The sequence below is a fragment of the Sphingobium sp. genome (assembly GCF_033795625.1).
Taxonomy (GTDB): Bacteria; Pseudomonadota; Alphaproteobacteria; order Sphingomonadales; family Sphingomonadaceae; genus Sphingobium.
In genome coordinates this window covers 1-54,689 of the sequence record NZ_JARYGI010000018.1, presented here as the reverse complement: position 1 = coordinate 54,689, position 54,689 = coordinate 1, and the positions used below count along the sequence as shown (strand labels likewise).

The 54,689-nt window shown below is 63.0% G+C and carries 58 protein-coding genes and 1 tRNA gene (1 of these 59 running past the window's edge); 25 read left to right on the top strand and 34 right to left on the bottom strand.

The annotated features are described in order from the left end of the window. Together QHC67_RS10905 and QHC67_RS10900 are read left to right on the top strand one after the other, a co-directional pair. Positions 1–174: the 3' portion of a glycosyltransferase family 2 protein gene (locus tag QHC67_RS10905; protein ID WP_319294209.1), read on the top strand. 852 nt of this gene lie to the left of the window's left edge; only the last 174 of its 1,026 coding nucleotides appear in the window; its start codon lies off the left edge, out of view; it ends in the stop codon at positions 172–174. Beyond that, positions 147–872 carry a class I SAM-dependent methyltransferase gene (locus tag QHC67_RS10900; RefSeq protein WP_319294207.1) on the top strand — a complete coding sequence of 242 codons (726 nt, stop codon included), beginning with the start codon at positions 147–149 and terminating at the stop codon, positions 870–872. The genes QHC67_RS10905 and QHC67_RS10900 overlap by 28 nt, the downstream gene beginning before the upstream one ends. A gap of 2 nt (positions 873–874) precedes the next feature. On the opposite strand, the gene QHC67_RS10895 is transcribed toward QHC67_RS10900, so the two are convergent. The 7 genes from QHC67_RS10895 to QHC67_RS10865 all read right to left on the bottom strand — a co-directional run bounded on the left by QHC67_RS10895 (position 875) and on the right by QHC67_RS10865 (position 9,107). Then, positions 875–2,299: a hypothetical protein gene (locus QHC67_RS10895; protein WP_319294205.1), complete on the bottom strand. Its 1,425-nt coding sequence runs from the start codon at positions 2,297–2,299 to the stop codon at positions 875–877. A 217-nt stretch (positions 2,300–2,516) separates the two neighbouring features. Continuing rightward, positions 2,517–2,771, bottom strand: a complete 255-nt coding sequence (locus QHC67_RS10890; protein ID WP_319294203.1) for an ATP synthase F1 subunit epsilon — start codon at positions 2,769–2,771, stop codon at positions 2,517–2,519. Positions 2,772–2,827: 56 nt separating this feature from the next. Continuing rightward, complete coding sequence (gene atpD, locus QHC67_RS10885) at positions 2,828–4,273, bottom strand: F0F1 ATP synthase subunit beta (RefSeq protein ID WP_319294201.1); 1,446 nt, start codon at positions 4,271–4,273, stop codon at positions 2,828–2,830. Positions 4,274–4,330: 57 nt separating this feature from the next. Then, positions 4,331–5,206, bottom strand: a complete 876-nt coding sequence (locus tag QHC67_RS10880) for a F0F1 ATP synthase subunit gamma (RefSeq protein ID WP_319294199.1) — start codon at positions 5,204–5,206, stop codon at positions 4,331–4,333. 51 nt (positions 5,207–5,257) lie between these two features. Next, positions 5,258–6,787, bottom strand: a complete 1,530-nt coding sequence (gene atpA, locus QHC67_RS10875; RefSeq protein ID WP_319294197.1) for a F0F1 ATP synthase subunit alpha — start codon at positions 6,785–6,787, stop codon at positions 5,258–5,260. Positions 6,788–6,819: 32 nt separating this feature from the next. Beyond that, positions 6,820–7,386 (bottom strand): F0F1 ATP synthase subunit delta, encoded by a 567-nt coding sequence (locus QHC67_RS10870; protein ID WP_319294195.1) that lies wholly within the window; start codon positions 7,384–7,386, stop codon positions 6,820–6,822. Between the two features lie 152 nt (positions 7,387–7,538). Further along, positions 7,539–9,107 carry a serine protease gene (locus tag QHC67_RS10865; protein ID WP_319294193.1) on the bottom strand — a complete coding sequence of 523 codons (1,569 nt, stop codon included), beginning with the start codon at positions 9,105–9,107 and terminating at the stop codon, positions 7,539–7,541. Between the two features lie 113 nt (positions 9,108–9,220). Between QHC67_RS10865 and ada the strand changes: the two genes are divergently transcribed. Beyond that, the gene (gene ada / locus QHC67_RS10860; protein WP_319294191.1) at positions 9,221–10,288 is read left to right on the top strand and encodes a bifunctional DNA-binding transcriptional regulator/O6-methylguanine-DNA methyltransferase Ada; all 1,068 of its coding nucleotides are present in this window, start codon (positions 9,221–9,223) and stop codon (positions 10,286–10,288) included. On the opposite strand, the gene QHC67_RS10855 is transcribed toward ada, so the two are convergent. Then, complete coding sequence (locus QHC67_RS10855) at positions 10,285–10,437, bottom strand: DUF1289 domain-containing protein (RefSeq protein WP_319294189.1); 153 nt, start codon at positions 10,435–10,437, stop codon at positions 10,285–10,287. The two genes, ada and QHC67_RS10855, sit on opposite strands and share 4 nt — an antisense overlap. A 103-nt stretch (positions 10,438–10,540) precedes the next feature. Here QHC67_RS10855 and QHC67_RS10850 point away from each other — a divergent pair, with 103 nt between their 5' ends. Continuing rightward, positions 10,541–12,091 (top strand): hypothetical protein, encoded by a 1,551-nt coding sequence (locus tag QHC67_RS10850; RefSeq protein WP_319294187.1) that lies wholly within the window; start codon positions 10,541–10,543, stop codon positions 12,089–12,091. A 3-nt stretch (positions 12,092–12,094) separates the two neighbouring features. Here the strand turns inward: QHC67_RS10850 and QHC67_RS10845 are convergent, their stop codons facing one another. After that, positions 12,095–14,263, bottom strand: coding sequence for a primosomal protein N' (locus QHC67_RS10845; protein WP_319294185.1), 2,169 nt, complete (start codon positions 14,261–14,263; stop codon positions 12,095–12,097). Positions 14,264–14,337: 74 nt separating this feature from the next. Between QHC67_RS10845 and fsa the strand changes: the two genes are divergently transcribed. Continuing rightward, positions 14,338–14,991: a fructose-6-phosphate aldolase gene (gene fsa, locus QHC67_RS10840; RefSeq protein ID WP_319294183.1), complete on the top strand. Its 654-nt coding sequence runs from the start codon at positions 14,338–14,340 to the stop codon at positions 14,989–14,991. 30 nt (positions 14,992–15,021) lie between these two features. Here the strand turns inward: fsa and QHC67_RS10835 are convergent, their stop codons facing one another. Further along, positions 15,022–16,230 carry a penicillin-binding protein activator gene (locus QHC67_RS10835; protein ID WP_413818526.1) on the bottom strand — a complete coding sequence of 403 codons (1,209 nt, stop codon included), beginning with the start codon at positions 16,228–16,230 and terminating at the stop codon, positions 15,022–15,024. Between the two features lie 11 nt (positions 16,231–16,241). Between QHC67_RS10835 and rsmI the strand changes: the two genes are divergently transcribed. Genes rsmI through QHC67_RS10815 form a run of 4 tightly spaced genes read left to right on the top strand, consistent with a single transcriptional unit; the run spans position 16,242 to position 19,082 of the window. Continuing rightward, positions 16,242–17,102, top strand: a complete 861-nt coding sequence (gene rsmI, locus QHC67_RS10830; protein WP_319294181.1) for a 16S rRNA (cytidine(1402)-2'-O)-methyltransferase — start codon at positions 16,242–16,244, stop codon at positions 17,100–17,102. Further along, positions 17,099–17,452, top strand: a complete 354-nt coding sequence (locus QHC67_RS10825; protein ID WP_319294179.1) for a YraN family protein — start codon at positions 17,099–17,101, stop codon at positions 17,450–17,452. The genes rsmI and QHC67_RS10825 overlap by 4 nt, the downstream gene beginning before the upstream one ends. A gap of 39 nt (positions 17,453–17,491) precedes the next feature. Next, positions 17,492–18,448 (top strand): glutathione synthase, encoded by a 957-nt coding sequence (gshB, locus tag QHC67_RS10820; RefSeq protein WP_319294177.1) that lies wholly within the window; start codon positions 17,492–17,494, stop codon positions 18,446–18,448. Positions 18,449–18,470: 22 nt separating this feature from the next. Next, positions 18,471–19,082 (top strand): DedA family protein, encoded by a 612-nt coding sequence (locus tag QHC67_RS10815; RefSeq protein ID WP_319294175.1) that lies wholly within the window; start codon positions 18,471–18,473, stop codon positions 19,080–19,082. Between the two features lie 3 nt (positions 19,083–19,085). On the opposite strand, the gene QHC67_RS10810 is transcribed toward QHC67_RS10815, so the two are convergent. After that, positions 19,086–19,985: a tyrosine recombinase XerC gene (locus QHC67_RS10810; protein WP_319294235.1), complete on the bottom strand. Its 900-nt coding sequence runs from the start codon at positions 19,983–19,985 to the stop codon at positions 19,086–19,088. 25 nt (positions 19,986–20,010) lie between these two features. Beyond that, a complete protein-coding gene (gene hemW / locus QHC67_RS10805) occupies positions 20,011–21,192 on the bottom strand; it encodes a radical SAM family heme chaperone HemW (protein ID WP_319294173.1) in 1,182 nt (393 codons plus the stop codon). Positions 21,193–21,206: 14 nt separating this feature from the next. On the opposite strand from hemW, the gene QHC67_RS10800 reads away from it, so the two are divergent. Then, entirely contained in the window at positions 21,207–21,791 is a 585-nt protein-coding gene (locus QHC67_RS10800) for a CAP domain-containing protein (protein WP_319294171.1), read from the top strand. Positions 21,792–21,801: 10 nt separating this feature from the next. Here the strand turns inward: QHC67_RS10800 and QHC67_RS10795 are convergent, their stop codons facing one another. From QHC67_RS10795 to QHC67_RS10770, 6 genes are all read right to left on the bottom strand, one after another. After that, positions 21,802–22,083: a DUF2218 domain-containing protein gene (locus QHC67_RS10795; protein ID WP_319294169.1), complete on the bottom strand. Its 282-nt coding sequence runs from the start codon at positions 22,081–22,083 to the stop codon at positions 21,802–21,804. Beyond that, a complete protein-coding gene (locus QHC67_RS10790; RefSeq protein WP_319294167.1) occupies positions 22,083–22,712 on the bottom strand; it encodes a PadR family transcriptional regulator in 630 nt (209 codons plus the stop codon). Before QHC67_RS10790 ends, QHC67_RS10795 begins: the two co-directional genes overlap by 1 nt. 180 nt (positions 22,713–22,892) lie before the next feature. Beyond that, a complete protein-coding gene (gene grpE, locus QHC67_RS10785; RefSeq protein ID WP_319294233.1) occupies positions 22,893–23,417 on the bottom strand; it encodes a nucleotide exchange factor GrpE in 525 nt (174 codons plus the stop codon). Between the two features lie 11 nt (positions 23,418–23,428). Then, positions 23,429–24,472, bottom strand: coding sequence for a heat-inducible transcriptional repressor HrcA (gene hrcA, locus QHC67_RS10780; RefSeq protein ID WP_319294165.1), 1,044 nt, complete (start codon positions 24,470–24,472; stop codon positions 23,429–23,431). Between the two features lie 31 nt (positions 24,473–24,503). Then, positions 24,504–24,716, bottom strand: coding sequence for a hypothetical protein (locus QHC67_RS10775; protein ID WP_319294163.1), 213 nt, complete (start codon positions 24,714–24,716; stop codon positions 24,504–24,506). Then, positions 24,713–25,228: a DUF6438 domain-containing protein gene (locus QHC67_RS10770; protein WP_319294162.1), complete on the bottom strand. Its 516-nt coding sequence runs from the start codon at positions 25,226–25,228 to the stop codon at positions 24,713–24,715. Before QHC67_RS10770 ends, QHC67_RS10775 begins: the two co-directional genes overlap by 4 nt. 133 nt (positions 25,229–25,361) lie before the next feature. Here QHC67_RS10770 and rph point away from each other — a divergent pair, with 133 nt between their 5' ends. Together rph and rdgB are read left to right on the top strand one after the other, a co-directional pair. Beyond that, positions 25,362–26,090 carry a ribonuclease PH gene (gene rph / locus QHC67_RS10765; RefSeq protein ID WP_319294161.1) on the top strand — a complete coding sequence of 243 codons (729 nt, stop codon included), beginning with the start codon at positions 25,362–25,364 and terminating at the stop codon, positions 26,088–26,090. Then, on the top strand, positions 26,087–26,728 hold the full coding sequence (gene rdgB, locus QHC67_RS10760; protein ID WP_413818525.1) for an RdgB/HAM1 family non-canonical purine NTP pyrophosphatase: 642 nt from the start codon (positions 26,087–26,089) through the stop codon (positions 26,726–26,728). The genes rph and rdgB overlap by 4 nt, the downstream gene beginning before the upstream one ends. Before the next feature lie 198 nt (positions 26,729–26,926). Here the strand turns inward: rdgB and QHC67_RS10755 are convergent, their stop codons facing one another. Both QHC67_RS10755 and QHC67_RS10750 read right to left on the bottom strand, forming a co-directional pair. Next, positions 26,927–27,427 (bottom strand): DUF3617 domain-containing protein, encoded by a 501-nt coding sequence (locus tag QHC67_RS10755; RefSeq protein ID WP_319294159.1) that lies wholly within the window; start codon positions 27,425–27,427, stop codon positions 26,927–26,929. 154 nt (positions 27,428–27,581) lie between these two features. Continuing rightward, a complete protein-coding gene (locus tag QHC67_RS10750) occupies positions 27,582–28,346 on the bottom strand; it encodes a class II aldolase/adducin family protein (protein WP_319294157.1) in 765 nt (254 codons plus the stop codon). 270 nt (positions 28,347–28,616) lie between these two features. On the opposite strand from QHC67_RS10750, the gene rpsU reads away from it, so the two are divergent. The 3 genes from rpsU to QHC67_RS10735 all read left to right on the top strand — a co-directional run bounded on the left by rpsU (position 28,617) and on the right by QHC67_RS10735 (position 30,109). Next, complete coding sequence (gene rpsU, locus QHC67_RS10745; RefSeq protein WP_104954164.1) at positions 28,617–28,823, top strand: 30S ribosomal protein S21; 207 nt, start codon at positions 28,617–28,619, stop codon at positions 28,821–28,823. Positions 28,824–28,920: 97 nt separating this feature from the next. Beyond that, a complete protein-coding gene (locus QHC67_RS10740; protein ID WP_319294154.1) occupies positions 28,921–29,484 on the top strand; it encodes an FKBP-type peptidyl-prolyl cis-trans isomerase in 564 nt (187 codons plus the stop codon). A gap of 157 nt (positions 29,485–29,641) precedes the next feature. Then, complete coding sequence (locus QHC67_RS10735) at positions 29,642–30,109, top strand: hypothetical protein (RefSeq protein WP_319294152.1); 468 nt, start codon at positions 29,642–29,644, stop codon at positions 30,107–30,109. Positions 30,110–30,224: 115 nt separating this feature from the next. On the opposite strand, the gene QHC67_RS10730 is transcribed toward QHC67_RS10735, so the two are convergent. The 3 genes from QHC67_RS10730 to QHC67_RS10720 form a co-directional block, all read right to left on the bottom strand. Continuing rightward, on the bottom strand, positions 30,225–30,770 hold the full coding sequence (locus QHC67_RS10730; RefSeq protein WP_319294150.1) for a histidine phosphatase family protein: 546 nt from the start codon (positions 30,768–30,770) through the stop codon (positions 30,225–30,227). 17 nt (positions 30,771–30,787) lie between these two features. After that, the gene (locus QHC67_RS10725; protein WP_319294148.1) at positions 30,788–33,541 is read right to left on the bottom strand and encodes an ATP-dependent DNA helicase; all 2,754 of its coding nucleotides are present in this window, start codon (positions 33,539–33,541) and stop codon (positions 30,788–30,790) included. A 163-nt stretch (positions 33,542–33,704) separates the two neighbouring features. Next, positions 33,705–34,067 carry a PilZ domain-containing protein gene (locus QHC67_RS10720; protein ID WP_319294146.1) on the bottom strand — a complete coding sequence of 121 codons (363 nt, stop codon included), beginning with the start codon at positions 34,065–34,067 and terminating at the stop codon, positions 33,705–33,707. 167 nt (positions 34,068–34,234) lie between these two features. Here QHC67_RS10720 and QHC67_RS10715 point away from each other — a divergent pair, with 167 nt between their 5' ends. Beyond that, on the top strand, positions 34,235–35,815 hold the full coding sequence (locus QHC67_RS10715) for a lysine--tRNA ligase (protein WP_319294144.1): 1,581 nt from the start codon (positions 34,235–34,237) through the stop codon (positions 35,813–35,815). A gap of 211 nt (positions 35,816–36,026) precedes the next feature. Here QHC67_RS10715 and QHC67_RS10710 read toward each other — a convergent pair whose 3' ends face one another. From QHC67_RS10710 to QHC67_RS10700, 3 genes are all read right to left on the bottom strand, one after another. Continuing rightward, entirely contained in the window at positions 36,027–36,533 is a 507-nt protein-coding gene (locus QHC67_RS10710; protein WP_319294142.1) for an RcnB family protein, read from the bottom strand. Between the two features lie 465 nt (positions 36,534–36,998). Further along, positions 36,999–37,691, bottom strand: coding sequence for a 2OG-Fe(II) oxygenase (locus tag QHC67_RS10705; RefSeq protein ID WP_319294140.1), 693 nt, complete (start codon positions 37,689–37,691; stop codon positions 36,999–37,001). A gap of 121 nt (positions 37,692–37,812) precedes the next feature. Further along, positions 37,813–38,748 carry an RcnB family protein gene (locus QHC67_RS10700; RefSeq protein ID WP_319294138.1) on the bottom strand — a complete coding sequence of 312 codons (936 nt, stop codon included), beginning with the start codon at positions 38,746–38,748 and terminating at the stop codon, positions 37,813–37,815. Between the two features lie 181 nt (positions 38,749–38,929). On the opposite strand from QHC67_RS10700, the gene QHC67_RS10695 reads away from it, so the two are divergent. Next, positions 38,930–39,169: a hypothetical protein gene (locus tag QHC67_RS10695; protein WP_319294136.1), complete on the top strand. Its 240-nt coding sequence runs from the start codon at positions 38,930–38,932 to the stop codon at positions 39,167–39,169. A 4-nt stretch (positions 39,170–39,173) separates the two neighbouring features. On the opposite strand, the gene QHC67_RS10690 is transcribed toward QHC67_RS10695, so the two are convergent. Both QHC67_RS10690 and QHC67_RS10685 read right to left on the bottom strand, forming a co-directional pair. Beyond that, positions 39,174–39,710, bottom strand: a complete 537-nt coding sequence (locus QHC67_RS10690; protein ID WP_319294134.1) for a (2Fe-2S)-binding protein — start codon at positions 39,708–39,710, stop codon at positions 39,174–39,176. Between the two features lie 11 nt (positions 39,711–39,721). After that, positions 39,722–40,267, bottom strand: coding sequence for a DUF3617 domain-containing protein (locus QHC67_RS10685; RefSeq protein WP_319294132.1), 546 nt, complete (start codon positions 40,265–40,267; stop codon positions 39,722–39,724). Between the two features lie 68 nt (positions 40,268–40,335). Between QHC67_RS10685 and uvrB the strand changes: the two genes are divergently transcribed. The 4 genes from uvrB to QHC67_RS10665 all read left to right on the top strand — a co-directional run bounded on the left by uvrB (position 40,336) and on the right by QHC67_RS10665 (position 45,437). Beyond that, the gene (uvrB, locus tag QHC67_RS10680) at positions 40,336–42,519 is read left to right on the top strand and encodes an excinuclease ABC subunit UvrB (protein ID WP_319294130.1); all 2,184 of its coding nucleotides are present in this window, start codon (positions 40,336–40,338) and stop codon (positions 42,517–42,519) included. 52 nt (positions 42,520–42,571) lie between these two features. Further along, the gene (locus QHC67_RS10675) at positions 42,572–42,808 is read left to right on the top strand and encodes a type II toxin-antitoxin system HicB family antitoxin (protein WP_319294128.1); all 237 of its coding nucleotides are present in this window, start codon (positions 42,572–42,574) and stop codon (positions 42,806–42,808) included. Positions 42,809–42,979: 171 nt separating this feature from the next. Continuing rightward, complete coding sequence (locus tag QHC67_RS10670; RefSeq protein ID WP_319294126.1) at positions 42,980–43,405, top strand: hypothetical protein; 426 nt, start codon at positions 42,980–42,982, stop codon at positions 43,403–43,405. 442 nt (positions 43,406–43,847) lie between these two features. Beyond that, positions 43,848–45,437: an amidase gene (locus QHC67_RS10665; RefSeq protein WP_319294124.1), complete on the top strand. Its 1,590-nt coding sequence runs from the start codon at positions 43,848–43,850 to the stop codon at positions 45,435–45,437. On the opposite strand, the gene QHC67_RS10660 is transcribed toward QHC67_RS10665, so the two are convergent. The 3 genes from QHC67_RS10660 to QHC67_RS10650 all read right to left on the bottom strand — a co-directional run bounded on the left by QHC67_RS10660 (position 45,424) and on the right by QHC67_RS10650 (position 47,595). Next, entirely contained in the window at positions 45,424–45,819 is a 396-nt protein-coding gene (locus QHC67_RS10660) for a DUF4345 domain-containing protein (RefSeq protein ID WP_319294122.1), read from the bottom strand. The genes QHC67_RS10665 and QHC67_RS10660 overlap by 14 nt on opposite strands. After that, complete coding sequence (locus QHC67_RS10655; RefSeq protein ID WP_319294120.1) at positions 45,816–46,298, bottom strand: DUF2721 domain-containing protein; 483 nt, start codon at positions 46,296–46,298, stop codon at positions 45,816–45,818. The genes QHC67_RS10660 and QHC67_RS10655 overlap by 4 nt, the downstream gene beginning before the upstream one ends. A gap of 85 nt (positions 46,299–46,383) precedes the next feature. Then, complete coding sequence (locus QHC67_RS10650; protein ID WP_319294118.1) at positions 46,384–47,595, bottom strand: LL-diaminopimelate aminotransferase; 1,212 nt, start codon at positions 47,593–47,595, stop codon at positions 46,384–46,386. A 293-nt stretch (positions 47,596–47,888) separates the two neighbouring features. Here QHC67_RS10650 and QHC67_RS10645 point away from each other — a divergent pair, with 293 nt between their 5' ends. The 3 genes from QHC67_RS10645 to clpS all read left to right on the top strand — a co-directional run bounded on the left by QHC67_RS10645 (position 47,889) and on the right by clpS (position 51,138). Beyond that, positions 47,889–49,616: a class I poly(R)-hydroxyalkanoic acid synthase gene (locus tag QHC67_RS10645; RefSeq protein WP_319294229.1), complete on the top strand. Its 1,728-nt coding sequence runs from the start codon at positions 47,889–47,891 to the stop codon at positions 49,614–49,616. Between the two features lie 85 nt (positions 49,617–49,701). After that, positions 49,702–50,580 (top strand): phasin family protein, encoded by an 879-nt coding sequence (locus tag QHC67_RS10640; RefSeq protein ID WP_319294116.1) that lies wholly within the window; start codon positions 49,702–49,704, stop codon positions 50,578–50,580. 216 nt (positions 50,581–50,796) lie between these two features. Further along, positions 50,797–51,138, top strand: coding sequence for an ATP-dependent Clp protease adapter ClpS (gene clpS, locus QHC67_RS10635; RefSeq protein WP_319294114.1), 342 nt, complete (start codon positions 50,797–50,799; stop codon positions 51,136–51,138). 50 nt (positions 51,139–51,188) lie between these two features. Here clpS and QHC67_RS10630 read toward each other — a convergent pair whose 3' ends face one another. From QHC67_RS10630 to rlmB, 3 genes are all read right to left on the bottom strand, one after another. After that, positions 51,189–52,643, bottom strand: coding sequence for a diguanylate cyclase (locus QHC67_RS10630; protein ID WP_319294113.1), 1,455 nt, complete (start codon positions 52,641–52,643; stop codon positions 51,189–51,191). 52 nt (positions 52,644–52,695) lie between these two features. Further along, positions 52,696–53,025, bottom strand: a complete 330-nt coding sequence (locus QHC67_RS10625; RefSeq protein ID WP_319294111.1) for a zf-TFIIB domain-containing protein — start codon at positions 53,023–53,025, stop codon at positions 52,696–52,698. A 260-nt stretch (positions 53,026–53,285) separates the two neighbouring features. Beyond that, on the bottom strand, positions 53,286–54,026 hold the full coding sequence (gene rlmB, locus QHC67_RS10620) for a 23S rRNA (guanosine(2251)-2'-O)-methyltransferase RlmB (RefSeq protein ID WP_319294109.1): 741 nt from the start codon (positions 54,024–54,026) through the stop codon (positions 53,286–53,288). 105 nt (positions 54,027–54,131) lie between these two features. Between rlmB and QHC67_RS10615 the strand changes: the two genes are divergently transcribed. Further along, positions 54,132–54,218: transfer RNA gene (locus QHC67_RS10615), tRNA-Tyr, on the top strand. The last annotated feature ends 471 nt before the right edge of the window (positions 54,219–54,689 follow it).

Here is a 54,689-nt window from a genome sequence, read left to right as displayed (position 1 = left end):
AACCTGATGAGCCTCGGCATCATCGGCGAATATCTGGGCCGCGTCGCGCAGGAAGTGCGCAAACGGCCGCTATACGTGGTGGCGGAGGAAGCTGGCGGCGTTGCCCCGGCCACTTCTGCCGCTCCGGTTCAATCGGGAGACGAAGAGTGGATCGCGCAGCCTATTCGAGCATGAGTGAGCAGGAAGCGAACCACTGGTGGTTCGTTGCCCGCCGCGCCATCATAGCGTCGTTGATCGAAAAGCATGTACCGCTTGGCCCCGATGCCGCAATTCTGGAGGCAGGCTGCGGCACCGGAGGCAATCTCTCCATGCTGGCTAATTATGGCCGCCTCGACGCCTTCGAATATGATGCCGACGCGCGCGCATTGGCGGCTGCTCGGGATGTTGGCACGATCTCCGGTGGCGCGTTACCCGGCAATATCGGTTTTGACGGCAAGGCTTACGACCTGATCGCGTTGCTCGACGTACTGGAGCATGTCGATGATGATGTCGCATCGCTCGGTGCGTTGGGGCAGCGGCTCGCGTCCGGCGGATCGCTGCTGGTGACGGTTCCTGCCGTGCCTTGGCTCTGGTCCGACCACGATGTGCTGCATCACCATAAGCGGCGCTATACGCGCGAAAGTCTTGAGCAGGCAGTGGGGCAGGCGGGTCTGCAAGTCAGGGCGATGGGCTATTTCAACAGCTTGCTTTTCCCGTTGGCACTCGTGCAAAGGGTGACGCATCAGATGTTCCGCCGGAGGGCGCCTCTCGATGCGCGTCCATCCGCGCCGGTAAATGCGCTGCTGCAAATGATATTCGGGGCGGAAAGACATTTGATCGACCAAATCCGGTTTCCCATCGGACTATCGCTCTTTGCCGTACTATCCGCCTGAGTTCACTTGCTCAGTGGAACATACCACTGTCCCGGCCAGCAATGCTCCGGTTCGATGGCGCTGGCTCGAAAGGGGTTGGTCGGCCTGATCGGCGCTGGCATCTGGTGTAGCGGGGCCAGGTAGGAGCCCTTGGGATAGGCGCTGAAGCTCTGGTCCCAGGCTTTGAAGAATGTGCAGGTCACCAAGGGCGCCGGCGGTTGCCGGAAGGCCCGCGTGATCTCGAAAGCACCCGTTATTGCGCCAATCGCCAAAGCCACCACCAAATAGATACGGATGCGGAGAGCGGCAGAAACCTCGCTGTCGAAAACAGCTCGAGCGACCATGAGTGCCAATATCGTCAGCGCCGGCACCGAAGCGCGCATCATGAAGTCAATGGACCAGCCAATCTGTATGAAGGGCATCACCAAAAGGCAGAGCGCAATCAGCAGGAAGACTGCAGGGCCATAAGGTATCCGCCATTTCAAAAAGGCGATCGGAATCAGATAAGGCGCCGTTTCAAATATCTGGAAGATCACGTATCGCAGCGGTTCGATGGGGAAGAACCGCACGCCGACATTGTCACCTGCTGCGGTAAGGTAAAGGAAGGTCGGCACGCAGAACAGGCACACGGCGCCGGGCAGCAGGACGTCGGACCAGCGCAGGGATCGCTGGCGTAGAGCAGATATTCCGGCATAAGCAGCGAACGGCAGGATGCCCAACAGCCCGAAAGGCGACCACAATGCAGTAAGGGGGACGATTGCCAAGAACGCGGCGAGCGGGATGCGTTTCGTGTGCCACAATAGGAACAGCGTCGCACAGATCCATCCTGTAAACGCATGCTGGGGTACCCAGAACGCAAGCGTGATCGTGGATGAATATTGGATGCCGGCCCAAGGTTCGAGGTGATCGCCCAACGAACGGGAAACGAGCAGTTGGCCGACGGCATCAAGACCACTGAATGCCAGAATGACGACCAAAGCACCGATACGTTGGCGCGACGTAGCGAAAAGCTGTGAGCCCAATCCGAGCAAAACCGTCAGTAATGCGCTGTTTTGAAGTAACAGCGCAATGTCCCCAGCGCGTGCGCCGAATGCTTTGAATACCAGGGCGGGCAGTAGAAACATGCCGATGGGCGCGCGTAAAACATCCGGCACACCACGCGCCGTGTAGACGAAAGGCCATGGGTTGATGCCCATGTCGTGCAGGACGGCATTACGTACCTGCCAATCTATATTGGCGTAAAAGAAGCGACCTTCGCCACCTAACAGGAACAGGATGAAGGCAACTGCAAAGCAAATGAGGAGAATACCGATCGTCGGCCTGTCACTCGCCGGACGAGGCGTCGGCCTCATGAGGCGATGTAAGGCGACGCTCAGCGCCACGAGAGCGCAGAGGCCGAACGCGTAAGCCCATAGAGGCACCACATCCAGGAAACGCCAGAGCAGCATCTGGCTGGAGCCGAGGAATAGAGCGAGTATCGCCACCAGCCAGCGAACCGGCAGACGCCGTGCAAGCAAGGGCACAGCGCATCGCACTGGCTCGGAATTCAACGGGCAGGTCTGTGAAGTCATTGCACCCCCAGTGACGTCATAGACAGTGGGTGCAGGAGCGTCGAGAGGACGAGACGCCGCGGCTGCTCACGCAACCACGGCGTCTTACAAGAGGTCAGCCCGCGCGTTCCGCCAGCACAGTGAGACCCTGCTCATTCACTTCGGCAAAACCGCCGACGACCGAAATAGTCTCTGGTGAGGCGCCAGCGGTTGCGAAGATCTGGATCTGGCCATCGCGAACGGTCGACATGAAGGGGGCATGGCCTTCCAGCACGCCGAAGTCGCCTTCGGTGCCGGGGACGACGACCATGTAGACTTCGTCCGAGCGGACGAGCTTTTCCGGAGTCACGAGTTCGAAATGGAGGGGCATGATCAGCTACCTTATGTCCTCTCCCGCGTCAGCAGGAGAGGATGGATATCAATGGCTCAGGCGGCTTCCGCAGCCATCTTCTTGCCCTTTTCGATGGCTTCGTCGATGCCGCCAACCATGTAGAAAGCGCTTTCGGGCAGGTGATCATACTCGCCGTCAACGACGGCCTTGAACGACTTCACGGTGTCCTCGACTGCGACGAACTTGCCGCTGATGCCGGTGAAAACTTCGGCCACGTGGAAGGGCTGGCTGAGGAAGCGCTGGATCTTGCGGGCGCGGGCGACCGTGATCTTGTCCTCTTCCGAAAGCTCGTCCATGCCGAGGATCGCAATGATGTCCTGCAGCGACTTGTACTTCTGCAGCGTTTCCTGAACGCGGCGGGCCGTGTCGTAATGCTCCTGGCCGACGATCGCAGGCGAGAGCACGCGGCTGGTGGAGTCGAGCGGATCGACTGCGGGGTAGATGCCCAGTTCCGAGATCGCACGATTGAGAACCGTGGTCGCGTCCAAATGCGCGAAAGACGTCGCAGGCGCCGGATCGGTCAAATCGTCTGCGGGAACATAGATCGCCTGAACCGAGGTGATCGACCCCTTGTTGGTGGAGGTGATGCGCTCCTGCAGTGCGCCCATGTCGGTCGACAGTGTCGGCTGGTAGCCAACTGCCGACGGAATACGACCGAGCAGCGCCGACACTTCCGAACCCGCCTGTGTGAAGCGGAAAATGTTGTCGACGAAGAACAGCACGTCCTGACCTTCGACATCGCGGAAATATTCGGCGATGGTGAGACCCGACAGCGCGACGCGTGCGCGGGCGCCCGGCGGCTCGTTCATCTGACCGAACACGAGCGCGACCTTCGAGCCTTCCGGCGTCGGGTTGCCGTCGGCATCCTTGGCGATGACGCCGGCGTCGAGGAATTCGTGATACAGATCGTTGCCTTCGCGCGTACGCTCACCGACGCCCGCGAACACCGAAGTGCCGCCGTGGCCCTTCGCGATGTTGTTGATCAGTTCCTGGATCAGCACGGTCTTGCCGACGCCTGCGCCGCCGAACAGGCCGATTTTGCCACCCTTTGCATAAGGGGCGAGGAGGTCGATGACCTTGATACCCGTGACGAGGATCGCGGTTTCGGTCGACTGATCGACGAACTCGGGCGCCTTCGCGTGGATCGGCGCACGGCTGACGGCGTTAACCGGGCCACGATCGTCGATAGGATCGCCCACGACGTTCAGGATGCGGCCCAGCGTCTGCGGGCCCACGGGTACGGAAATCTGTGCGCCCGTGTCCGTGACTTCCTGACCGCGGGTGAGGCCCTCGGTTGCGTCCATCGCGATGGTGCGGACAGTGTTTTCGCCCAGATGCTGCGCGACTTCCAGAACAAGGCGCTGGCCGTTGATGCTGGTTTCGAGCGCGTTCAGAATGGCGGGCAGCGCATCGGGGAAGGTCACGTCGACGACGGCGCCGATGACCTGCGAAATGCGGCCTACGTTATTGGTGGTTGCCATGGTTCGTTTCCTTGCCTTCTTGTCCTATAGCGCTCTAGCGCCATCTTTATGCTGTGCTTAAAGCGCTTCTGCGCCAGCAATGATTTCGATCAGTTCCGTCGTGATCGCGGCCTGACGGCTGCGGTTGTACTGGATGGTGAGATTGTTGATGAGGTCGCCAGCGTTGCGCGTGGCGTTGTCCATTGCGGTCATCGACGCGCCCTGTTCGGACGCCATGTTTTCCAGCAGCGCCTTGAAGATCTGGATCGCGACGTTGCGCGGCAGCAGATCGGCCAGGATGGTTTCCTCGTCCGGCTCATATTCAACCGTAGCATTGCCAGCCGCAGCTGCATCGACAGGGATCTTCACCGGAATGATCTGCTGTTCGGTCGGGATCTGCGCCAGCGCCGACTTGAACGTCGAGTAGAATAGATGCGCGACATCGAACTTCCCGGCCAGGAACATATCGGTAAGCTCAGTGGCAATGGCCTGCGCCTGATCGTAGCCGGGAGCCTTGGCGCCGGTCGTGTCATATTGCGCCACGATCATGCCGGGGAAGGTGCGGTTGATGACCGGACGGCCCTTGCGACCGATCAGGTAGAACTGGACGGTCTTGCCTTCGCTGATCAGCGCCTTTGCCTTGGCAGCGGCCGCCTTTACGATGTTGGCGTTAAAGGCACCCGCAAGGCCGCGATCCGAATTGGCGACGACGAGCAGATGTACGTCATCCTTGCCCGTGCCCGCCATCAACGGCGAAGCGCCTTCGCCACCACCGACCGTCGCAGCCAGCGAGGCAACGACGCGCTCAAGCCGTGCGCTATAGGGACGCGCAGCTTCGGCGGCAGCCTGCGCCTTGCGCAGCTTCGCGGCGGCGACCATCTGCTTGGCCTTGGTGATCTTCTGGGTCGACTTGACCGAGGCGATCCGCCCTTTGAGTTCCTTCAGGCTTGCCATGCTTAACCCTTATGCGTCACCCCGATGCGAACGGGGTGACGGTTACATGTTTCAGGCGAACGTCTTGCCGAAGCTATCGAGCGCGGCCTTCAGCTTGGACTTGCTGTCGTCAGACAGGTCCTTGCTGTCGCGGATGCCCGTCAACAGCTCGGCATGGTCGTGCCGCAGGAAGGAGAGCATCGCCTCCTCATAGCGGTTGACGTCCGAAACGGGGATGCTGTCCAGATAGCCGTTTGTGCCTGCGAAGATCGAGGCGGTCTGTTCTTCGAAGGGCAGCGGCGAGAACTGGGGCTGCTTGAGCAGTTCCGTCAGTCGCGCGCCGCGGTTCAACAGCTTCTGCGTCGAGGCGTCGAGGTCCGAACCGAACTGGGCGAACGCCGCCATTTCACGATACTGCGCCAGCTCCAGCTTGATCGAGCCCGACACCTTCTTCATCGCCTTCGTCTGCGCGGCTGAACCGACGCGCGACACCGAGAGGCCCACGTTGATGGCCGGACGGATGCCTTGATAGAAGAGGTTGGTTTCGAGGAAAATCTGGCCGTCGGTGATCGAAATCACGTTGGTCGGAATATAGGCGGACACGTCGCCAGCCTGCGTTTCGATGATCGGCAGCGCAGTCAGCGAGCCCGAACCATTGTCGCTGTTCATCTTCGCAGCGCGCTCCAGAAGGCGGCTGTGGAGATAGAACACGTCGCCCGGATAGGCTTCGCGGCCCGGAGGACGACGCAGCAGCAGCGACATCTGGCGATAGGCCACGGCCTGCTTCGACAGATCGTCATAGACGATCAGGGCGTGCATGCCGTTGTCGCGGAAATATTCGCCCATGGTGACGCCGGTGTAAGGCGCGAGATACTGAAGCGGCGCGGGCTCCGAAGCGGTGGCGGCGATGACGATGGAATATTCCATCGCGCCGTTTTCTTCGAGCTGACGCACGATCTGCGCGACGGTGGAGCGCTTCTGGCCGACTGCGACATAGATGCAGTACAGCTTCTTGCTCTCGTCGGTGCCGGCGTTGACACCCTTCTGGTTGATGAAGGTGTCGATCGCAACGGCGGTCTTGCCGGTCTGACGATCGCCGATGATCAGTTCGCGCTGGCCACGGCCGACGGGAACGAGCGTGTCGATGGCCTTGAGGCCCGTCTGCACGGGCTCATGAACCGAGGTGCGCGGGATGATGCCGGGCGCCTTCTTCTCGACGCGCATGCGCTGGTCGGAAACGATCGGGCCCTTGCCGTCGATCGGATTGCCGAGTCCATCGACTACGCGACCGAGCAGGCCACGGCCCACGGGGACGTCCACGATGGTGCCGGTGCGCTTGACGGTGTCGCCTTCCTTGATCTCGGCGTCCGAGCCGAAAATCACCGCGCCGACATTGTCGGCTTCCAGGTTGAGGGCCATGCCCTGCACGCCATTGGAGAAGGCGACCATTTCACCGGCCTGCACATTGTCCAGGCCGTGGATGCGGGCGATGCCGTCACCGACGCTCAGCACGGTGCCGACTTCCGACACTTGCGCTTCGGTGCCGAAGCTGGCGATCTGGTCCTTGATGACCTTCGAAATTTCTGCGGCGTTGATATCCATGTTCAGCCTTTCATCGGACCTTTAAGGGGTCTTCAGCCCTTCATAGCGTGGGCAAGAGTATTCAAACGGGTACGGATGGAACTGTCGATCATCTGGCTGCCGATCTTGACGACCAGCCCGCCCAGAATCGCGGGGTCGACTTTCGTCTCCACCGCGACTTCACGGCCGACGCGGGCGCGCAGGCTCTTCTGCAGAGCCGAGACCTGATCGGCGTTCAGCGGGTGCGCCGAAACGACTTCGGCACGAGCCTCGCCCCGATGATTCGACAGCAAAGTTTCGTAGGCGCGGATCACAGCGGGCAATTGCGCCAGACGGCGGTTCTGCGCGAGCACGCCAAGAAAATTGGAGGTAAGCGGATCGAGCTGCATCGACTGGGCCACTGCTGCTACGGTTTTGGTCGCAACGTCACGGCCGACGATGGGGCTGACGATCAGCGCCTTGAAATCGCTCGATTCGGCCAGCGCGCGCTTCAGAGCAGCCAGGCTTTCGGCCACTGCATCCAGCGACTTACCGTCACGCGCAAGTTCGAACAACGCCACCGCGTAGCGGCCGCTGAGGCTGGCTTGAATCCCGCCGCTTATACCGCCGCCTGTCTCCACGCTGTGAAAGTCCTCCGCTTTGAAAAGGCACTCATGCCAAGAGGGGGAAGTGGTTGCCCACGCCCCTGATCTGCGGGCCGGTTAGCAGGAGGGTTGCCGCGATGCAATACGCGTTGGCGATAACTCTTGCAGGTGGAGCAAGATTGCAGAAATCAGGGCGCCGACGTGTCGGCTTTGCCCTTGGCGCATTGATAAACGAGCCGTTCGTTCGGCTGCAACGGCAATATGGCGCGCAAGTCACCCTGCATCTGTTTCAGCTTCGCCATCGCCGCTGCATCGGTGGTGCAGGCTCCCGCATCGGTGCGTGCCCGGATGGCCCTGGCGCGTTCCAGCGTGTCGGCGTCGGCCAGGTACCGTTCGTTGCGCAGGGTGCCGGTGCCCGGATCGAAGCGCGAGACCGAGATCGCGGCATCATCGGCCGTGCTGTTCACGCGCGTCCACTCCGTTCCGTCCGGCAGATATTGCTCACGGCCATTCGCGCAGCCGCTTTCCGTCCAGTTGAGGGGGACATCCGTCGTATCCGACACGGTGATGCGGCTACGCGCCTCATCAATGCGGCACAAATTGTCGCCAGCCGCCGCATAGCCCACCGTCTGAGCGGTCGTTACCTCGCCCGTATCCACCGACGCCGCCGCCATGCGATCTTCGACGCTTGAGAAACTCGGTCTCAGAACGAAAGCCAGCAGCGCACCGATCAGCAGGACGCCCCCGCCGACACCGAACCAGATCGTGGGACGCTGCTTCCCCTGCGTGTAGTTCAGCCCCGCGGCGCCTGCCGCCAGCACGGCCAGGGCAAGCAGCACGGCGGCCAGCGCCATCACATTCTCGCGCGCCGAAATGACGTCCTGTTCCGCTGCATCTCTCGCCTTCGACAAGGCAGCATCGCGCGCGGCGGCGCTGGCGCGAGCGGCTGCATCCTGAGTGGCTGCTTGCTGTGCTGCGCGTCGGGCTTCCGCTTCGTCGATATCGGCCAGTGAGCGGCAAGGTGCTGACGTGCGGAGGAAAGTCACGCCTGCCTGCCGCAGGAAGGAGGCAATTTCCCGGTTGGATACGGCAAATCCGAATTCCGCGTCGCTGCCATCGGATATCGATCCGAAGCTGTTGACGCCAAGGACGCGTCCGCAATCGTCTACCAGTGGCCCGCCACTGTTCCCCGAAGCCAGCGGCGCGGTATGCAGGACAGTGTCGTAGCTTTTGCCCGACCGACCGGCCGAAACATTGCCGCCCGTCTTCACCGGGTTCATCGGCTCGACCATTTCCTTGAGGCCAAGTCCCTGCGCGCGGTCGACAGTACCGGGGAAACCGATCGCAGTCACATGCTGTCCATCGGTTACGGCTCCGGCATAGAAGCTGGCAGGGGGCAGGCGACCCTCGTCCATCTGAATCAGCGCGAGGTCGTTGCCGGGTGAATAGGCAATGATCCGCCCGCCATAGCTCTTCTTGCCCTCCGACGGCACGATGCCGATGACGATGTTCTTTTCTTCGCGCGCCAGTTCCACGACATGGGCATTGGTCAGCACCTTGTCGGGCGCCACCACTACGCCGCTGCCGTGGCCGACGAAATAGGCTTCCGCTCCGTCCGTCGCCACCAGAGCCACGCGCACGACGCTTCGCGCTGCTGCCGAAAGGTCCATCTGGTCGGCGCGCGCCGTCGCCGCGAAGCCGAGCAGCAACAGGAAGGCGACGAAACGCCGCGCAAAAGCGGGGAGGAGGGCGGTCATAGGGGGCGATACATATTGCCAATGCTCGCGAAGTAAAACGGGAAAGCATCGCCGCTCGCTTTGAAAGCAAGATGCGGGAAGTCTTTGCCTCCACGATGGGGCAGGGTAGACCCATGATCCAGATGACACCACAAGCCGCCTTCATCGATGCCAGCGCCGCGCTGGATGCGGACGCCTGCTGGGAGGCATTCACCCGGCGCGTCCGCGATCTCGACGGGCATTTCGTCGGTGCGGTTTTGACCACTGGCATCTATTGCAAGCCGAGCTGCCCCGCGCGGCATCCGAAGCGTGAAAACGTCCGGTTCTTCGCTGAAGCGGAAGCTGCACGCGCGGCAGGCTTCCGGGCCTGCCTGCGTTGCCGTCCTGATGAAGTGGGGCGTGATCGCCAAGCCGTGGACAAGGCGCTGGAGTTGATCGCCGCGGCCGAAGAGCCGCTCTCGCTCGAGACGTTGGCGCTGGCCGTAGGATATGCGCCCCATCACTTTCATCGTCTGTTCAAGCGAGCGACGGGGGTGACGCCAAGCGCTTATGCCCGGAAGTTGCGAGCGGATCGGCTGGAAAATGCCCTGAAGGAGGAACACCGCGTGACCGATGCGATCTACGATGCCGGATATAACGCACCGAGCCGCGCCTATGCCGATGCCGGGGAGCGCCTTGGCATGACGCCCAGCGCCTGGAGGAAGGGCGGGGCGGGGGTGACGATCCGCTACACCGTCACGGAAACCAGCCTCGGGTCGATGCTGGTCGCGGCAACGGACAAGGGCCTTTGCCGGATCAGTTTCGACGAGGATGAGAGCGAGTTGCGGCGACGGTTTCCCGCTGCCGACATTCGACCCGCGGATGCCGGTTTCGCGGATCTGGCGCAGGACGTTGCGACGCTGGTGGACAATCCCGCTCGCACGGCAAACCTGCCCGTGGATGTGCAGGGCACTGCCTTTCAGCAAGCGGTGTGGGACGCGCTCCGGGCGATACCGGCCGGCGAAACCCGCACTTACAGTCAGGTCGCGGCGAGCATCGGCAGGCCCGGGGCCGTCCGCGCCGCCGGATCGGCCTGCGGCGACAATGTGCTCGCGGTGCTGGTTCCCTGCCACCGCGTGTTACGCACCGATGGCAGCCTTGGCGGTTATGCCTATGGTCTGGAACGCAAGGAGAAGCTGCTCGCGCGGGAGCGAGACGCCTAACGCTTCAGCCGTGCCATGATGGCGTCACGCTCTACCGCTGCCATGGTCGCCCAGCGGGCAATCTCGTCCAATGTGCGGCCGCATCCCACGCACAGCTTTCCCTTCGGGTCGAGCGTACAGATTTGGGTGCAGGGCGTCGGGATCGTCACGGGCGCATCCGATATGGGACAATATTCACAAGTCAATGCGTCAGAGGCACTTCAATTGCCGCTGAAGTCCGTGCATCAGCCGTCGTATCGACGGGGGTTGAGCATGAAGGTGATTCGGATCGGGGCGATGTTCTTGGCTGCCCTGCTTTACATGGGCGCGAGCGGAGAGGCGCGAGCGGCGTGGAGCCAGGGCCGCACACGCCATTTCATCGTCTACAGCCAAGGCTCGGCCAAGGAGCTTACAGGCTTCGCCGAGAAGCTGGAGAAGTTCGACTTTCTTTTGCGGAAGATGACGAATACGCCGGATACGGAGCCGGGCAGCCCGGTCATCGTCTTCATGGTGCCCAGCAGCAACGTTGTCGAGAAGCTGGCAGGCCGCAAGAATGTCGCAGGATTCTATGATGGTTCCCGCCGGAACGGCTACGCTGTCGTCGCGCGTGAGCGCAAGAACGGCCAGTTCGACTTGGGCGCCGAGGAAATCCTTTTCCACGAATATGCCCACCACTTCATGCTTCACTATTTCCCGGCGGCCTATCCCGCCTGGTATATCGAAGGGTTTGCCGAATATTATTCCGTCGTGAAGTTTCCTGAAGACCAGTCGATCGAGTTCGGGCTCGCGCCACTCTATCGCGCTTATGGACTGGTGCTGATGAAGCCACTTCCGTTGGCGCAGCTGTTTTCCGGAAAAACGGAGAAGATGAGCCCGCCGGACATGGATCGCTTCTATGGCACGGCCTGGCTGCTGACGCATTACTTCCGGTACACTTCGGCCCGCGGTGCTGAGTTCGACAAATATCTGAGCGACATGGTGAACGGCACGGCAAAGGATGCCGACACCTATTTCAAAGGCGGCCTGAAGACGCTGGACGCGGAACTTCGCAGATATCTGGAAAAGCGCAAATTGAGTGCAAACCGCCTGTCGCCGCAGGAGATGCCCAAGATTTCCGTGCAAGTCTTCGCTGTGGAAGCGGGGCAGGCTGCGCTGATGACGTACGAAATTCGTCGCCTGCAGGCGGTGGAGGAAGACCGCGGCGACAAGGCGAAGAAAGCGGCATTTCTCGCAGAAGTACGTCCGATAGCTGCTAAATTCCCGCAAAGCGCTTATGCGCAGGCATTTCTTGCCGAAGCGGAACTGGCCGCTGGACTGGATGATGCAGCGCTTGCCGACGCGGATCGCGCCATTGGCCTGGACCCCAAATATGCGCCTGCCTACGCCACGAAGGCAGATGTGCTTCTGGAAAAGGCGCGGGAAAAGGACGATCCCGGCATTCGGAAAGCTGCGCTGGCCGCCATCATCAAGGGCAATCGGCTGGATACCGAGGATGCGGCGCCGCTCGTCCAATTCTATCGCTATCACAAGATGTTCGGGTCGGAAGTGCCCGCCACGGCCTATCATGGCCTTGAAAAGGCCTTCGCTCTTGTGCCCCAATATGACGAATATCGCTTCATGCTGTCCTCTTCTTACGCCGACCGGAAGCAATATCGCATTGCGGCGCGCTTGCTCGACCCTATCGCCTTTTCTCCGCATGACAGCCCGCACAAGGCTTATGCACTGAAACTGCAGGACGCATTGATGAAGGTGGAATCCAGTGGAGGAACGTTGGACATGATGGATTTGGAAGCACCGTCGGTTGAACTGCCCGTCGGAAAATGATCTCTACATGAAGCTGTAGGGGTCGATGTCCACGGCAACGCGCGTGCCGGATTTCCAGACGACGTTGCCCAGCCATTCGCGGATCGCCGCCTGCACGTCGAGCTGCCGGGTGGCGTGGACCAACAGGCGATGGCGGTGACGTCCGCGCAACACTGCGAGCGGCGCGGGGGCGGGGCCGTAGACGCGCATACCCTCAATATCGGGCGCGCTCTTGCCGATCAGGCGGGCAACCGTGGCCGCCTCGGCGGGATCGTCGCTCGACACTATGATGGCGGCGAAGCGGCCGAAGGGCGGAGCGTGGGCGTGCCGACGGCTGGCGGTTTCCGTTGCATAGAAGGCTTCGGTGTCGCCGCTGATCAGCGCCTTGATAACGGGTGCGTCGGGCATGCGCGTCTGGATGTAGACCTGACCCGGCTTTGCGCCACGGCCCGCGCGGCCGGAGACCTGCACGATCTGTTGGAACGTGCGTTCGGAAGCGCGCAGGTCTCCGCCTTCTAACCCGAGATCCGCGTCGATCACGCCGACGAGGGTGAGGTTCGGGAAATGGTAGCCCTTGGTGACAAGCTGCGTGCCGATGATGATGTCGACCGCGCCACCCTCGACGCTTTTCACGAAGTCCGCGGCCTTTGCGGGCGACCAGAGGGTGTCGGACGTGGCGATGGCGGTGCGCGCCTCCGGCCATAGCGCAGTCACTTCGTCGGCGATGCGTTCGACGCCGGGGCCGCAGGGGACCAGCGCGTCCTCCTGCTTGCAGTCGGGGCATGCCTTGGGCACGGGAATGACATGGCCGCAATGGTGGCAGGCGAGGCGGCGCGTCAGGCGATGCTCGACCATCCAGGCGGTGCAGTTCGGGCACTGAAAGCGGTAGCCGCAATGACGGCACAAAGTCAGCGGCGCATAACCCCGGCGGTTGAGGAACAACAACGCCTGCTCGCCCTTCTCCAGCACTTCGTCGATCGCCGTGACCAGCATCGGCGCGATCCAGCGGCCCCGCTCGGGTGGGTGCGTGAGGAGGTTGAGGCCGATGATCTCCGGCATCTGCGCACCGCCGTAGCGGGCGGGCAGCTTGATCTCTGTGTAGCGGCCCACCTCGACCTGATGGCGGGTTTCTATGGCGGGCGTGGCGGAGGCGAGGATGACAGGGCATTTCTCCATCAGCCCGCGCATCACGGCCACGTCGCGCGCATGATAATGCACGCCGTCTTCCTGCTTGAAGCTTGTCTCATGCGCTTCGTCGACGACGATCAGGCCAAGCCGCGGATAGGGCAGGAACAGCGAAGATCGCGCGCCGACGACGACCTTCGCCTGTCCCGTCGCAATGGCGCGCCATGCCCGGCGGCGCTCTGACTGGCGAAGGCCACTGTGCCAGGCGACGGGCTCCACCCCGAAGCGTTTGGTGAAGCGACCGAGGAACGGTTCGGTCAGGGCGATTTCCGGCAGCAGGACCAGCACTTGCCGCCCATCGCGCAGCGCACGCGCGACAGCTTCAAAATACACTTCGGTTTTGCCCGACCCCGTCACGCCATCAAGCAGGAAGGGATGGAAGTCGCGCGCTGCCACGGCATCCATCAATTGCCCGGCGGCGGCGGCCTGCTCGTCGCTGAGATCAGGCGGCGCGAAATCCGGGTCGGGTTCAGGAAAAGGCGTGTCGGTGCTGACTTCAACGGGTTCGAGCGCACCCACTTTCACCAAGCCCCGTACCACCGCATCCGATACGCCGCCGATGGTCGCGAGTTCGCGGATCAGCCCCTGCCGCTCACCGATCCGTTCCAGAGCCTGCGCGCGCTGCTCGGTAAGGCGGTCGGGTGCGCTGCCGGTTGCGCGATATTCGATCGTGGTGCGTGTCCCCTCCAGCGCCGAGTGGGACGCGAGCGCCATGCGCAACACCGCTGCGGGCGGCGCGAGATAATAGTCCGCTGTCCATTCGATCAGCCGGCGGAGCGGGGCGGGAAGAGGCGGCGCATCCATCACGCCGAGCAGTGGCCGCAGCCGGTTGTCGCCGACCGGCTCGACATCGGGAAAGCGGTCCTCCTCCCACACCACGCCGACCAGTTGGCGCGGCCCCAGCGGCGCGACGACGATGCTGCCCGGCTCCACGGTCATGCCGTGCGGGACGCGGTAGTCGAGGGGACCCAAAGCGGCATTGAGGATGAGGACGCGAGCGCGAGTCATGATCTGTGCCCTACCCCAGGGAAGTTTGCGCGCCTATAGCGGCGCCATCGAATCACCCAGCCGGAGGGCATCCCATGAAATTCTTCGTCGATACCGCAGACACTGCCGAAATCCGCGATCTGGCCGCCACAGGTCTGCTCGACGGCGTAACCACAAACCCGTCACTGATCCACAAGTCCGGCCGCAAGTTCGTGGAAGTGGTCGAGGAAATCTGCTCCATCGTACCAGGCCCCGTATCCGCCGAAGTCGTCGCGCTCGATCACGAAACGATGATGAAGGAAGCGGCAGTGCTGCGGAAGGTCGCCGACAATGTCTGCATCAAGGTGCCGCTGACGATCGATGGCCTGAAGACATGCAAGGCGCTGTCCGACGATGGCGTGATGGTCAATGTGACGCTCTGCTTCTCGGCCAATCAGGCGCTGCTGGCCGCCAAGGCTGGCGCGGCGTTCATTTCGCCCTTCGTCGGCCGGCATGACGACAATGGCTTTGACGGCATGGCGCTGATCCAGGACATTCGCCTGATCTATGACAATTATGCGTTCGATACCGAAATCCTGGTCGCCAGCGTCCGGCATTCGATCCATGTGCTGGAAAGCGCCAGGATCGGAGCCGACGTGATGACCGCGCCGCCTGCCGTCATCAAGTCGCTGTTCAATCATGTGCTTACCGAGAAGGGGATCGCAGGGTTCATGGCCGATTGGGAAAAGACCGGCCAGTCGATCCTCTAACGTGTTTCCTCCCCGCGAGGGGAGGAAATCCTACTCCTGAAACCCGCCCGGCGCTGCGTCCAACACCGCGAAGCTGCCTGCATTCACCTGATTGATCTCCAGCGCGCGTTCCGCGATCCCGTTGCGGGTGAACCGGAACGCGCCGTCGATGCCGGAGAACCCGCCGCTGTCGGCCAGCCGTCGGGCGGGGAAGGGCGTTCCGACTTGCCAGTCCCGCGCGATGCGGACCGTCAGAAGTACGGCGTCATACCCCAGCGACGACAGCCGGAACGGCGTGCTGCCGAAGCGAGTGCGATATCGGGTGGCAAGCTGGCGATAGAGGCCGTCCGATACGCTGGCGAACCAGGCGCCGCGCAAGGCCGGCGTCCCGACAATCGTGCTTTCCGTGTTCCATAACTCTGTGCCCAGCACCTGCGCCTTTGAGCCCCGCACGCTCTTGCGCAGGATCGGCGCTGCCTGAATGGCTACGCGGCCGCCATCGGCGATCAGCACCGCGTCATAGGGCGAACTCGCGTCCAGCTTTCTGACGGCAGCGGTGATCGAACCGGGCGAGCGGTCGAAGGGTTGCATCGACACCACCGTACCGCCAGCGCCTTCCACTGCCCGCAGCAGCGACGTGCCCGCACGCTCGCCATAGGTTCCGCGCGGCACCAGTGCGGCAAAGCTGTTCAGCCCCTTCGAGCGCGCAAAGGTCACGACTCGCTCGATGGATTGCGCGGGGGCATAGCCCATCGAATAGACGCCATTGCCCGCAATGCTGCTGTCATTGGAGAAGCTGATGACGGGCACACCCGCCTTCTGGGCGATCGGCCCGACGACGCGCGCATCTTCAGCCATCAACGGGCCAAGAATCAGGCGATTGCCTTCCGAGAGGGCGCGACTCACGGCAGCAGCAGCGCCGAGATTCGTGTCGTAGGTCGTGATCCGAACCTTTTCGGTCTTCGTGTCCAGCAGGGCAAGCGTCGTCGCATTGGCAATAGACTGGCCGACGCCTGCATTTGCACCGCTCATCGGCACGAGCAAAGCAACGCGATGCCGCTGTGTATCGGTCGGCAGGCCCGGTTCGACCGGACGGTCGGCGGGTTGCTCGGTGGTAGCGGGGCCGGTCGGCTGCTCGCCGCGCGGTACGATGGTCTGGCAGCCTGCCACCATCAAAGCGCAAGCCGCGAACAGAATTCTCGCGCTGCGTTTCACGACCGGCAATATGCCTGCTTGCGGTTCGGCATCCGTCTCTGTCATCTGGCGTCCTTATGGAAACTGCTTTTGAATCTGATCGAGAAGACTCTCGTTTGGCGCCCGGCCTTTATATCGTCGCGGGGCCTATCGGCAACCTCGGCGACCTGACGCCGCGCGCGGCGGAGATATTGCGCAAGGCGGATGTAGTTGCGGTGGAGGACACGCGCGTCAGTGCAAAGCTGCTGCGCGCGGCGGGTTCGGACCGGCCGATGGTGCCCTATCACGACCATAGCAACGACAGTCTGCGGCTGCGGCTGATCGAGCGTATGGCCGGGGAGGCGATTGCGTTGTTGTCGGACGCGGGGACGCCGCTGATATCCGATCCGGGCTATAAGCTGGTGCGCGATGCGCGTGCGGCGGAGCGTTACATCACAAGCCTGCCGGGGCCAAGTGCGGCCATCGCGGCGCTGACGCTGAGCGGACTTCCGACGGATCGCTTCCTGTTCATGGGCTTCCTGTCGTCCAAGGCGAAGGCGCGAGGCGACACGCTGGCGGAAGTTGCTGCGTTGCGCGCCACGTTGATCTTCTACGAAAGCGGGCCGCGTCTTTCGGCCAGCCTCGCCGCCATGGCCGAAGGGCTGGGTGATCGGGATGCGGCAGTTGTGCGGGAAATCAGCAAGACGTTCGAGGAGACGGTGACAGGCACCCTGTCGGAACTGTCCGCCCGCTATGCCGATGCACCGCCGCGCGGCGAGATCGTGGTGATCGTCGGCCCGCCCGGTGAAGCGCCCGCCGCTACGCAGGATGATGCCGATGCGGCGCTGCTGGAAGCCATGACGCGGCTGCCGGTGTCGAAGGCTGCGGGGGAGGTAGCCAAGGCGCTGGGTCTCGACCGCCGCGAACTCTATGCCCGCGCCATGGTGCTGAAGGGGTGAAGAAACAGGCGGCGGAAAAGCGCGGGCGGCAGGCGGAGCGAATCTGCGGCTGGTGGCTGCGGCTGAAAGGGTGGCAGATACTCGGCCGCCGCGTGCGGACACCGCTGGGCGAAGTCGATCTGGTCGCGCGCAAACCCGGCATCGTGGCTTTCATCGAAGTGAAGGCACGCGGCACCGTTGCGCAACTGGACTTCGCCATCGACGAGCGGCGGCTTTCGCGTGTTGCGGCGGCGGCGGAAATCCTCGGCCCGACATATTGCCAGCCGGGCGACGACATGCGAATCGACGTGATGCTCCTTGCGCCGGGACGAGCGCCGCGCCATTTGACCAACGTCTGGCATGGGGGCTGAGCGAAACCTTCTGCCCGACTGCAAACTCGAAAGGCCGCTATGTCTCTTAACGTCGCCGTGCAGATGGACCCGATGGAATCGATCAAGATCGGCGGGGACTCGACTTTCCACATCATGCTGGCGGCGCAGGCGCGGGGGCACAGGCTCTATCACTATCTCGCGCCCGACCTGACGTTCCGCGAAGGCCGGGTGGTCGCGGAAGCACGCCCGGTGGAAGTCCGCAAGGTCGAGGGCGACCATTTCACTTTCGGCGCTCCTGTGAGGCTCGACCTTGGCCGCGACATCGACGTGGTGCTGATGCGGCAGGACCCGCCGTTCGACTTGTCGTACATCACCGCCACGCATCTGCTGGAGCGCATTCAGGACGAGACGTTGGTGGTCAATGATCCGGCCGCCGTGCGCAACGCTCCGGAAAAGGTGTTCGTGCTCGATTATGCCCGCTTCATGCCGCCGACTATGATCACGCGGAGCCTTGAGGAAACACGAAGTTTCCTTGCCGAACATGGCGAGATCGTGGTGAAGCCGCTCTATGGCAATGCCGGGACGGCGGTGTTCCATGTCGGCAAGGCCGGCTCCAATCTTTCGGCGTTGGTGGAACTCTTCAACGCCTCATGGGTCGAGCCCTTTATGGTGCAGGCGTTCATCCCCGGCGTCGCGAGCGGCGACAAGCGCATCGTGCTGGTGGATGGCGAAGTGGCAGGCGCCGTCAACCGCGTGCCCGGTGCAGGCGAAATCCGCTCCAACCTCGCGGTCGGCGGATCGGCCGCCAAGACCGAACTCACGGAGCGGGAGCGGGAAATCTGCGCCGCTATGGGACCGGAACTCAAGAAGCGCGGGCTGCTGTTCGTCGGCATCGACGTGATCGGCGGCGAATGGCTGACGGAAATCAACGTGACTTCCCCGACTGGCATCGTGTCGATAGACGCGTTCAACGGCACTGATACCGGAGGCATGATCTGGGACGCGATCGACGCCCGGCTGGCAGCGCGCGCTTGAGCGCCATCGCGAAGATCCTCCGATGACTGACTGGGTTCTCCATCTGATCGATGCTGGCGGCTATTGGGGCATATGGTTCCTGATGGTGCTGGAGAATGTGTTCCCGCCGATCCCGTCCGAACTCATCATGGGAATTGGCGGCATCCGCGTCGGGCAGGGACGGATGGAAATGGTGCCGCTGTTGCTGGCGGGCACCGCAGGCACGACCATCGGCAATTATTTCTGGTATCTGGTCGGGGCGCGTCTGGGCGTCGAGCGACTGAGACCCTTGGTCGAGCGCCATGGGCGCTGGGCGACGCTGGAATGGTGCGATGTCGAGGCGCTGAATCGGCTGTTTGCGCGCTATGGGCAGGCCATCGTTTTCGTGTTTCGCTTCATGCCAGCCTTGCGCACGATGGTATCGCTGCCCGCCGGATTGTTCCGTATGGGACATGTGCGCTTCCTGCTGTGGACAGGAGCCGGCGCGCTGATCTGGAATGTTATCCTTGCCTATGCAGGCTTTATACTGGGCAGCAATTTCAAGGAGATCGATAAGTATATCGGCCCCGCCGCGACGGCGACGGTGGCGATCGCCGTCATCTTCTATCTCTACCGGCTGATCACCTGGCGGCCCTCCGCTCCCAGGCAAGAATAAGCCTCACGCCCGGGGATGCGCGTTCCGGTAGACGTCCAGCAGATAGGCTGCGTTGACCTCGGTATAGACCTGCGTTGAAGACAGGCTGGCATGGCCGAGTAGTTCCTGCAGCGATCGCAAGTCGGCTCCCCGTCCCAGCAGATGCGTGGCGAAGCTGTGCCGCAGGGCATGCGGTGTGGCGCGCTCCGACAGGCCGAGCCGTCCACGCGCGCCCTGTACCGCGCGGCGGATCAGCGAGGGGGAGAGCGGCCCACCCCGCGTGCCCTTGAACAATGGCTCGCCAGGCATTGCGGGGAAGGGGCACACCGCCAGATAGGCGTCGATCGCGTCGCGCACTTGCGGGAGCAGCGGCACGATCCGCGTTTTGTTGCGTTTGCCGGTGACGCGCAGGGTCTCCTGTAGCGGCAGCACGTCGCCCGTCAGCGCCATCGCTTCGCCGATGCGCAGGCCAGCGCCGTAGAGCAGCAGCAGCACCGCCCAGTCTCGCGCGCCGATCCAGCCGTCTCGGGCGCTTTCCGCGATATCCTGTGCCAGAGCGATCACGTCGTCGGGTGCTACGGGGCGAGGCACACCCCGCTTGACGCGCGGGCCTTTGATGGAGGGCACATTGGCCCCTTCACCCCCTACGAACCGCAGGAAACCGCGGATCGCGGAGAGTTCGCGGGCGGTGGACAGATTGCCTATGTCATCCGCCATGCGCCGTTCGCTTAGAAAGCTTCGGATATCGGCAGTCGTCAGGCGGACAAGATCATTGCGGCTGACGCTGCCGCCCTGATGCCCCTGAAGGAAGCCCACCAGCCGTTCGGCAGTGGCCACATAGGCGCGCACGGTATGGATCGAGCGCCGCCGATCCTGCGCCAGATAGTTGCGCCAGTCTTCGATCAGGGATTGCGCCGCGGCCATAGCGGCACCGTAGAATGGCGAAGGGTCAGAGCGCAACGACTTGCGGCAGGATCGCATCGAGCAACAGCATTCCGGCAGGCAATACGCGGAGATGCGGGCCTTCCGCCTGAACGAAGCCGAGAGCAGACAAGCGGGCGATAGCCTCGCCATCCACCAGTGCTTCCCGCGCCATGCCGGAACTTGCCGCAATGTGGTCGAGGTCGACGCCTTCGCGCAGGCGCAAGCCCATCAACAGGGCCTCGGTGGCCAGATCCTGCGGCGAGAGGCTGTCCTCGCTCTTCAGTCCATGGCCGTTCCGGTCCACCGCTGCCATCCAGTTCTCCGGCTTCCTGTGCCGCTGCGTCGCACATCCGCCCCGGCGTCCATGCGCGCCCGGCCCGATGCCAGCATAATCGCCATAGCGCCAATAAGTGAGATTGTGGCGACTCTCCTGTCCCGGCCGCGCATGATTGCTGATCTCATAGGCTGGCATTCCGGCAGCCTCCGTCATCGCCTGAGTCAGTTCGTAGAGCGTCGCGCCGTGATCAGGATCGGCAGGCGTGAATTCGCTGCGCCGTACCATGCTCTCGAAGCGCGTGCCCGGCTCGATGGTGAGTTGGTAGAGCGACAGGTGATCCGTGCCGAACGAGAGAGCGCGGGAGAGTTCGGCCTGCCAGTCCGCCTCGCTCTGATCGGGTCGGGCGTAGATCAGGTCGAAGGTCACGCGGTCGAACACATGCTGCGCGGTGTCCAGCGCCGCCAGACCTTCGCGAACGTCATGCGCTCGCCCGAGGAAGCGCAGCGCCGCGTCATCCAGTGCCTGAAGTCCCAGCGACACGCGATTCACTCCCGCCGCCGCCAAGTCCGCAAAGCGGGCGGCCTCGACGGAACTGGGATTGGCCTCCAACGTGATCTCGATGTCCGGCGCGAATCCCCAGTGCCGCTCCGCCGCCGCGATCAGGGAGGCGGCGATCCGGGGCGGCATCAGCGAAGGCGTGCCGCCGCCGAAGAAGATCGAGCCGAGCTTCCGCCCGGGCGTCAGCGCCGCTTCATGCGCCATGTCGGCCAGCAACGCCGCCTGCCACGCATCGGCATCTATGCTCTCCCGAACATGGCTGTTGAAGTCGCAATAGGGGCACTTTGACACGCAAAAAGGCCAATGAATATAAAGGGCCAGCGCGCCGGTTAGGGATGCGTTCAGGGATAAGGGAGCAGGATGCGCGGACATGATGCGGGGTGTGTATGCGGATTTTGAGGTGGTGGCTACTTTGCGTTGCGGCGCTGCCGGGCGCTTCGCTGGCGCAGACGGAGCGGCAGTCCAACGTTCGCTCGGAGTGGGAGGAGCCTTATGAGGTGCGGCCCCGCGGCGATGCGTTGCTGCGCCGGATCGTGCTGCGCGTCCACAACGAAGCGCGGGAAGACATCGAGGTCGCGCCGGTAGAGTGGGACCCGGCGCTCGCTGCGCAGGCAATGACCTACGCACAGGTGCTGGCCCGGACCCGCCGCTTCGAGCACAGCGGCAAGGCCTATCGCCCCACGCCGCAGGGCGAGAACCTGTGGATGGGGACGCGCGGCGCTTTCACTTATGCGGAGATGGCGGCGACATGGGAGAATGAGCGCCGCTACTATCGCCATCGCCCGGTCCCGGACTTCAGCACGACCGGGGACTGGCGGGACGTCGGACATTATACGCAGATGGTGTGGCAGGCGACCACGACCATCGGCTGTGCCGTCGCGTCCAATGAACGCGACGACTATCTGGTGTGCCGCTATGCTCCGCCCGGCAACATTTATGGCCGCAACATCTACGGTGAGGCCAAGAAGTAGGGCGGGCAGCCTATTTCCAGTCGAAGGGCAGGGGCGCTTCGCGGAAGGCGAAGCGGTCGAGATGGTTCGCCACCACGCTCTTCATCCGTTCCACTGTTTCGGCGTCCTTGGCTTCGACAGTGACGAGCAGCGCCTCGGGCTCAGCTTCCATGATGGCGACGGCGTTGGGGAACGTGACGGTGCCCTTCTGCGCGTCGAATTCGACTGCCAGCTTGTGGCTCCAGTGCTTGCAGAGCTGCTGGAGATATTTGCTGCCGCTGGTGGTGGGTACGGTTGCTGTAGCCTGCGCCATTATTTCAGCCTTTCGATCTTGCCCGCTGCCTCATCGAGGAGAGCGGCTACATTCAATACGGTTTCGGCGTCGGCATTGTCGCCGCTCAGCCTGTTATGGAGCGCCATCTTCAGATTATCCATCGCTCGCCGGATCGGCGCGCCATCGGTGCGCTCGGCCCGCTTGGCTAGGATATCGAGACGGCCCAGGGCTTCGACAACCTCGTTGCGGTTCTCTTCGAGATACGCGGAGCCTGCGGGCGTGATGCCGAACAGCTTGCGGCTGCCTTCGCCCGGTTGCTCGGCGACCAGTTCCATGTCTGCGAGCATCGTCAACATCGGATAGATGACGCCGGGGCTCGGAGCATAAGCGCCGCCAGAGAGCGTCTCGATGGCGCGGATCAGGTCGTAACCATGGCGCGGGCTTTCTGTGATCAGGTTGAGGAGGATGAGCTTAAGTTCGGCCGCATCGAACAGCCGCCGCCGCCCGCGCATCGGCCCGCCGCCGCCCATGGAGTCGCCGCCGAAGCGTCCACCGCCATGCCTGCCGCCTGCATGTCTGCCACCGAAGCGGCCATGATCGCCTTCGTGCGATCCGCAGTGGGGATGGCCGCGATGTCCATAACCAAAGTGTGAAGTTGTATACTGCATCAATGAATCCTTAGGTAGTCGATGCACTCAAGATATATCTCAAAACTGTAGAGTCAAGATATATCGTAGAATGTTTTACCTGTGTGCCGGATAGCAAAAAGGCGGCGAGCCCGAGGACCGCCGCCTTTCGTTAGAGCTTCGTGTTGGAAGCTTCCACTTTTAGCTGTTGGAAGTCTCCACTTATTCCGCAGCTTTCGCCACGCCCACGAAGGCGGGGCGGAGCAGGCGGTCCTTGATCATGTAGCCGGCTTGCATTTCCTGCACGACGGTGCCCGGAGCGGCGTCGGTGGAGGGCAGTTCGATCATCGCCTGATGCTTGTTCGGGTCGAGCGGCTGGCCGACGGCTTCGATCTTCTCGATGCCATTCTTGCGGAACACGCTTTCCAGCTCGCGGCCAGTGGCTTCCAGGCCGACGACAAGGCCCTTCATCTTCTCGTCCTCGCGCAGGTCAGCCGGGATCGCGGCCAGTGCGCGCGTCAGGTTGTCGGCGATAGTCAGCATGTCGCGGGCAAAGCCGGTCGCGGCATAGGCGCGCGTGTCCTGCAACTCCTTCTCCAGCCGGCGGCGGACATTCTGCGTCTCGGCATGAGCGTACAGCACGTCCTGCTTGGCGACGGCGAGTTCCTCTTCGAGAGCGGCAATGCGCTGTTCGTGGGGGGGCAGCGCCTCCTCTTCGGGTGCGATCTCTGCGGTGTTCTCGTTCATTGTCTCTTCGGTCATCTCATCAATCTCGACAGGGTCTGCGCAGTGAAATCCACCATGGGGATCACACGCGCATAGTTCAAGCGGGTGGGGCCGATCACCCCGACCACGCCAACGACGCGGCCATCGCCGGCCCGGTACGGCGCGGCTATGACCGATGAACCGGAAAGGGAAAAGAGCTTGTTTTCCGATCCGATGAATATCTTGGTCGCGCTTCCCGCCAGCGCGCTTTCCAGCAGGCGGGAGATTTCCTGCTTGCCCTCCAGTTCGTCCAGCAGTTGCCGCACGCGTTCCAGATCCGCCGAGGCCGTCTCGTCGATCAGGTTCGCCTGACCGCGCACGATCAGCACGGGGCGGTCGGCATTGTCCTTCGACCAGATGGCGAGGCCACGGTCGATCAGCTCCCGCGCGGCGCTGTCGAGCGCGCGTCGGTCGGCATCCAGTTCCTGCCCGAGCAAGTTCTGCGCCTGCCGAAGAGTCAACCCGCCCAATCTGTGCGACATGTAGTTTGCCGCCTCAGTCAGCATCGAAGGTGTAATGCCGGGCGGCAGATCGACCACCCGGTTCTCGATGGAGCCATCCTGCGCGACGAGGATCGCCAGCGCCTGACTTTCGTTCAGCGCCACGAAGCTGAACTGGCGCAGAATCGGCTCGCGTTTGGGCACCATGACGATCCCAGCGCAAGCGGAGAGGCCGGACAGGGCCAGCGTCGCGGCGGACAGCGCGTTCTCGATCGGACCGCCTTCGCCCACTTGCGCTTCGATGGCGCGGCGTTCCTCCATCGATGGTTCGGCGGCCTGCATCATCCCGTCCACGAAAAGCCGCAGCCCGGTCTCCGTCGGCATTCGCCCCGCAGACGTATGCGGCGCAGCGAGCAGGCCGAGTTCCTCCAGATCCTGCATCACATTGCGGATCGACGCGGGCGACAGGTTCAGCGTCGCAAGGCGCGCGATGGTGCGCGAGGCGACCGGCATCCCGGTGCCGAGATAATTCTCCACCACCAGACGAAACACGTCCCGCGCGCGGTCATTGAGTTCGCTGATGGGAATGGTCGCCATCGCGCTTATGTAGGGGGCAAAGTGATGAGGCTCAATCCCGGCGGCTGAGCCTGACCGAGAAGGTCAGCATGACGATGCCCAGGATCGCCAGCCCCGCGCCGCGCCATGCCCATGGCCGCATGTCGATCATGAAGCTTTCGGCGGGCCACTTGATGAACCCGAGCCCCTGTCCGATCCACAGAAGTCCCATCAACAGGGCAGCCGTGCCGAAGATGCGCAGGATGCGGGGGAGAACGCTTTTCATCGAGTCTTTCCTGTGGTTCCGGGTGCGGGCGTCAGCATCTTCTCGATGCCGAGCAGCTTCGGCACCGTGGCGATGGCAGCCCGCAGGCGCTTGTGTTGCGGGTCATGGCAGCCACCATAAAAGTCCAGTTGTCTCGGCTTCTGCGGCACGCGGGTCCAGACGATCTGATAACTCGACATGTCGGTGGCGGCGATCTTGCAGGAGGGCTCGCCCGGCGCGATCTTCCGCTGGGTGCCGACGGGCGGGCGGAAGGGCGCAAGCGTATCGCGCAGGCGCCGATACTGCGCAGGCGTAACAGTGAAGCGCGTCTCGCCGGGCACGGAGGTATATTTCTCGGGGTAGAGCACGCCCGATCCATCGGGCTCGATGATGACGCTATAGGAAGGGCAGGCGCCAAAGCAGCGGCCCGCGGCAAAGCGGATCGTGTCGGCCTTGGCGGGAGGCGCCGGCTCCGCGGTCGTCGCGCAGCCGCTCAGCGCCGCCAGCAGTCCGGTGATCATCAGTGCCCGCATCGCGTGTCTCCTTCTTGCTCTTGTTCGGCGGCGCCGTTCAACCAGCGCTTAACTTGTTTTTGTCCGCGATGCACTGGCCAGCGGGACGAGGGGACGCTAAGCCGCGCTCCAAAGTTCAAAAGGAGTCATGTTCATGCGCCCATCAGGCCGCACCCCCGATCAGATGCGGACCATCACGATGGAACCCGCCTTCACCATCCATGCCGAGGGATCGTGCCTGATCAGCTTCGGCGACACGCGGGTGCTGTGCACCGCATCGGTGGAGGAGAAGGTGCCCCCGTTCCTGCGCGGCAAGGGCGAGGGCTGGGTGACGGCGGAATATGGCATGCTCCCGCGCGCGACGCACACGCGCGGCAGCCGGGAGGCGGCGAAGGGCAAGCAGTCGGGACGTACCCAGGAAATTCAGCGGCTTATCGGGCGGTCCTTGCGGTCGGTCGTAGACTTGAAGAAGCTGGGCGAGCGGCAGATCACGATCGATTGCGACGTGCTGCAGGCCGATGGCGGCACGCGGACGGCATCGATTTCCGGCGCCTGGGTGGCGCTGCGGATCGCGATTAATGGGTTGATGGCGAAGGGGCTGTTGAAGGAAGACCCGATCCTTCAGAAGGTCGCCGCGATCAGTTGCGGCATTCATCAGGGCACGCCGGTTCTCGACCTGGATTACATCGAGGATTCGAGCGCGGAGGCCGACGCGAACTTCGTACTGACCGGCGACAGCAAGCTGGCCGAAGTGCAGGCGACGGCGGAAGGCGCGACCTTCGACGAAGAAGAATTGCTGCGCTTACTGCGGCTTGCGCGCATAGGTTGCGGCCAGATCTTCACCGCTCAAGACGCGGCCGTTGCCGGGGCAGCCGGCCGGTGAGCGATTTCATCGCCGACGATCCGAACGCCCCACAGGCGATCCGCAAGCTGAAGCCCGGCAAGCTGGTGATCGCCAGCCACAATCCGGGCAAGATCCGCGAGATCCGCGCGCTACTCGCGCCCTATGGGATCGAGCCGGTGTCGGCGGCGGACCTCGACTTGCCCGAGCCGGAAGAGACCGGGACGACCTTCATCGCCAACGCGGAACTGAAGGCGATGCAGGCGGCGGACCTCTCGGGGCTCCCGGCGCTGTCCGACGATAGCGGGCTGTGCGTCGACGCGCTGCTGGGCGAGCCCGGCATATTCTCGGCGCGCTGGGCGGGGCCGGAGAAGGATTTCGGCGCGGCGATGGGAACCGTCTGGCAGAAGCTGGAAGCGACCGGGCCGGATGCGAGCCGCTCGGCGCACTTCGTCTGCGCGCTGGCGCTGGCATGGCCCGACGGGCATGTCGAAGCGTTCGAGGGCCGTGTGGACGGCACGCTCGTATGGCCGCCGCGTGGCAATAACGGTTTCGGTTATGACGCGATGTTCGTGCCGCTGGGCCACGACGTCAGCTTCGGCGAGATGGACCCGGACGCCAAGCACGCCATGAGCCACCGCGCCGACGCCTTCGCCAAGTTCGTGGCGGCGGTGTTTTAGAACTTGGTGCCTTCTCACCTATCCGTTCGTCCTGAGTAGCCATTGAGCGAAGTCGAAATGGCGTATCGAAGGATCAAGCACTGCCCATGATGCTTCGATATAAGCCTTCGCCAAGCTCAGTCTTTACTCAGCACGAACGGGGATGGAATAGCCTGAGGTCAATCATTCACTCAGGGCGAACGGGTTGAGGGGACGCGCTTATCTCGCCTTGCACTCCCCCGTGCGCTTGGCCGTCAGGTCATGCGTGGTGCGCAGGACGGCGTTGCCACCCTCCATCTTGGTCATGCTGACGCCCAGGGTCATGCTGTCGGCCTTGTAATTGCCCTCCAGCACCAGCTCCGAAGTGCCCTTCCCAGCCTTGCACGTCAGGTTCGCGATGAAGCGGCCCTTGCGGATGCTTGGCTCCTTATAAGTGCATTCTTCGCCTTCCGCCCCGGCCAGAGCATTTGGGTCGGGCTGTCCCTTCGCGTCGACGGTCAGGCAGACTTCGGCGGTGCTCTTGGTGCCGACCATCCGGGCGTAATCCTCGGCCGTGATGTCGGGCGTATTGTAGCCGGTGATCGTCCGGTCCATCGTCCACTGTCCCGCCTTCAGCAGGATCGGCGCATCCTCGACTGGCGCAGGCGCTTCCGCCGCTTCGCACCCCGTCAAAATCAAAACCGCGCCAGTGATTGCCGCCGCCGTCCAATATCCTCGCATCCTATTTTCCCCCTATTTTGGCTGGTGAATGGGATGCTCTACCTCCTCGTCGCCTAGTGCAAGCGCGAATTGCAGGACCAGAACTTTGCGGCATTCCTCAACTGTCGCGATTAAAGCGCTGTCATTGCGGTTGTTTCCTGACGGCTCACTGCGGCTAGTCCTTCCAGTCGGTCTCGTCCCGCTCCAGCATCCGCACCATCGCGGCGAAGTCCGCAGCGCCCTCGCCGCCGGGAAGCTGCACCCCCGCCATGTCGCGCTGATGCACGGCGATCACCTCGTCCGGGATCAGCGCAGGCGTGCCAGCCGCGCCGGTCGCAACCTGAATCTCGCAGGCGCGCTGGAGCGCCCAGTGGCGGAAGAAGGCGGAGGGCAGCGTCTCGCCCATCACGAGCGTCCCGTGGTTGCGCAGCATCATGACGCGCTTGTCGCCCAGGCTCTCGATCAGCCGAACGCCCTCGTCGGCGCGTAGCGTGATCCCCTCGAAGCCGTGATAGGCGATCTGGCCATGAAAGGCGGCGGCGTAGAAATTGGTCGGCAACAGCCCCTCTCGCGTCGCCGACACGGCCATTCCGGCAGTGGTGTGCGTATGAATGATGCAATGCGCATCGGGGATATAGCGGTGGAAGACGCTGTGCTGCGTGAAGCCCGCCTTGTTCACAGGGTAGGGGCTGCCGTCCAGAACATTACCGTCGATGTCGATCTTGACGAGGTTGGAGGCGCGAACCTCCCGGTAATGCAGACCGAAGGGATTGATGAGGAAGGCATGATCCTCCCCCGGCACGCGCAGGGTGATGTGATTGTAGATCAGCTCGTCCCAGCCCTGCCGCGCGAAGATCCGGTAGCAGGCGGCGAGTTGCTGACGGGCGATCCTCTCGGCTGGCGACATAGTTTTTCCAAGCGACGGGGCGTCCGTGGCCATGGCACCTCTCCTTATTGACATTGCTGTCGGTAAACCACAAACTGCCGCCCTCTGTCGAGGTGCGGGGCACCGGTCGCGACGGGAATTGCCGCTTTTCGGGCGAGCCTGTGCCGTGAGGGGTTGAAATCTCGCGACTCTGCTGGTAACGCGCCTGCCACACGGCGCAGACCCGCTCTGCGCCGACCCCTTATTATTGCTTACGGCCGGCCCGGTGGGGCATGTGGATGTCCCGGCGTTCCGACTGTTATTCGATTGGAGACTGAAGGCCTTATGCAAATCATCGTTCGCGATAACAATGTCGATCAAGCGTTGCGCGCCCTCAAGAAGAAGCTGCAGCGCGAAGGCGTCTATCGCGAGATGAAGCTGCGCCGTCACTACGAAAAGCCGTCGGAAAAGCGGGCACGCGAAAAGGCTGCCGCCGTTCGTCGCGCGCGCAAGATGGATCGCAAGCGTGCGGAGCGTGACGGCGTCCGGTAAGGACTGCCTGACGTAACTGCTGCGGCGCGGGTGATCCGCCCGCACGACGCTACCCTGCTATCTTCAAGCGCTCTCCTCAAGCTCTAGGCACTGGCTCATGTCCACTACCGCTGTTCCGCTCCGTCCCGTCGCCAAAGGCTCGCTGACGCGATTGTGGGTAGGGGTGGCGGCGATCGTCCTGGCTGCGGCCGGCCTTGCCTATGCGGGCACCGATACGGTCGACTCGCTGGGCTTCGACGTGCTGAAGGCTGGTGAAGGCGCCAGCCCGACCACGACGGACGTGGTGCTGGTGTCGTATGTCGGCAAGCTGAAGGACGGGACCGTCTTCGACCAGAATGAACAGGCCGCTTTGCCGGTCGATGGCCTGGTCCCCGGCTTCACGCAGGGCCTGCTGAAGATGCAGAAGGGCGGCAAATACCATCTCAGCATCCCGCCGCAGCTTGGCTATGGCGCGGAAGCCAAGGGCCCGATCCCGGCGAACTCCACGCTGGAATTCGACGTGACCCTGCTCGACTTCAAGTCCCGCGCCGAGATCGAGGCCATGCAGCGCCAGATGCAGATGATGCAGGGCGGGGCAGGCGGCATGCCGGGTGGCCCAGGCGGCGCGCCGATGCCGGGCGGCCCTGAAAGTCCGCCGGTGCCGGGAGCGCCCGGGCAGTAGCCTCGGAGTGTTCGAGTTGGTGCTATGCAAGCCGCGTTCCTGTGATGGGAGCGCGGTTTTTGCGTTTAGGGCGAGTTTGTGACTTTGGGCACCGTCCGCTCTTAAGCTAAAGACGAGTAAGCCGATAAACGGAAAGGCGGGGCAATGATGCGACATCATGGTTAAGGAATCCCGGATTTTCAGATCGATTAGAGGCGGAGCGCTACTTTTTTCCTGCCCCCTTCTCGCATGCAATCAGCCGACAAATTTCTCGAAATTAGAAGCTTCTTCTGGGAAGTGGCAGGAACGCTATGACCATGCCTGTCGTTTGTCCTCGGCATCGAAACGCAAACTTTCCAGTTTGACTGGAGAATTTCAGTTCGACGGCGAGGGGGAATTCCCCGACGCGCTAGCTGTGGGTTCGAAGCGCTATCTTGCGATATTTAAACGGGACTTTAATCATTCTGCAGCTTCGGGTGAAACTTTTGAAAGTGCGGTCGCTTCGCCCAATCGAGAGAGCATAAAAGGCATCGTATATGATAGCAAAACCACCTGCGGAACGGTTGGTCCTCGTGATGGAACAGTATTTATTTTGAGCACAGGCAAACCGCTCAAGTCGCAGCTAATCCGCGACCAAACTAACTAGTTCCCACCCGCTGCGGCCCCTTTGGGATGCTCGATGTCGGCTATGAACAAGTAAGTTGAGCACTTCATGGCATGGGTGGGTCAAAACTGGCCAAACCCCTTCAGTAAAAATCCCCCTAATGCATCTCCGGCCCGAGCGCCGCGTCCAGATCGCGGGGGCGGGTGAAGGACAGCAGGGTCGCGCTGCCTTCCTTGATGTCCGCCCAATGATCGACGTCGAATTCCAGGGTCGCGAGGCTGGCGGTGGGGAGCTTGGTTTCTACCTCGTCACGCAGCGCGGTGTTGCGGCCGTCTTCGGGCACGAGGTCGAGGATCAGGTCCTCCAGGCCCGGATTGTGGCCGGCCATCATCAGCGCGTCCACGGCATCCGGGGCGCCATGGACGACATCGAGCAGCGTAGCGGAGGATGCGAGATAGATGCGGCGGTCCCAGACGGTCTCGACTGACTGACCGTAGCTTTGCATGAAGTGATCCAGCGTCTCGATCACGCGCGTAGCGGGTGAGGCGAGCAGAAGCTCGAAGCGCATATTCTGATCGCGGGCGAAGCGGCCCATCAGCCTGGCGGCGCGCTCTCCGCGTTCGTTGAGCGGGCGGTCGAAGTCACGCTTTACGGGATCGTCCCAGCCGGACTTGGCGTGCCGCAACAGGGTCAGGCGCTTCATTATATCTCCACCGCTCGTCAGGGGTCGCTGCCAGGGTCCTGATGCACGAAAGCGGGGGGCGCGCCAATAGGCTCCGGTACAGAAAGTCGGCTGGCGGAAAGGATCGCCTCGTCCAGTGTGACCCTCCGGATCGCCACGCCCGGCGGGAAGGCCGAGAGGAGCCGGCTGGGCATGGCGGCGGAGAGGATGACGAAGCAGCCGCGATCGCTGGCACGGCGGATCAGGCGGCCGAAAGCCTGCGCCAGGCGGGCGCGGATCAGCGCGTCGTCATAGGCGCTGCCGCCGCCCGCCAGCCGCCGCGCGGCGTGCAACACGGTGGGCTTGGGCCATGGTACCCCCTCCATGACGACAAGGCGCAGCGAATCGCCGGGCACGTCCACACCGTCCCGCAGCGCATCGGTGCCGAGCAGCGAAGCGCGGGGATCGTCGCGGAAGATGTCGACCAGCGTGCCGGTGTCCATCGGATCGACATGCTGCGCGAACAGCGGGAGCCCGGCGCGGGCGAGGCGGTCGGCGATGCGGGCATGGACGGCGCGCAGGCGGCGGATCGCGGTGAACAGGCCGAGGGTGCCGCCCTGCGCCGCCTCGATCAGGCGGGCGTAGGCGCCTGACATCGCTGCGATGTCGCCGCGCTTGATGTCGGTAACGACCAGCACTTCGGCTTGATTGGGATAGTCGAAGGGGCTGGCTGCTTCAAACCGCGCGGCGGGGCGGGGGAGATGGAGCGTGCCGCTGCGCGCTTCGGCCAGGTCCCATCCGCCGCCGCCCTTCAGCGTGGCGGAGGTGACGATGACGCCGTGCGCTGGTTTGAGCACGGTTTGGGCCAGTGGCTTGGTCGGGTCGAGCCAGTGGCGGTGGATGCCGATGTCATATTCGCGGCCTTCGTAGCGGTCGACGGCGAGCCAGTCGACATAATCGGGATCGGCGGGGCCGCCGATGCGCGAGAGCAAGGCGAGCCACGCCGCCACCAGATCGCAGCGCCAGCCGAGCGAGGCGATGGCGCCTTCGATGCGGGCGCGGGCCTGCCCGTCCACCCAGTCGGGCGCGTCCTCGATCACCGCTTCAAGGCGCTTGGCGAGGTGCGTGAGGGGGCGGAGAAGCGCATCGAGCGCTTCGGCGGCCGCCTGTGCAGCCTCGACCAGCGGGCCGTCCGGCTCGGCCAGTTCGGTTTCGAGGCCGTAGCCCGCGTCGGCATCCTTGCCGCTCTCCGCCGCGCGCGCGTAGACGGTGCCGCGTGCGGCGGCGAGCAGCGCTTCGACGGGGCCGAAGGGATCGCCTGCGACCACGCGCTTCAGCCATTCGTCGCCGGGGAGGGCCTGCGCGGCATGGCGAGCGGCTTCAATGGCGAGCGCGCCTTCCGCGTCATAGCTGGCGACGTCGGAGAGGCGGGCGGCAAGGCCCCTGCGGCGGCCGCGCGAGGTGCCTTCCGGGCCGATCACCCAGCGACGCAGCTCGATCGCTTCCTGGCCCGAGAGCAGGGCGGAGAAGGTCGAATCGGCGGCGTCGAACAAATGATGGCCTTCGTCGAAGACGATTCGGCTCGGCTGATTGCCTGCCTCGCGTCCGCGCGCGGCGTTGATCATGACGAGGGCGTGATTGGCGATGACGATATCGGCGTCGGCCGAGGCGCGAGCGGCGCGCTCTATGAAGCATTTGCGGTAGTGCGGACAGCCGGCATAGATGCACTCGCCGCGCCGGTCGGTGAGCGCCGTCGATCCGTTGCGACGGAACAGGGTCGGCAGCCAGCCGGGCAAATCGCCGCCGACCATATCGCCATCCTTGGTAAAGGCGGCCCAGCGCGCGACGAGTTGCGCCAGCACCGCGGCCCGACCCGCGAAACCGCCCTGCAGCGCGTCCTCCAGATTGAGGAGGCAGAGATAGTTCTCGCGGCCCTTGCGCACCACGACGCGCTTCTTGCGGGTCTCGGCGTTAGGGAACAGGCGCAGCGTTTCGCGGTCAAGCTGGCGTTGCAGCGCCTTGGTATAAGTGGAGATCCAGACCGCGCCGTTCGCTTCCGCGGCCCAGAGCGAGGCGGGGGCAAGATAGCCCAGCGTCTTGCCGATGCCGGTGCCTGCCTCGGCGAGCAGCATGTTGGGCTGGTCGCGCATGGCGCGCGGCGCGAAGCTGGCGGCGGCGTTCTCGGCATAGGCGCGCTGGCCGGGGCGCGGTTCGGCACCGCTGCCGGTGAGCATGTCGAGGCGATCGAGCACCTTGTCGCCATCCAGGCTGATCGTGCGCGGCGCAGGACGAGCGGCTGTTTCCTCCCATTCCGGCAGCTTGCTGAACAGCCAGCGCTCCGCCTGTTGGGGTGTCGCAAGGTGCGGCATGACGAGCTGCGCCCATGGCCAGCGCAGGCGGTGCAGCGATTGCGCCGACGTCCATGCGCCCTCCCGCTCCGGCCAGTCGGGCGCGGAGAGTTGCGCGATCAGCCGCTCGGCTATGGCGTGGCAGAGAGCGGGAATGTCGGCTTCGGTCGCTGGCGCGGCGAGGTCCAGCGCCTCTGCGAGACCCTTGGCGGTGGGCACCACGAAGCGGGCGGGATGAACGAACGCCCATAACTCCAGCAAGTCCAACCCATTCAGGTCGGGATAGCCCAGGCGCTGCCCGGCGAGCGGCGCATTCAGCAGGATGACGGGCGTTTCGGCCGCGCGGCTGACCGCCTCGCCCTTCGATATGCCGCGGGTCTCGCCATTCTCGCGCAGCCAGATGCCGCCATGGCTGGCATGCAGGGCGGGAAAGGCAAGGGACGAAGGCGGCGCGGCGGGGTTCACCGGCGCTGTTTAGGGCAAGGGGAACAAAGGGGAAACCTGTTTTACTGGAAATGCGTCGGATAAAGGAGGGGCCGAGCTATTCTGAGGCCGCTGGCGATCGTTCGCGCTGCGCCGGTCCAGTTTGCTGGAGTGAAGCAGGCGCAACTATCGCCGCTTCTTCAGCTCATCGCCCGCGACGTCCGAACCCCGCATAGGCAGGCACCAGTTCCGGCAGGCTTGCAGGTGGCATGCCACGGCGGTGCGTGCGGTTGACGCCTTTCAGCGCCTCGAAAAGAGGTCCTTCCTGCAGGCTGAACGGGAAGCGGACGCCCATGCGGTCGGCCTCGTCCACCCACATCACCTTGGCGTATGTGGTGACGCCTTCGCAATCGAGCTGGAAAGTGGTGCCTTTGGGCAGGGTGACGCCCTGAACCTGCGCGCCGGACTGGCTGAGATTGATGACGGTCGCTTCTTGTGAATCCAGAACGGTGGTCACCGTGACCGGGATGTCCACAGCGACACGAACCCGGCTGCGTTTGGCCTGCATGGCAGCACTCCTTTACCCTGCCGGGATAGTTGATCCTGGTTAAGGAATTGCGAAGTCGGACGAGAGATTGTGCAATTTCCTGATGTTAGCGAAACGCGCACAAAAGGCTTAAAGCGGCGGCCTTCTGTCGCTAAGGGATCAGGCTCCTACTGATCCACGGGATGTCCATGACCGAAGCCCTTTCCCTGCGCGACGCCGCTCTTGCCTCCAAGGCCTGGCCCTATGAAGAGGCGCGCAAGCTGCTCAAGCGCTATCCCATTGGCGCGCCGGAAAAGGGCTATGTGCTGTTCGAGACGGGGTACGGCCCCTCGGGCCTGCCGCATATCGGGACGTTCAACGAAGTGCTGCGCACGACGATGGTGCGCAATGCGTTCCATGCGCTGTCGGACATTCCGACGCGGCTGATCGCGTTCAGCGACGACATGGATGGCTTGCGCAAGGTGCCCGACAATGTGCCGAACGGCGACATGCTGCGCGAGCATCTGGGTAAGCCGCTGACGCAGATTCCCGATCCGTTCGGGAAATATGAGAGTTTCGCGCACCATAACAATACGATGCTGCGGGATTTCCTCGATCGCTTCGGCTTTGAATATGAGTTCGCCTCGTCCACCGACTATTATCGCGGCGGCAAGTTCGACGACGCGCTGCGCAATGTGCTGCGCCATTATCAGGCGATCATGGACATCATGCTGCCGACGCTGCGCAAGGAACGGCAGGCGACCTATTCGCCGGTGCTGCCGATCAGCCCCAAGAGCGGGATCGTATTGCAGGTCCCGGTCGAGGTGGTGGACGCCGACGCGGGGATCATCCGCTTCGTCGATGAAGGCGGGACCGTCGAGCAGTCGATCCTGTCGGGCGGCGCGAAGTTGCAGTGGAAGGTCGACTGGGCGATGCGCTGGGTCGCGCTGGGCGTCGATTATGAGATGGCGGGCAAGGACCTGATCGATTCGGTGACGCAAAGCTCCAAGATAGCCCGTGCCTTGGGCGCGCGTCCGCCGGAGGGCTTCAATTACGAGATGTTCCTCGACGAAAATGGCGAGAAGATATCCAAGTCGAAGGGCAATGGGCTCAGCCTCGAGCAATGGCTGACTTATGGGCCGCAGGAGAGCCTTGCCTTCTATGCCTATCGCGAGCCGAAGAAGGCCAAGTCGCTGCACATGGGTGTGATCCCGCGCGCGGTGGACGAGTACTGGCAGTTTCGAGGAAACTACGAGGGTCAGGCGATCGAGCAGCGGCTCGGCAATCCGGTGCATCATATCCATGATGGCCCGCCGCCCGAGGGCAAGCTGCCGGTGACGTTCGGGTTGCTGCTGAACCTCGTCGGCGTAATGGGAGAGGCGCAGCCGGAGCAGGTCTGGGCCTATCTGCGCAACTATGTGCCCGATGCCACGCCGGAGACGCATCCGGACCTTGCCGCGCTGATCGGGCATGCGCTGGCCTATCACCGCGATTTCGTCGCGCCGACTTTGAAGCGGCGCGCGCCCACCGAGAACGAGGCCGCGGCGCTGCGGCAACTGGACGCGGACCTCGCCGCCTTGCCTGAAGACGCCAGCGCGGAGGACATCCAGAATATCGTCTATGCCATTGGCAAGGATGAACATTTCGGCTTTGCCGAACTGCGCGACTGGTTCAAGGCACTGTACCAGACACTGCTGGGCGCCGATCAGGGCCCGCGCATGGGAAGCTTCATTAAGCTGTACGGCATCGACAACAGCCGCAAGCTGATCGCGCAGGCGCTATACGCGTGAATACGGGGTCCGGAACAAACCGGGCCCTGTCTTGTTTTGAACCATCGGTCCACCCCCCTTTCGGACTGATGGTCGTCACCTCCCCCGATGATCATCGGCCGCGCTGCTCCGGCAAGGGAGCGCGCGGCCATCGGGTGTTTCGCCAAAGCCCCATCAACCGCGAAAAGCCCCCGCACCCTAAGTGGCGCGGGGGCTTTCATTGCTTGGCCGCTTACCAGAAAAAGCGGTTGTAGACCTGAACCACTCGACCCGTGCGAACGTTCACCAGCAGCACGTCGTCATAGTGGCGGACGTAGCGCAGATCCCGGCCACCGGCGCGGGGCAGGCGATAGCGATACGGGTCGTTGATGTAATAGCGCGGCCCGTAGAAGTTGGACGAGATCCGGGCACCGGGACGCCATTGCTGATAGCGGAACGGGGCGCGCCAGTTGCCGCGGGCATAGTCGCCGCGATGGCTCTGGCGATAGTCGCGCCAGTCTTCGCGACGCTCCTGACGGTAATCGCGGCGGTCCTCGCGCACTTCGCGGCGGGCATCGCGAACGTCGCGGCGCTCCTCGCGGACATCGCGGGGGCTGCCATAGCGCTGGGCGTCACGCAATTCGCGCTGCTCCTCGCGAAGGTCGCGCTGGCTGCGGCGGACTTCGCCGGCGGATTGCGCCGACACGCTCGCAGGGATTGCGGTCGCGGCCATCAGGGCCAGGATGATGAACTTACGCATTTCGTCTCTCCATTCAAAATGGGGCGTTTATTCCTTGCCGTTGCAGGGTCGCCCTTCGGAAAAGGGGCACGTCCCAGCATCAACAACGCCTTTATTGCAGATTCGTTCTGAACGGGTGGGGAACGGCCGCGTCAGGAAACTGAAAGCCACGGTAATAAAGTGTAACGGCCGGAGTGGCGTCCCACACCCGTTCGTCCTGAGTAGCCATTGAAGTCCTGAGCTTGTCGAAGGGCGAAATGGCGTATCGAAGGATCTGGCATAGCACGGCCCTTCGATACGGGTCTTCGGCAAGCTCAGCCCCTACTCAGGGCGAACGGGGTGGGGTGTGGAGACTGCAATGGGAAGGTGAGCAATCCTCCTCAACCGTTAGGGCTGAGCTTGTCGAAGCCTCCTCCCGAGCGCAGCGAAGTGGCTTCACCTGTGGCTCAGCATAACCCTTCGACTTCGCTCAGGGCGGACGGGATGTCAGGTGGCTCTGCCTGGTCTCCACGGACGTTCGCGAAACCATTTCGTTACGACATATTTGGTCCCGCTGACCACGGGCCTTGCGGCGTGGAGGCTGGCTTGTGCAGGGGCTCCGGCGCGGTCCATATTGTTCCAGATGAGGATCATGCCCTGCTTCGGCGGGATCATGAATTCGCATATCGGGAAATGCGTCTCACCCCCTTCCGCCACGTCGCTCAGATAGATCATCGCGGTCCAGCTGCGCTGCCCGCCCGAGCGTAACATGGCAGGCCAGTAATTGGCGGTGACGGGGAAATAATCGCAATGGACCTTATATTCCTGACCCGACGTATAGCGCTGGCCCTGCAGCGTTTCGCCATGCGCGGGATCTATGCCGAGCAGGGCGCCGATGCGGTCGCTGATGCCCTCGACCAGTCGGTCCCAGGGATTGAGGTTGCAGCTGTGGCTCGTCCGATAATCCGCATTGGCGCTGCCGGAAAAGAGCGTCGAAGGCTGCGCATCGGCGTCGATCATGTCGCGCAGGGCCGCGCATTCCTGCGGGCTGAGGAATGCCTGACGCCCGTAAATGTCGAGCTTGTCCGTTTCGATCCGGCTGACCATCGGGTTGCGGTCCAGCCGCTTGCGCACGGCCTCGCCGATGCGGGCGCGGTTCGGGGAGGCGGTGCCGCCATCGTCGATCAGGTCGTCCTGCATTGTCCGGTCACTGCCAGTGCGCATCCCGTTGGACAAGATCGCATGTTACAAAAAAGACCCGAAGCGTTTCCGCTCCGGGCCCAGTTTTTCCTGAAGGCCAGTTCAGGAAGCGGTTGGCACGTTAGTAGAAGAACCCGTTGATCACGTCGACGACGTAGCCATCGCGGGTGTCCACCAGCAGCGCATCGTCATAATAGCGGATCCAGCGCAGCGTGCCGTAAGCGGGCGGCAGGCGGTACTGATAGGGGTCGTCCAGCCAGTAATTATTCGAATAGAGCAGGCTGTCGAGATAGATGCCTACCGAGAAGGACCGATAGCCATAGCTCCAGCCGCGCGGGGCATAGTAACGGCCGGGACGATAGATCTGTCCATAGTTGCGCCGGTAGCTCTGCCAGTCATACCGATTGTCGTTGCGCCAGCCGCTGTCCCAACGGCGCTGGTTCGACCAGCGTTGACGGTTGTCCAACCGATTGCGGCCGTCGAAGGCGCGGTTGCCCTCGCGATAGCTATAGCGGTTATCGGTATAGCCGCGATTGTTGGAGTACCGCCCGTCATTGCGGCCATCGTTGCGCCAATCGGTGTTGCGGCCGTCGTTGCGATCATTACGCCAGTTGTCGCGGCCGGCGTCCTGACGGTCGCCTGATCGGTTGCCCCAGTTGCGATTGCCGTCGCGGTTCTGGTCATTCTGGCGCCAGTTGCGAGCGGCGTCGTCGCGGCGGCCATCCTCACGGCGGATCTGTGGTGCGACCTGCTGTTGCACGACCTGCGGCTGGCGGGCTTCGGCGCGGTTGCGCCAATCGCCGCCCCGGGACTCGGCACGAGCTTCGGCGCGGATCTGGGGACGCTGTTCCTGTCGGGCTTCTGGACGCTGCTGCCAACGTTCCTGGCGTTGCACCTGTCGCTCCTGACGCTGTTCCTGGCGTTGCTGGCGCATCTCGCCACCATTGCCGCGTCCGCGCCATCCATTGTTCTCGTCACGCTGGGCATAGGCTGGGGCGGCGGCGCCAAGCGCTGTCGCGGCCATCAGTCCGGCAAGTATCATCTTTCTCATTGTCATCTGCCTGGTCCTCACCCGGGGTCAGCTCGACCCCCTTGTGCACCTTATCTAAAGGACTGGCGATGTCGTGATGCTGAATTGATGTGACAGCTTTGCGAAAGGATTCGAGTGGGCTTCCCTCAAGATCTGGAATTCCGTCGTCGCCGGTCTATACTGAATCAAAATGGATGGAGCAGGATCGATGCAGGGAATGGGTGACAATTGTCCCTTCGAATTCAACTTCGACGCGCAGTCGTTCAAGGTGGGAGATACGGTTAGCTATCGCGTCACCGGCCCCTTAAGCGAGTTTCCTTTCGTTGGAACGCTCGTAGAGGTCCATGACGACCACGTCATTATCGCCGCCGATGCCGATGATGCTCGCAGCAGGATGCGCGGCACGCGGGAAAGTCGCCCGATGGTCGACGAGTCCGAAATCGCCTAGTTGGTCATGGCGCCCGCAAGGCCGGGACGGCCCGCGCGGCGTCGTGCAGCGGCACGCCGGGCGGCGGCGCGGCGGCGACCTGTTCATCGCCGCGCTGGATGCGGGCCGCGCGCTTCACGGCTTCGCGGATGCGCGGATAGGTGCCGCAGCGGCAGAGATTGGTGATCGCCGCATCGATGTCGGCATCGGTGGGATCGGAATTCCTTTTGAGCAGCACGGCGGCGGCCATGATCATGCCGGGCTGGCAGAAGCCGCATTGGGGGAGGTTTTCCGCCACCCAGGCCTGCTGCACCGGATTGCTGCGATCGGGGGAGAGCGCCTCGATCGTGGTGACGAAGCGGCCCTCCGCCTGCGCGATGGTGATCTGGCAGGATCGGATCGCCTCGCCGTCGATGTCCACCGTGCACGCGCCGCAGTCGCCAGTGCCGCAGCCATATTTGGTGCCGGTGAGATTGGAGGCATCCCGTAGCGCCCAGAGCAGCGGCGTCTCCGGGTCCATGCGATAGCGGACCGGGCGGTCGTTGACAGTGAAGCTGGTCATCGGCCGTCAGCCTACCCCGCGCTGCCTGCCGGGCAATCGCCGATGCGCTTGCCCTGGCTCTTGATCTTCATCGTCATGCCCATGCCTTGCTGCATACCCTCCGACTGCATCTCCATGGCCACGGCGTAGCTGGCGGGCTGATAGGTGCCCTGCAGCGTCATCTTCATGACGGCTTTCGGATTGCCGGGCGCGCTGCACGTCATCGCGCCGTTAATCGTGCCGTTGTTCATGTCCATATCGGCGTAGGTGCACTTGGCGTCCTTCTGCGCCGCAAGGAAGTCCGCGCCGGGTTTTGCGGCCTGTTCGGGGGTGATGCAGTGCTTGACGGTGTTCTTCTGGCCGATCATCTGCTTCATCGCTCCGGCGGGCGATCCTTCGGGCAGGCCCGTCATCTGCACGTCGACGATCTCCTGCGTCGCTTCCCATTGGCCCGGCTCCAGCTTCACTGAGTCCATCTTGTCGGCGACCTGCTCGGCTGTCATTGGGCCGGTCTCTGCCGTCTTGTCGCAGCCGACCAGAAAAAGCGCCGCGCCGCACAATAATATCGTCGTTTTCATGGCCCGGTTTCCCCCTGTCGCCGCACAGTCATTGCGCCGCGTTTCGGGAGGAACCATATCAGTGCGCAATGGCTATTCAAATCCGAACCTCACTCGCCGAACCAGAGACCGGCGAAGACTTCGTCCCCCACCGCCCGGCGCGTCCCGAGAAGACCGAGGGCGGCCGCCCGTTCACGCTCGTGTCCGACTATGAACCGGCGGGCGATCAGCCCACCGCGATAGCGGAACTGGTGCAGACCGCCTTGGGCGGAGAGCGAGACCAGGTGCTGCTGGGCGTCACGGGATCGGGCAAGACCTTCACCATGGCGAAGGTGATCGAGGCCCTGCAGCGGCCCGCCTTGATCCTCGCGCCGAACAAGATCCTTGCCGCACAATTATACGGGGAGTTCAAGAGCTTCTTCCCCGACAACGCCGTCGAATATTTCGTCAGCTATTACGATTATTACCAGCCCGAAGCCTATGTGCCGCGCTCCGACACCTATATCGAGAAGGAGTCGAGCACGAATGAAAGCATCGATCGTATGCGCCATTCGGCGACGCGGGCGCTGCTGGAGCGGGACGATGTAATCATCGTCGCGTCGGTCTCCTGCCTGTACGGCATCGGCTCGGTCGAAACCTATTCGGCGATGACTTTCCCCATCAAGAAGGGCGAAGTGGCCGACCAGCGCGAAATGATCCGCAAGCTGGTGGCGCTGCAGTACAAGCGCAACGACATGGGTTTCGCGCGCGGCAATTTCCGGGTGAAGGGCGACAATCTGGAGATCTTCCCGTCGCACTATGAGGACACCGCCTGGCGCATCAGCTTCTTCGGCGACGAGATCGAGGAGATCGCCGAGTTCGATCCTCTGAGCGGCAAGCGCATCGCGACGCTCGATTATGTGAAGGTCTTTCCGAACAGCCACCACGTCACGCCGGGCCCCACGCTGAAACAGGCGATGGAGGCGATTCGACATGAACTGTCGGAGCGGCTGAAAGAGCTGGTCATGGAGGGCAAGCTGCTGGAGGCGCAGCGGCTGGAGCAGCGGACGAACTTCGACCTGGAGATGATCCAGGCGACGGGTTCCTGCGCGGGGATCGAGAATTATTCGCGCTTCCTGTCTGGCCGCTTGCCGGGCGAGCCACCGCCGACTTTGTTCGAATATCTCCCCGAGAACGCACTCCTGTTCGTCGATGAAAGCCACCAGACCGTGCCGCAGATCGGCGCGATGGCGCGGGGCGATCACCGCCGGAAAATCACGCTCGCCGAATACGGTTTCCGCCTGCCGAGCTGCATCGACAACCGGCCGCTGCGTTTCAACGAATGGGACGCGATGCGGCCGCAGACGGTCAGCGTCTCCGCGACTCCCGGCACCTGGGAAATGGAGCAGACGGGAGGCGTTTTCTCCGAACAGGTGATCCGTCCGACTGGACTCATCGATCCTCCGGTCGAGATCAAGCCCGTCGAGGATCAGGTCGACGACCTCATCAACGAAGCGCGCAAGACGGCGGCGGCGGGATACCGCACGCTGGTCACGACGCTGACCAAGCGGATGGCGGAGGACCTCACCGAATTCATGCATGAGGCGGGGCTTAAGGTCCGCTACATGCACAGCGATGTGGAGACGCTGGAGCGTATCGAGTTGATCCGCGATTTGCGGTTGGGCGTTTACGACGTGTTGGTCGGCATCAACCTGCTGCGCGAAGGACTCGATATTCCGGAGTGCGGGCTGGTAGGCATTCTCGACGCCGACAAGGAGGGGTTCCTGCGATCCGAAACCTCGCTGATCCAGACGATCGGGCGGGCCGCGCGCAACGTGGACGGGCGCGTGATCCTCTATGCCGATCGCGTCACCGGCAGCATGGAGCGGGCGCTCAATGAAACCGGGCGGCGCCGGGAAAAGCAGGAGGCGTATAACCTCGAACACGGCATCACGCCGACCACGATCAAGCGCAACATCGGCGACATCATCGCGCACGTCTCCAACAAGGACAGCGTGCTGGTCGACACTGGCGACGCAGACCGGCCGCACATGGTCGGCCACAACCTGCGCGCCTATATCGAGGACCTCGAAAAGAAGATGCGCGCCGCCGCCGCCGACCTGGAATTCGAGGAAGCCGGCCGCATCCGCGACGAAATCCGCAAGCTGGAAGCGGAGGAACTCGGGCTGCCCGCCGAACAGCAAATCGCCGCGCCGAGGGGACGAGCGAGCGAGGGCAAGCCGGGCACGCGGAAGCTGCGGTATGGCAAGACGCAGCGGAAGTTTGGAGGGTGAAAAGGCTTAGTGGAAGGATTGGCTGGCGTCCGTGTGGATATAGTGGAGACCTATGGGCTCGGCATCAATGACGATTGAACCGCATTATCATATCAATGTCTTCTGGTCAGAAGAGGATGAATGCTGGATCGCGGACGTCCCTGATCTCCGCCCGTGTTCGGCGCATGGCAACACACCGCAAGAGGCGGTCAGCAACATCCGAGATGCTGTGACTGGCTGGCTGGAGGTTGCGAGGGAACAGGGCTATCCAATTCCGGAGCCGCGTTACCGGCCCGCAATTTACGCCTGATCGCGCAATCCCACGCCACACCGATTAGCGGTTGAGGCGGCTTCCGCGCTGGGCCATACCCGGCGCATGCGTTTTTCCCGTTTATCGTTCGCCCCCCTTGTCGTTCTTGCATCATGTGTCGCTCCGCCGCGAGACGCGCCTGCACCGGTGCCGGCATCGGCGCCGGCGCCAGTGCCAGCGTCGCCCCCAAGCGCTCCGCCTTCGCGTGAATGGCGGGACTGGCCCCTCACGGCGGGCGCATGGCGCTATCAGGCGGAGGGCGCGTCAACCACGGCGATATTCGGCGTTACGGGTGCGCCGGCTGTGCTGACGTTCCGGTGCGAATTGCCCACTCGCCGGATCATTTTCGTGCCCGGAACGGCACCGGGGGCAGGGCAGATGACGGTGCGAACGACCTTCGGTTCCGTGCAGTGGCCGCTGCAGCCTTCGCCCGCCAGCAGCCCGCAATTCATCGCGGTTCGGGCGGCGGGAGACGCGGCGCTGGATCAGATCGCGTTCAGCCGCGGGCGCTTCCTGATCGAAGTCCCCGGCGCGTCTCCGATGGTGTTGCCGACATGGGCTGAAATCACGCGCGTCGTCGAGGATTGCCGGGGCTGAGCCACCTGCCTGCGGAGCGGCGCGAGCGATCAAGTATGATGGCAAAAAAGATTATTACAAGCCTTGATCGGAGGCCCCGTTTGATTCACAAATCGGGTGTCGCCGGAACAGGCAACTGCCCAAACCGGCACGCAGTGTTTTCAACATAGCGAAAGGAGGTGATCCGATGTCTCATGGTTCAGTATTGGGGTCGGTCAAGTCCATTCGGGAAACGCGCCGCTGAGCGACGCCGTTAGCGTCAATTTTCGAGTTTTCAGTGCCTCCTGCACCGCGCGAGCTGGTTGAGGAGCTGTATCGAAAATAGCGCGATCCACGTTTCCCTGGGCGGCATTTCCGGCCGCTGACCATGCAAATGATGGGCCGTCGGGCTGGACCCGGCGGCCCCTCTCATGTTTGCATGGCGCGCTTTGTGTATGTGCGTCAGGTCTTTCTTCGAAAGTGAATGCCGATGCGTGCCTCCGCCTTGCTTGCCGTCGCGCTGCTCGTCTCCGCATCGACGGCCAGTGCCAAGAGCATCGCCGACGAAACCGTCGCGAGCCTCGCCGAAGGCATGGCGAGCGGCAAGACGAATAGCGTGAAGGCGGTGCAGGCATATCTCGACCGCATCGCCGCCATGGATCGCAAGGGTCCCCGGCTCAACAGTATCATCACCCTCAATCCGGAAGCATTGGCGGACGCGAAAGCACTGGACGTCGAGCGCCGTGTGGGCAAGGTGCGCGGGCCTCTGCATGGCGTTCCCGTTCTGATCAAGGACAACATCGAGACATTGGGCATGCCTACCACCGCCGGGTCCCTGGCACTGGCCCGCAACGACAATGATCGCGATGCACCCTTGGTCGCAGCCCTGCGGGCACAGGGCGCGGTCATCCTTGGCAAGACGAACCTGTCCGAATGGGCGAACATCCGTTCGACCCGCTCGCTCAGCGGCTGGAGCGCAGTGGGCGGATTGACGCGCAATCCTTACGCGCTCGATCGTACCACATGCGGATCGTCGAGCGGTTCCGGCGCTGCGGTCGCGGCGGGTTTTGCGGCGGCGGCTGTGGGAACGGAGACGGATGGCTCGATCATCTGCCCCAGTGCGATGATGGGGCTCGTCGGGCTAAAGCCGACCGTTGGACTGGTGCCGCGCACCCGTGTCGTGCCTATCAGCCATAGCCAGGACACGCCGGGCCCCATGGCGCACGATGTTCGCGATGCGGCCGCCTTATTCTCCGCGATGATCGTCAGCGACCCCGAAGATCCCGCAACCCGCGATGCCGCCGCGCACGGCCACGATTACGCCGCCGCTTTGAACCCCGCGCGGATCAAGGGCATGCGCATCGGTCTCATCCGCATCGGCGCGCAGCCGGAATGGATCGCCCGGTTCGATGCCGCGCTCGCCACGCTGAAGGCGACAGGCGCGATACTGGTCGAGATCAAGCCGACATCGACGGACGGCATGGGCGACGCAGAAGGCGACGTGCTGCATGCCGAATTGAAGGCGGACCTGAATGCCTATCTCGCGACCACACGCGCCGACCGGGTGCCCACGCGGACGCTCGCAGACGTGATCGCGTTCAATGCGAAGGAAGCCGCCCGCGAAATGCCATTGTTCGGGCAGGACACCTTCCTCAAGGCCGAAGCGACGAAAGGGCTGAACGATCCCGCCTATATCGCATCGCGCAGGAAATCACTGCGGCTGGCGGGCACGGAAGGCATCGACAGGATGTTGGCCGACAATGCCGTCGAACTGATCGTGATGCCGAACTACGGCCCTGCATGGCTATCCGACACCGCGTGGGGCGATCAATATGAGGGGCCCGGCGGTGCGACCGGCAGGGCGGCAATAGCAGGCTATCCGCATCTGACGGTTCCGATGGGGCTGGTGCGTGGCCTGCCGGTGGGGTTGTCATTCATCGGCGCGGCCTATGACGAGCAGCGGTTGCTGGACGTGGGCTTTGCCTATGAGCAGGCGGCAGGGCTTGTGCTGAGGCCGGACTTCCGGCCCACCATCGATGCGGGTCCGGAACTGGACGGCGCTAAGCTGCCCTGACGCGTCGCGCGAAAGCGGCCTGCCATGCCATCAGGCACGGCACCACGCCCAGCTCCATGCAAAGCCCGAGGATGTGCCCCTGAGACGGTGCGCCTGCCGACAAGAGAGACCAAAGCCGCGCCAAACCGCCGATCACCACGAACGCGCCGAGCATCCGGAACCGTTCGCCCTTCGCTTCGATATCGGGCACGCACGTGCAGAAGGCGAGGCCAACGCCAAAGAAGATGCCGCTCATGTAGCGGAAGTGGCTATCGAGATCGACCGGCACCGAACCCACGCCATGCACCCAGTTGGGACCGGACAGGATGCCGGTGCCGCCCGTCACTAACGGCACGACACAGGCGAGCGCGACGATGGCCTGCAACAGGCGCTTTTCGATCATCCGGCTTCTTCGTCTTCCGTGTCGGCCTTGTGGAACAGCACTTCGTTACGGATGTGGATGGTCCGGGATGCCAGCCTGATCTCTATGATGAAAGTGATGAAAGCAGCGGCCTGCAGCAGCATCGACATGATGAAGAGAATGGCGATGGGTCGGCCCATGCGGGCATGGACGAGTTCGGAGGCGAACAGCAATATCACCACCAGGCACACTGCCGCGCCGCTCGCCACCGTCAGCAGGATCGCGGCGTTGACGACGGATATGCGCCGGTCGAGTCTGCGGATTTCATCCACGTAACGGTCATGTTCTGCGCCGCGGGTTCTCATCACCAGCGGTTCGACGACGCGCGCGCGGTCTATGACGCGGGCGAGGCGGCCGGCGCACACGTTCAGGAATGCGCCGATCCCGGCAAGCAGGAACACCGGGGCAAGAGCGAGCTGGATCGTCTGTGCGACTTGGCTGACTTGCGGAAGGGGGATCACCGAACCGGACTCTCCGTTCTTGCTATTGGCGGACGAGCGCCGCCGGATATCGTGGCTATCCGGCGGGCCGTCTCGACGAGGATGATCAGATCGCTGCCTTTGCAGTGGGTGTGTTGACGCCCATGCTCTGTAGATAGCGCTTCACATTGCGTGCCGCCTGCCGCAGTCGCTGCTCATTCTCGACCATGGCGATGCGGACATAACCTTCACCATCTTCGCCATAGCCTACGCCCGGCGCCACCGCGACCTTGGCATGGGTGAGCAGCTGCTTGGAGAATTCGAGGCTCCCCATCTCCTTGAGCGCCGGGGGCAGGGGCGCCCAGGCGAACATCGACGCGCGCGGTGCGGGGATGTCCCACCCGGCGCGACCGAAGCTCTCGACCAATATGTCGCGGCGCTTGTGATAGAGTTGCCGGTTCTTCTCGACGATATCCTGCGGGCCGTTGAGCGCTGCACAAGCCGCCGCCTGGATCGGCGTGAAGGCACCATAGTCCAGATAGCTCTTCACGCGCGTCATTGCCGCGATCAGCTGCTTGTTGCCCACTGCAAAGCCGATGCGCCAGCCGGCCATGGAATAGGTCTTGCTGAGCGATGTGAACTCCACCGCGACGTCCTTCGCACCCGGCACCTGCAGGATCGAGGGCGTCGGATTGCCGTCGAAGTAGAGTTCCGAATAGGCAAGGTCGGACAATATCCACACCTTGTTCTCCTTCGCCCAGGCGACCAGCCGCTCGTAAAAGGCGAGATCGACGGTCTCCGCAGTCGGGTTGGAGGGATAATTGACCACCAGTATCGAAGGGCGCGGCACGGTGAAGGCCATGGCGCGGTCCAGCGAGCGGAAATACTGCTCGTCGGGCGTGGTCGGAACGGATCGGATCGTCGCGCCCGCGATGATGAAACCAAAGGTGTGGATTGGATAACTTGGGTTAGGCGCAAGTACGACATCGCCGGGCGCGGTAATCGCCGTGGCGAGGCTGGCGAGCCCTTCCTTCGACCCCATCGTGACGACGACTTCGGTCTCGGCATCGACATCCACGCCAAAGCGGCGGCCGTAATAATTGGCCTGAGCCTTGCGCAGTCCCGGAATGCCCTTCGACGCGGAATAGCCATGCGCATCGGGCTTTTGCGCCACTTCCACCAGCTTTGCGATCACATGATCGGGGGGCGGCAGGTCGGGATTTCCCATGCCCAGGTCGATGATGTCCTCACCCGCCGCACGCGCCGCGGCCCGCATCGCGTTCACTTCGGCGATGACATAAGGGGGCAGGCGTTTCATGCGGTAGAATTCTTCGGACATTGGTCGATACTTTCCTTGAGGGTGCCTGGCGGCCTTGTGTCTTCTCTCTAATGAATGGCAAGATGCCTGGACTTAGCTCCATTGGAGCAAGTGCGGTATAGACTGGGCCGGGACAACTGGCCAGAACAAGAGCGCGGTTTTCTGCGCAGGAGCGAGTGATGGCGAAGGCAGGCAAGAAGCAGCGGGACGCTGGCGGCAGCAGTTCCCCCGAAATGCCGAATCAAGGCGCTGCAGAGGCTCCTCGCTCCAACGGGGAGCCGGTAGGCGAGCGCGTCATTGAGCCGGCGGCCAAAATGGCTGAGGCGATCGTCCCTACACTGGAGCAGATGCAGCAGTGGACTCAGATCATCGGGCGCGGGCAGCAGATGATGCTGGAGCATTCCACTCGCCTGATGAGCGAGGGCAAGCAGCCGTTCGACACATCGGCGCTCACGCGCGTCAACACGGATTTCGTCAACGAGAGCGTGGCGTTGTGGCAGCGGTTCGTCGATGGCTCGGGCTGGATGAAGGCGACGCCCGACCCCGCGCCGCCCGAAAGCCCCGCCGCGCGCAAGGATCGTCGCTTCGCCGATCCGGCGTGGGAGAAGCACCCGCTGTTCGATCTGCTGCGGCAGGGCTATCTGCTGACGTCGGAATATATGACGAAGCTTGTCGATAATGTGGACGGCCTCGACCCCAAGCAGAAGGAACAGATCCGTTTCGCGACCGGCGGCATTGTCGATGCGATGTCGCCCAGCAATTTCCTTCTGACCAATCCCGCGGTGCTCGAAAAGACGATCGAGAGCGGCGGAGAGAATCTCTTGAGGGGCCTGAAGCACATGCTGGCGGACCTCGAAAAAGGCCAGCTGACGCATACGGATGGCAGCCATTTCGAAGTGGGACGCAACATCGCCGCGACGCCCGGCAAGGTGATCCACGAAACGCCGCTATACCAGCTTATCCAATATTCGCCGACGACCGAGACGGTACTCGAAACGCCGCTCATCATTTTCCCGCCGTGGATAAATCGCTTCTACATACTGGATCTCGCCCCCGAGAAGAGCTTCGTCAAATGGGCCGTGGATCAGGGCGTCACTGTCTTCATGGTATCGTGGAAATCGGCTGACGAGACGATGATCGATGTCGAGTGGGACGACTACATCCTCCGCGGTCAGGTCGACGCGATCGATACGGTCCGCAAATTGCTGGATGTCCCGAGCGTCCATACCATCGGCTATTGCGTTGCCGGAACCACGCTGGCCGCGACGCTGGCGCTGCTCGCCGCGCGGGGAGAAGCGGAGAAGGTGACGAGCGCCACGTTCTTCACGGCGCAGGTCGATTTCGCGCAGGCGGGCGATCTCACCTTGTTCGTCAATGACGAGCAACTGGCGATGATCGATCGGCTCACGACATCAGGCGTACTCGACGGACGCTATATGGCGGCGACGTTCAACCTGCTGCGCGGGCGCGACCTCATCTGGAACTATGTGGTCAACAATTATCTGCTGGGGAACGACTATGCGCCGTTCGACTTGCTGTACTGGAATGGCGACACGACCAACCTGCCTGCGAAATGGCATCGCGCCTATCTGAAAGAGTTGTACCGCGACAACAAGCTGGTGCGGGCAGGGGAGATGCAAGTCGAGGGCACCGCGATCGACCTGTCGCTGGTGAAGACGCCCGCCTATATCCAGGCAGGCCGTGAGGACCACATCGCGCCGCCGCAAAGCGTCTGGAAACTCGTCGACCATTTCACCGGACCGCACCGATTCGTGCTCGCAGGATCGGGGCATATCGCTGGCGTCGTGAACCCTCCGGCGGCAAACAAATATCAGTATTGGACGTCCGAGGAGCCCGCCAAAACGCTTGATCAATTCATCGAGCAGGCGAAGGAAACGCGAGGAAGCTGGTGGCCCGACTGGATCGAATGGCTGCGTGAACGCGGGCCCGGAGTGATCGCCGCGGATGGCGCGCGCCAGCCTGGAGAAGGCAGTCTACCCGCTCTGGAAGACGCGCCAGGAAGCTACGTCAGGAGCCGCTGACGCTTTTTTGCTGCAGTGCAACAAAACGCTTGATGTCAGTGTTAAGTTCCTATATTGTGCACCGCAACATAAATGGGAGGTCGCTGTGGCTGACATACCGAAGAAGACTGCAACCAAGGCTCCGAAGCCGCCCCTCGCTGGTGGTAAGGGCGTCGCACTGACGGCGCGAGAGGCGCTTCAGGCTGCGGAGAAGGCAACGAACCCGGCTCCTGCGCCGAAGGTTCCTTTCGTGCAGAAACCCAAACCAGCATCAAAGGCGCCGGCAGTTCCTGCCGCCGCCCCCAAAGTCGCGGCTAAACCCGTGGTGGCAAAGGCGCCTGCCGTACCGGCGCCGATCGAACCAGCTCCTGTCGCCACGGTGGAGGTTCCGGTCCAGCCGGTCGCCGCTGCCGCCAATACCGTTCCAGATGGCAAGGTAGCGCAACAAACCCCCTCATTGGATATAAATGCGCCGGAGAAGGAAGAACCCGTTCTCACGGCGACAGCAGAAGGAAAGAACACCGTGAACGACGTGATCGAAAACACCCGCAAGTACACCGAAGATGCCAAGACCCGTTTCCAGTCGGCCTTCACCGATCTGAACGAAAAGGCGAAGAGCGGCGTCGAAAAGTCGACCAAGGCAATCGAGGAAATGGCCGAAATCGCCAAGGGCAATGTCGAAGCGATCGTCGAATCGGGCAAGATCGCAGCCAAGGGCGTTGAAGCCATGGGCCAGGACGCTGCCGAATATGGCCGCCTGACCTTCGAAAAGGCCAGCGCCACGATGAAGAGCCTTGCCGCTGCCAAGTCGCCGACCGAATTCTTCCAGCTTCAGAGCGAAATGCTCTCCAGCGCATTCGATGCCTTCGCCAAGGAAAGCGCGAAGACCAGCGAAGCGCTGCTCAAGCTGGCCGGTGAAGTGGCCCAGCCGATCAGCAGCCGCGTGTCGATCGTTACCGACAAGGTAAAGTCGCTCGCCGCCTGATGGGGCTGATCGAAGCCGGTGAACGGCTTTGACGATGTAAGTGGGAGAGGTGGCCGTCCGGCGTCGGATGGCCACCTTTTTCTATGCGTATCGTGCGGGAGATGCCTGCTTTTTAATGGTGAACGGCCGCGGCAGCCTCTTGCGTCGCGGCGGCAACTTGCCATATCCTGCAACAGGATGATCAGCGCACACACACACTACGCACACGCCGTTCGGATGAGCGACGACGGCAAGGATGACGAAGGCGGAACCGGGACGACCGGTCCCGGCGTCGGCATCGCCACGCGCACGCGTACCCGGACCAAGAAGCCCTCGCTCTACAAGGTGCTGATGCTGAACGACGACTATACGCCGATGGAGTTCGTCGTCCACGTCTTGCAGACCTTCTTCAAGATGGACATGGAAGAGGCGACGCGGGTCATGCTGCATGTGCATCAGCGCGGCGTCGGCGTCTGCGGGATATTCAGTTACGAAGTGGCTGAGACGAAGGTGAACCAGGTCATGGACTTCGCGCGCCAGAACCAGCACCCTCTTCAGTGTACGCTGGAGAAAGCCTGAACGACTGATCCGCTAAAGGCGGCTCCGGCTCGATCGCCGGGCAGGATCTCTCACGCGAACAGCCGCATACGCTTGGGGTGCTGGGCCTTCGACCGATAGAGCGAGGCATCGGCGATCTGCGCAAGCTCATCGAAGCTTGTCTCGCCATCCCAGGCCGCAATGCCGCAACTCATGGCAAGCAGCACCGCGGGCCCGCCCTGCAGATGTAACGGGCGCTCCCTCAATGACGCCTGCAATCGATCGCAGACCTCGTTGGCGCGATCGAGGCTCGTGCCCGACAGGATGAGCATGAATTCGTCGCCGCCCAGGCGCCCGATGACGTCCCCACCCCGGAGATGGGCGCGCAGCACCGACGCCACATGAACCAGGGCTGCGTCGCCGACATGATGACCCCAATTGTCGTTCACATCCTTGAAATGGTCGAGGTCGATGGCGACGAGGCATAATGGCTGGCCATGATTATGGGCCATCTCAGCCTTTGCCTTTTCGCGGAATGCGGCCCGGTTGAGAACGCCGGTCAAGCTGTCGGTCGAAGCGAGCAGCGACAATTCCGTCTCGCGCAGGCGCAGGGCCTTTTCATTCTCCGCCAGATCGCTGACCAGCTTACGCCGCGCGGACAGGTCGGCCGCCACGGGCAGCGACGTGACGAGCAGCACCAATAAGAAACCCTGGAAGAGGTAAGACTGCTCGGCAAGATCACTCGTATGCATCGCCACTGGCCCCACCCCCTGCATGGTAGCCATGGTGCCGATGATCGCCACCGTCAGGATGGCAAGCTTTGTGCCGAGGCTTCCCAAGCGGAATGTGGCAAGCATGACGGGCGCAAAGAGGGCGAAGAGCAGCGGTCGCGGGGCGATGAAAAAGACATGGCAGGTCAACATCGCGTTCAGGGCCAGAACGACGCCTGCCTCAACGCGTTCGGCCCAGCTCAGGTCGCGTAACCAACGTCCATAGTCTCCGTTGAACGCTGCGCGGAAAAACGGCGTGAACACCAGCAGTCCCAAAGCATCGCTCATGAACCATGTCTTGAGCGACGGCCCGAAGCTGTGCCCAAACACCAGCCATCCGGTCGCCGCACCGCCGAAACTGCTGACGACGGGCGCTATCAGGCCCGCCACCAGAATGAACCAGCCCACGGTCTTGGGTGTACTCAACAGGCCGTTGCCGTCGACCCGACCACGCAACATCAGGGCAGCGATCGCGACCTCTGCAAGGTTTGAGCATCCATATAGCAGTGATGCGCTGAGCGCGCCGCGCGTGAGAAGAGTGGCCGCGAAGATTGCCGCAAACCCTGCACTCAGGATCGACAGGAAGCCGGGGCGCGCCTTGCTCAGGAGCATCGCCAGCAACACGGCGTTCGCGGGCCACACCGTCGCGACATTGTGACCATTGCTGGTGTACTGGATCGTCAGAACTGCCAGCACGAAATATGGAGCCGCCGCGGTGAGCCATGTGACGCCCGCTCTTGGACGCCTGCCGTTAGTAGCTGTATCTTCAACCTTCATGACCCCGGTTAAGGTCGAAGTGGCTAAAACCGAGTTAAGGCGCCTAAGGTCTTCAGTCGAACAGTTCTTCCAGAAAGCTCTTCCGGCGCTTGCGCTGATAGTCGCCTTCATAGTGCGGCCGATGCCCAGTATTCTGCTGTGGCGCGTAGCCGCGATCCGGCCTGAAGTTCGGCTGCGGCTGCGGCTGGGCGGGAGGGGTCTCGGCGCGGGCGCTGCGCTCGAGGATCTTGTCCAGTTCGCCGCGGTCGAGCCATACGCCGCGGCATTGCGGACAATAATCTATCTCCACGCCCTGGCGCTCTGACATATGCAGCGCGGTGTGGCAGGAGGGGCATAGCATCGAAGCCATGGGGCGGGATTCACGGGCAGCCGGATCGTTCATGCACTTTTGCTCCATTTCAGGCCCAATCGGGCGAGTAATCGAGCGTGCTGATGCGGTCGCAGAGGAATTGAAAGGGGGGAGAAACAATTCCCCGAACCTGCACCGAGCACGCCCGATGCGGTCCGACATCACGTCCGGAGGCTCGATGCAGCACATCGAAACCATTCCGGCCGCCAGAGGGGCCCGGCCCGCACAATAGAGATAGGATACCCCGGCTGCTTTTCAACATTCCGGCAAAATGCCGCGCTTTTGGCAGCCGTTCAGCCGACCGTTGCCGCGTACAGCGCAATGGCCGCGGCATTGGAGACGTTGAGCGATTCCATGCGCGGACTGATCGGCAGCTTGGCGAGGATGTCGCAATGCGCCATGCTGTTGTGCCGCAGCCCTTCGCCTTCCGCGCCCAGTACCAGCGCGACGCGGGATTCGCCGACTGCCTTGTCCAGCGTCAGTTCGGCCTCGCCATCCAGTCCGATTCGCCAGTAGTTCGCCTCGGCAATCTCATCGAGAGCGCGGGCCAGATTGACGACCCGGACCCACGGCACGATCTCCAGCGCGCCGGACGCCGCGCGCGCCAGCACGCCCGTTTCCGCCGGAGAATGCCGGTCCTGCGTGACGATCGCCAACGCGTCGAAGGCAGCGGCAGAGCGCAGGATCGCGCCCACATTATGCGGGTCCGTCACCTGATCGAGCACCAGTATCGGCCGTCTGTCGTCGCGCCCTTCGTCCAGCACGTCGCCCAGCCAGACATCGTCTAGCGGCTCGACTTCCGCGACGATGCCCTGATGCGGTGCGTCCGATGGCACCATGCGCCCCAGATCCGCCACATCGGAATAGACGATGGGCAGGACGGGCGGCAGTTCCAGCGCCGTCAGCGCCTCCCGCGTGCCCCATATCTTGCGCACGATGCGGTTCTCGTTGGCAAGCGCGGCGGTGACGGCGTGGCGGCCGTAAAAGCGTGGAAATCCGCCCTTGGGCTTTCCGGTACGATGTCCTCTTTTCATGGCGCGTTCTTTTCACGGGAAGCATTGACAGGCAAGCCTCCTTTCGTCATTGAGCCCCCCTCCGGTCGCAACGCAGTACGATTTTTTCGCACAGCGCTACGGTTTGGACAGGTGGCCGAGTGGTTAAAGGCAGCAGACTGTAAATCTGCCCGGGTTTCCCGTACGCTGGTTCGAATCCAGCCCTGTCCACCATCATTGGGCTATGTGCCTGAAATGCCTTGATTGGGTCCGTGAAGAGCCCACGGGAAGGCTCGTTTTCCGTCGCGCATACCCTGAAGATGTCCGGCCCTACCTCTCCAAAGCCGGTCAACGGGAGCTGAAGGTGCCCTTGGGTGCCAAGCGGTTTATGACCGCCGACGCATTTCAGCGTTACGAGAAAGCAAAGCGTCGATTCGACAACGAAGTAAAAGAGGCCCGTGCTGCTCGGCAACGTCATGAGAAGGCCAAAGAGGGACTGAGGGATGCCTTGTCGCCCGAACGTGTTTCCTACTTGGCAGACGTCTTCAAGCATAACTGGCACATGGCGGATGAGAACGCCCTCCGAGTGAGGGGGGAGGAGTGGGCTCAGCAATCGGAGTCTGACCGGCCCCACTGAGTGGTCCGTGCTGATTGTTAGTGCATTATCGCCTCCGTTGCCATTGCCGCCTGGAGGTGGAGCGAAGC

What these genes read in the sequence shown, in the direction of transcription:
- QHC67_RS10895 (WP_319294205.1), bottom strand. Translation starts at nt 2,299, where the DNA reads ATGCTGCTCTGGCGTTTCCTGGATGTGGTGCCTCTATGGGCTTACGCG.
- QHC67_RS10890 (WP_319294203.1), bottom strand. Translation starts at nt 2,771, where the DNA reads ATGCCCCTCCATTTCGAACTCGTGACTCCGGAAAAGCTCGTCCGCTCG.
- atpD (WP_319294201.1), bottom strand. Translation starts at nt 4,273, where the DNA reads ATGGCAACCACCAATAACGTAGGCCGCATTTCGCAGGTCATCGGCGCC.
- QHC67_RS10880 (WP_319294199.1), bottom strand. Translation starts at nt 5,206, where the DNA reads ATGGCAAGCCTGAAGGAACTCAAAGGGCGGATCGCCTCGGTCAAGTCG.
- atpA (WP_319294197.1), bottom strand. Translation starts at nt 6,787, where the DNA reads ATGGATATCAACGCCGCAGAAATTTCGAAGGTCATCAAGGACCAGATC.
- QHC67_RS10865 (WP_319294193.1), bottom strand. Translation starts at nt 9,107, where the DNA reads ATGACCGCCCTCCTCCCCGCTTTTGCGCGGCGTTTCGTCGCCTTCCTG.
- ada (WP_319294191.1), top strand. Translation starts at nt 9,221, where the DNA reads ATGATCCAGATGACACCACAAGCCGCCTTCATCGATGCCAGCGCCGCG.
- QHC67_RS10850 (WP_319294187.1), top strand. Translation starts at nt 10,541, where the DNA reads ATGAAGGTGATTCGGATCGGGGCGATGTTCTTGGCTGCCCTGCTTTAC.
- QHC67_RS10845 (WP_319294185.1), bottom strand. Translation starts at nt 14,263, where the DNA reads ATGACTCGCGCTCGCGTCCTCATCCTCAATGCCGCTTTGGGTCCCCTC.
- fsa (WP_319294183.1), top strand. Translation starts at nt 14,338, where the DNA reads ATGAAATTCTTCGTCGATACCGCAGACACTGCCGAAATCCGCGATCTG.
- QHC67_RS10835 (WP_413818526.1), bottom strand. Translation starts at nt 16,230, where the DNA reads ATGACAGAGACGGATGCCGAACCGCAAGCAGGCATATTGCCGGTCGTG.
- rsmI (WP_319294181.1), top strand. Translation starts at nt 16,242, where the DNA reads ATGGAAACTGCTTTTGAATCTGATCGAGAAGACTCTCGTTTGGCGCCC.
- gshB (WP_319294177.1), top strand. Translation starts at nt 17,492, where the DNA reads ATGTCTCTTAACGTCGCCGTGCAGATGGACCCGATGGAATCGATCAAG.
- QHC67_RS10815 (WP_319294175.1), top strand. Translation starts at nt 18,471, where the DNA reads ATGACTGACTGGGTTCTCCATCTGATCGATGCTGGCGGCTATTGGGGC.
- QHC67_RS10810 (WP_319294235.1), bottom strand. Translation starts at nt 19,985, where the DNA reads ATGGCCGCGGCGCAATCCCTGATCGAAGACTGGCGCAACTATCTGGCG.
- hemW (WP_319294173.1), bottom strand. Translation starts at nt 21,192, where the DNA reads ATGTCCGCGCATCCTGCTCCCTTATCCCTGAACGCATCCCTAACCGGC.
- QHC67_RS10800 (WP_319294171.1), top strand. Translation starts at nt 21,207, where the DNA reads ATGCGGATTTTGAGGTGGTGGCTACTTTGCGTTGCGGCGCTGCCGGGC.
- QHC67_RS10795 (WP_319294169.1), bottom strand. Translation starts at nt 22,083, where the DNA reads ATGGCGCAGGCTACAGCAACCGTACCCACCACCAGCGGCAGCAAATAT.
- QHC67_RS10790 (WP_319294167.1), bottom strand. Translation starts at nt 22,712, where the DNA reads ATGCAGTATACAACTTCACACTTTGGTTATGGACATCGCGGCCATCCC.
- grpE (WP_319294233.1), bottom strand. Translation starts at nt 23,417, where the DNA reads ATGAACGAGAACACCGCAGAGATCGCACCCGAAGAGGAGGCGCTGCCC.
- hrcA (WP_319294165.1), bottom strand. Translation starts at nt 24,472, where the DNA reads ATGGCGACCATTCCCATCAGCGAACTCAATGACCGCGCGCGGGACGTG.
- QHC67_RS10775 (WP_319294163.1), bottom strand. Translation starts at nt 24,716, where the DNA reads ATGAAAAGCGTTCTCCCCCGCATCCTGCGCATCTTCGGCACGGCTGCC.
- QHC67_RS10770 (WP_319294162.1), bottom strand. Translation starts at nt 25,228, where the DNA reads ATGCGGGCACTGATGATCACCGGACTGCTGGCGGCGCTGAGCGGCTGC.
- rph (WP_319294161.1), top strand. Translation starts at nt 25,362, where the DNA reads ATGCGCCCATCAGGCCGCACCCCCGATCAGATGCGGACCATCACGATG.
- QHC67_RS10755 (WP_319294159.1), bottom strand. Translation starts at nt 27,427, where the DNA reads ATGCGAGGATATTGGACGGCGGCGGCAATCACTGGCGCGGTTTTGATT.
- QHC67_RS10750 (WP_319294157.1), bottom strand. Translation starts at nt 28,346, where the DNA reads ATGGCCACGGACGCCCCGTCGCTTGGAAAAACTATGTCGCCAGCCGAG.
- rpsU (WP_104954164.1), top strand. Translation starts at nt 28,617, where the DNA reads ATGCAAATCATCGTTCGCGATAACAATGTCGATCAAGCGTTGCGCGCC.
- QHC67_RS10740 (WP_319294154.1), top strand. Translation starts at nt 28,921, where the DNA reads ATGTCCACTACCGCTGTTCCGCTCCGTCCCGTCGCCAAAGGCTCGCTG.
- QHC67_RS10735 (WP_319294152.1), top strand. Translation starts at nt 29,642, where the DNA reads ATGGTTAAGGAATCCCGGATTTTCAGATCGATTAGAGGCGGAGCGCTA.
- QHC67_RS10730 (WP_319294150.1), bottom strand. Translation starts at nt 30,770, where the DNA reads ATGAAGCGCCTGACCCTGTTGCGGCACGCCAAGTCCGGCTGGGACGAT.
- QHC67_RS10720 (WP_319294146.1), bottom strand. Translation starts at nt 34,067, where the DNA reads ATGCAGGCCAAACGCAGCCGGGTTCGTGTCGCTGTGGACATCCCGGTC.
- QHC67_RS10715 (WP_319294144.1), top strand. Translation starts at nt 34,235, where the DNA reads ATGACCGAAGCCCTTTCCCTGCGCGACGCCGCTCTTGCCTCCAAGGCC.
- QHC67_RS10710 (WP_319294142.1), bottom strand. Translation starts at nt 36,533, where the DNA reads ATGCGTAAGTTCATCATCCTGGCCCTGATGGCCGCGACCGCAATCCCT.
- QHC67_RS10705 (WP_319294140.1), bottom strand. Translation starts at nt 37,691, where the DNA reads ATGCAGGACGACCTGATCGACGATGGCGGCACCGCCTCCCCGAACCGC.
- QHC67_RS10700 (WP_319294138.1), bottom strand. Translation starts at nt 38,748, where the DNA reads ATGACAATGAGAAAGATGATACTTGCCGGACTGATGGCCGCGACAGCG.
- QHC67_RS10695 (WP_319294136.1), top strand. Translation starts at nt 38,930, where the DNA reads ATGCAGGGAATGGGTGACAATTGTCCCTTCGAATTCAACTTCGACGCG.
- QHC67_RS10690 (WP_319294134.1), bottom strand. Translation starts at nt 39,710, where the DNA reads ATGACCAGCTTCACTGTCAACGACCGCCCGGTCCGCTATCGCATGGAC.
- QHC67_RS10685 (WP_319294132.1), bottom strand. Translation starts at nt 40,267, where the DNA reads ATGAAAACGACGATATTATTGTGCGGCGCGGCGCTTTTTCTGGTCGGC.
- uvrB (WP_319294130.1), top strand. Translation starts at nt 40,336, where the DNA reads ATGGCTATTCAAATCCGAACCTCACTCGCCGAACCAGAGACCGGCGAA.
- QHC67_RS10675 (WP_319294128.1), top strand. Translation starts at nt 42,572, where the DNA reads ATGGGCTCGGCATCAATGACGATTGAACCGCATTATCATATCAATGTC.
- QHC67_RS10665 (WP_319294124.1), top strand. Translation starts at nt 43,848, where the DNA reads ATGCCGATGCGTGCCTCCGCCTTGCTTGCCGTCGCGCTGCTCGTCTCC.
- QHC67_RS10660 (WP_319294122.1), bottom strand. Translation starts at nt 45,819, where the DNA reads ATGATCGAAAAGCGCCTGTTGCAGGCCATCGTCGCGCTCGCCTGTGTC.
- QHC67_RS10650 (WP_319294118.1), bottom strand. Translation starts at nt 47,595, where the DNA reads ATGTCCGAAGAATTCTACCGCATGAAACGCCTGCCCCCTTATGTCATC.
- QHC67_RS10645 (WP_319294229.1), top strand. Translation starts at nt 47,889, where the DNA reads ATGGCTGAGGCGATCGTCCCTACACTGGAGCAGATGCAGCAGTGGACT.
- clpS (WP_319294114.1), top strand. Translation starts at nt 50,797, where the DNA reads ATGAGCGACGACGGCAAGGATGACGAAGGCGGAACCGGGACGACCGGT.
- QHC67_RS10630 (WP_319294113.1), bottom strand. Translation starts at nt 52,643, where the DNA reads ATGAAGGTTGAAGATACAGCTACTAACGGCAGGCGTCCAAGAGCGGGC.
- QHC67_RS10625 (WP_319294111.1), bottom strand. Translation starts at nt 53,025, where the DNA reads ATGAACGATCCGGCTGCCCGTGAATCCCGCCCCATGGCTTCGATGCTA.
- rlmB (WP_319294109.1), bottom strand. Translation starts at nt 54,026, where the DNA reads ATGAAAAGAGGACATCGTACCGGAAAGCCCAAGGGCGGATTTCCACGC.